Raw genomic sequence first — 57,281 nt, 5'->3', positions numbered from 1 at the left:
GACCACCGCTTGGCCGAGGCTATCGCGCAGCAGGAAGCCCTTGGTGGCGCCCATTGCGCGAAGGGTGGCGATATTGCCGGCGCGCTGGATGGTCCACACGAGGAAGAAGGCGCCGGTGACGAGCGCGGCAATGACATAGAGGAACCAGGTGATCATGGAAAGGGTCATCATTTCGGCGGTGTAGCCGGGGGAGGAGTCGAAGCTCTCTTTGAGAGTTCGAACGTCGAGGCCGGAGCGCTCGGTGAGAGCATCGGTATCGGGCTTATCCGCTGTGCGAGCGACGATGACGGATGCTTCCTCGTAGGCTTCGGGGTTGACGGCTTCGCCGTGGCGCCCGCCGGCGTGAACCTCCTGCCAGATATCTAGCGGCAGGTAGGCCACGTCGACGTGGCCGAAGGTTCGCTGGTTGTCGGTGAAGCCGATGACGTCGAGGGGGATGTCCAAGCGGTCGAGGGTGATGGTGTCGCCCACCTCGATCCCCTCGTCCTGCAGGGTGGAGGACAGGATGATGTCGTGTTTCGTGTTGCTTGGCTTGCCGTCTGCCCGGGCGGTGTCGATTGGGGGCAAGCCTGCCGGTGCGATGAAGGAGTCAGGTTCTACTCCGAAGAGTGTGAGGTCCACCGCCGTGCCGTCCTGGTTGTGGGCGTTAGCAATGGTCAGGCCCAAGGGGGTGGCTTGGTTCACGCCCTCTAGTTGAGAGAAGGACTCGGCATCGGAGGCATCGACAACCGAGCGGGTGAATGCAGAGTCTTTCTGCGTGCCATCGGCGAAAGCGATGACGTCGCTCTCCATCGCCTTGAGGCCGGAAACGCCGTCGTTGACCAAGCCTGCGGTGAGGCCGGAGATGATAACGACGAGCATGGACATGAGTGCGAGGACGACGCCCATGAGGAGGAATCGGGTACGCGCGAAGAGCATCTCGCGCCAAGCTAGATACATGAAGGAACTTCCTAGTGTGTGGGGTGAAGTGAGTTGGCGTGTCACCCTGCGTGCCGCAAGATGACAACATGATGTTTCTATCATGGCGACGCAATGTTTCTAAAAACTTGTGCGGGCATTTTGCGCGGGGAGGGGAGACTTTTTGTGCGATTTCCCGATTTCCCCCACTTTGCCCCACCTGTGTTACGCGCCGGTCGGGGAATGTCGGCCCGAGGACTCTTTGGAGCGTGGTGGGAAGGTGAAAACGTCAGGAATATGGGGGTGGTGGGGAAAATTGCATGCTAAGAGGTCAAAGTTGCGTGAGTGAATACGTGGAAATGGGCCTGTTTGAGGGGGTGTGTCAAGGGGGGGTCTGGGAAAACTTCCCACTGGAAAAATCGCCTTTGACCTGCAATGTTATTGCGACACGCAGATTGTTGTGGTGATAAAAGTGTGGGAGGTGGGGGAAAGTGGGGTAGAGTGGGGCGTAGCGGAGGAGAGTTGCTCTCTTGTCGCGAGAGGAATCCGGAGTTTTCGAGTGACAGGAAGGTGGACCCGGGGATGTTTCTCGGCACCTACACTCCCAAGCTCGATGACAAAGGACGGCTCACGCTTCCGGCAAAGTTTCGCGAAGAACTGGCTGGCGGCCTCATGGTCACCAAAGGTCAGGATCATTCGCTCGCGGTATACCCGCGGGAGGAGTTCGCGGCGCGAGCTAGGAAAGCGGCGGCCGTGTCACGCACCAACCCAGAAGCGCGTGCGTTCATCCGTAACTTGGCAGCGAGTGCGGACGAGCAACGCCCCGATGGGCACGGGCGTATCACGCTGTCCGCAGGGCACCGTGAGTACGCAAACCTGACGAAGGAATGTGTAGTTGTGGGCTCGGTTGACTTCCTCGAAATCTGGGACGCAGCCGCGTGGGCTGAATACCAGGCGCAAACTGAAGACGCTTACTCGGCGGCAGACGCCGATGACGTACTTGCCGGGCTGCTGTAGAGCTTCCTGGCACACAGAGAGTGCGTGTATGGACTCTGCCCGAGGAGGATGAGCTGGTGTACTTCCCCGACATCAGAACCCTTCCTCGGACAGGGCCCTATACGCACTCGATTTTTTATCGAACAGATCTGATAGCGGCCTCAGGCGCCTGAATGGAAAGGGGGACAGCAACTGTGGACCACAACGGCACCATTACCTATGACGTGAATGACAACCACGGCCATGTCCCCGTTATGCGTGCGCGTATGGCTCAGCTGCTTGCTCCGGCCGTCGAAGCAGCGGGGGAGCACGCCGTCATCGTGGACGGCACCTTGGGGGCTGGTGGCCACAGCGAATACTTCCTCAACAGCTTTCCTAACGCGCGAATTATCGGTGTGGACCGTGACTCCGCCTCGTTGAGCAGTGCTTCTCGACGTCTCACCCCCTTCGCCGACCGCTTCGTCGGCGTCAACGCTCGCTTCGATGAGGTCGGTCGTGCCATTGCGCAGGGTGACCATGAGATTTTTTCTATCGCGCGAGAACACGGCATTGCAGGGGCATTGTTTGATCTGGGTGTGTCCTCCATGCAGCTTGACCAGGTGGAGCGTGGGTTTGCGTACAAGACCGACGCCCCGCTGGATATGCGCATGGACCCGCGCCAGGGAATGACTGCCGCCGACGTACTCAACACCTATAGCCACGGTGACCTCGCCCGCATCCTCAAAACCTATGGCGATGAGCGCTTTGCCGGCAAGATTGCTTCGGTAGTAATAAAGGAAAGGCAAAAGGAACCTTTTACTACCTCAGCCCGCTTGGTTGAGCTGTTGTACGCCACGATTCCCGCAGCGACGCGTCGCACCGGTGGCCACCCCGCGAAGCGCACCTTCCAGGCGCTGCGCGTTGAGGTCAACCGCGAGCTTGAGGCGGTCGAACAGGTCATTCCCGTGATTACGGATGCCCTGTCCGTCGGCAGCCGCGCGGTGTTCATGAGCTACCAGTCGCTCGAAGATCGCATCGTCAAGCATGCCTTCACCAAGCTCAGCACCTCGACGACTCCGCCGGGGCTTCCCATGGACCTTCCGGGCACGGCAGCGCACTATTCCATCGTGACGCGTGGCGCGGAGAAGGCGAGCGAGGAGGAGATTGCAGAGAACCCCCGGGCAGCGTCCGTCCGGGTACGCGCACTCGAGCGCCTCGAGGGCAGTCCGTCTTTTCATGAACCGGGAGGCAGGCCATGACGCTGAGAGACCGAACCGCACAGGCAACGTACCACCGCGACCACGAGAGGACCCACACCATGGGAGCTAGCCGCGATTTCACCACCGGATCTGATTTCTCCGGTCAGGGAACCGCGCTGCTGGAGCGGGGGCGCCGCACCACCCCGTTGCCCAGTCGCACGCCGCATCGCAGTACTGTGCCCGCCCGCCGGGTCGGAACGGGTCTGCGAGGAAACCGCCTCGGTTCGAAGCAGGTAGTGAGCAATCGTGGGCGCCGCGTCGTACAGCCCACGCGGGTTACTGGCCTTTTCGCTCGCCTTTCTTTCATCGCCATTGGCCTGCTCATCACTGGTGTGGCTGCGGCGATGTGGTTCTCTGGCCTGTCGACGTCCCAGACCTTTAAGATTCAGGAGCTTACTGCCCACGAATCCACGCTCGATAACCAGCTGGAGACTCTGAACCGAGACTTGGAGAACGTGCGTTCGGCGTCGGACGTCGCCCGCCGCGCCCACGAGGCCAAGATGGGCGTCCCGGTTCAGCCTGGCGTAGTGGAAGTCGACGCAGACGGAAACGTGGAACAGAAGCGCGAAGCCACCCCGGATATGGAATCTGTCATCGACGTAAACGGCGAACCGGTCCGCCCGGGTCAGGCCTCGAGTGACCCACACGCGACGGCGAACGTATCCGATAACCTGAACGCCCGTCCGACGCTGAGCGAGAGGAACCGCGAGCGCGAAGGCGCCGAGTCGGGTGCGTCTCGTTCGGACAACCACCCAGACGGCGGTGAATCCACCACTGACGGACAGTCGGCCGAAGGGAACGTAGAGCTGCCGGACATCCCGGCCCAGGCTCCCTACGCCGCCCGCGGGTAGATTCCATCCCCGCTCCGCGCGTGCCTGCGTGGGCGGGCGGCGATAATAGGGCACAATTCGGGATGAACCACTGATTATTGACCCATCTTCGCTGCAGACAGAAAGGTGACGTGTGACCCCACCACACTCCGGTGGCCCGCGCCCGAGGCGCGCTTCCGCCGCCCGTGCCGCCCAACCGCGCGGTACCTCTCACCAACCACGGCAGCGTTACGACGCCGACCGCGTCATTCCCGCGACCCGTTCACGGAATCCGCGTACTGGCAAGCCCTTCATGAGCCAGCAGAAGACGATGCGCCGTCGTGTACACGTCATCGCGGCTTTGCTGCTCGTGGTGATGCTGGCGTGGATGGGGCGCCTCGCGTGGGTCCAGATCGTGTGGGGACCTGACTTGGCGGCGAAGGCCGCTGCGCAGAGAACCCGCGTCTATGTCGATACGGCCGGGCGCGGCGAGATCCTCGCGCGCGACGGCCAGCGGTTGGCCTACACGATGCGCGCCCGATCCTTGACCGTGTCACCTACGCGCCTGCGAGATGAGCTCCGTGAACAGGAAGAGCAAAAGGCCGCCGGCGAGGCTCACTATGAGTCCTTGGCCCCCGATGCCAAGGAGTCTTTCCTCGACGACAAGGTGACAGAACGGCTCACTGACATGTCGGAGGGCATCCCGAACAAGCTGAAGGAAGCCGGCATCGATGCCGGGGACGTGGATTCGGAGCAGATCATGGACAAGCTCCGTGCCGATACTCAATATGAGGTCCTCGTGCGCAACGTCGATCCGGATGTCGCGGTGGCCATCTCCGAGGACTACCACGGTCTCGCCGCTGATGAGCAGCAGATCCGCCAGTACCCCAACGGTGCTATTGCTGAGAACGTCATCGGCAAGGTATCCATGGACGGCCAAGGCCAGTTCGGCTTTGAGGCCTCCGGTGATACCACACTGACGGGTATTGACGGCAGCTCCACCGAGGACGTTTCAGCCAGCGGTCAGGTCATTCCCGGCACCCTTCGCGATCAGGTGCCCACCACCGACGGCAAGAACGTCACGTTGACGCTCGATCTGGATCTGCAGACCTACGTTCAGCAGAAGCTGGAAAAGGCCAAGGCTAATTCGAAGGCAAAGAGCGCCGAGGCAGTCGTTCTGGACGCCGCCACGGGTCAGGTTCTGGCTATGGCGAATACCGGCACCATCGACCCGAACAAGGACATCGAAAAGCAGCTGGAGAAGGATAAGACCTTCGACAACCTCGCCGTATCCCACCCCTTTGAGCCGGGTTCGGTGGCAAAGATCATCACCGCCGCGGCAACCATTGAGGAGGGCCTCACCAACCCCGATGAGGTCCTCCAGGTTCCCGGCTCCATCGACATGGCTGGGGTGACTGTGAACGATGCCTGGCCGCACGGCGTTGAGCCCTACACCACGACGGGCGTCTTCGGTAAGTCATCGAACGTGGGAACGTTGATGTTGGCAGATCGTCTTGGCCAGGATAAATACGCTGACTACCTCAAGAAGTTCGGCCTCGGCCAGACTTCCGGCATTGAGCTGCCCAACGAGTCTCCAGGCCTCGTACCTGACCGTTCGCAGTGGTCCGGCGGTACCTTCGCTAACCTGCCCATCGGCCAGGGCCAGTCATGGACTGCCCTGCAGTTGGCCTCCATCTATCAGACCCTGGCCAACGACGGTGAGCGCATTGAGCCGCGCATCATTGATTCGATCACCGCGCCTGACGGGACTAAGGAAGAACTAGAGAAGCCCGAGACCACCCGCGTGGTCAGTCCCGAAACTGCGCGCACTGTCGTGGACATGTTCCGTGCGGTCTTCCAGGAGGATCCGCAGGGGCTGAACAACGGTACAGCCGGCAACGCGCAGATCGAGGGCTATCAGCTCTCCGGCAAGACTGGTACCGCGCAAAAGGTCGACGAGGAGACGGGAGCATACTCGAACTCCAAGTACTGGATCACGTTCGCGGGCATCGCGCCTGCCGACGATCCCCGCTTTGTCGTCGCAGTCATGCTGGACGAGCCCGAATCCGGTGTCAACGACGATGGCTCCGGCGGCCAGTCTGCAGCGCCTGTGTTCAGTGATATCGCATCCTGGCTGCTTGATCGTGACAATATTCCGCCTTCCCCACCAGCACCGCACCTGACCTTGCGTGCCGAATAGATAGCTCCGGCCGCGAATAACCTACAGAGATAGAGAAGAGGACGCACCGTGACCAGCAGCATCAGCCTTGATCGTTTAGCAGAAATTTCTTCGGGCACCGTGATCGGGGATGCCTCGACCACCGTGGGCTCCTGCGGACTAAACTCTGCAACCCTGCCACCTGGTGGACTCTTCGCTGCGCTTCCGGGAACGCGCGTTCATGGCGCACGCTATGCCGCAGACACCGCAGCAGCCGCGATTCTGACCGACCCGGAAGGCCAACGCATCCTTGCCGAAGCGGGAGAAACACGCCCACTTCTCGTGGTCGAGGATATCCGCGCCATCCTCGGACACGTTTCCGCGGAGATCTATGGGCACCCCACTGAAAAGCTCACCATTCTTGGCGTGACGGGTACGTCCGGTAAAACTACGACGAGTTACCTGCTGGAAGCGGGGCTTTTGCACGCGGGCTTGTCGGTGGGCCTGATCGGCACCACGGGCACTCGCATTAACCGGGAGCCGGTGCCTACCTCGCTGACGACTCCAGAGGCCCCCACATTGCAAGAGCTCTTCGCCCGCATGGTGGACGAAGGGGTAACGCACGTGGTCATGGAGGTGTCCTCTCACGCGCTTTCCCTGGGCCGCGTCCAGGGAACGCGCTTTGCCGTTGGCGGATTCACTAACTTGAGCCAGGACCACCTCGACTTCCACCCTACGATGGAGGATTACTTCGAGGCGAAGGCCATGCTTTTCGACGGTCCCCAGGCCGCCGACCGCTCCGTTGTTTGTGTCGACGACGAGTGGGGGCGACGCATGGCGCAGCGCGCCGCGGCGCGTCCGGTCATGACAGTGTCCACGAGCGCGGAGGCCACCGAGGCGGACATCACCGCCCGCCAACTCAGCACTGAGGCCACCGGCGCACAGCAGGTGGAGCTGACGGTGTCCACCGGAGAGCACGCTGGTTCCTATGAATTCCGGCTGCCCATGCCGGGCACTTTCAACATCGCCAATGCGGCCTTGGCCACCGGCATGGCCGCAGCCAGTGGCATCGAGCCGCGCGTCTTCTTGGAAGGCGTAGAAAAGGTGGCGGTTCCGGGCCGCATGGAGCGCATCGACCGCGGCCAGCAGTTTGTCGCCGTGGTCGATTATGCGCACAAGCCAGCTGCGGTCGCCGCGGTCCTCGATACCCTGCGTGCGCAGCTGGAAGGCAGCAGCGGCCGGATCGGCATTGTCGTCGGCGCGGGAGGTGACCGCGATTCTTCCAAGCGCCCGCTCATGGGGGCGGCTGCTGCGAAGGGCGCCGATATGGTCGTGATCACCGATGACAACCCCCGCACCGAGGACCCAGCAGCTATCCGCGCGGCAGTGCTCGCGGGAGCGCGCGAAGCGAACCCGGAGGCCGATATCCGGGAGGTCGGCTCCCGTGCCAAAGCCATCGACGAGGTCGTGGCGTGGGCACAGCCGGGCGATGCCGTCATCGTCGTCGGCAAGGGCCACGAAGTAGGACAGCTGATTGGTGATACCGTCCACCACTTCGACGACCGCGAAGAGATGGCGCGTGCACTTGATGCCGCGATGACAGCGACTACCCTGAGTACCGAAGAATCCAAGGAGCAAGCATGATTGCGTTAAGCCTCGCTGAGATAGCTCAGATCACGGGCGGCCGCCTGGATAGCGTCGACGAGCCAGAGACCCCAGTGACCGGCTTTGTTGAGTTCGATTCTCGCAAGGTCACTCCGGGTGGACTCTTCGTGGCACTGCCCGGAGCCCGCGTCGATGGCCACGATTACGCCCACACCGCGGTGGAGAAGGGAGCCGTCGCCGTCTTGGCTGCCCGGCCGGTGGGTGTACCCGCCATCGTCGGGGAGCCGCGCGGACGCGTAGAAGGTGACGGAGCCAACGCCGATATCTATGCCAACGATGTCGATGGCTCCGCCGCCGCCGTCGTCGAGGCGTTGTCCGCGCTGGCCCGCGCAGTAACGCAGCGGCTGGCGACAGAGCAGGATTTGACCATCGTGGGAGTGACGGGATCGGCGGGCAAGACCTCGACCAAGGACCTCATCGCCACCATCTTCCGCGAGGTGGGGGAGACCGTCGCCCCGCCCGGCTCCTTCAACAATGAAATTGGGCTTCCGTATACGGCTCTGCGCTGTGATGAGCACACGCGCTACCTCGTGGCGGAGATGTCGGCCCGCGGTATCGGGCACATCCGCCACCTCACCGAAATCACCGCTCCGCGCGTCGGCGTGGTCCTTAACGTCGGCTCCGCGCACCTCGGCGAGTTTGGCTCGCGCGAGAATATCGCGCAGGCCAAGGGAGAGCTGGTGGAGGCTCTGCCGAGCGCGGAAGCGGGCGGTGTGGCCGTCCTCAACGCCGACGATCCTTTCGTCGCCGCAATGGCGACGCGCACGGGGGCCAAAGTGGTGTACTACTCCACGGATAACCGCCGCGGCGGCGCGCCGGCGGCACAGTACTATGCCACCAACATCGAGCTCGATGACGTGGCCCGCCCCTCCTTTGTCCTCCACAGCCCCAACGCTGAGCCAGTTGCAGTGAAGCTGCAGGTATTTGGTTCCCACCAGGTGTCTAATGCACTGGCCGCGGCAGCCGCAGCCATCGAGCTGGGGGTATCGGCAGCCACGGTAGCGGCTGCGCTGTCTGGGCACCGCCTAGCCTCCGAGCACCGCATGGACGTGCGCACGCGCCGCGATGGCGTCACCATCATTGATGATTCCTACAACGCCAACCCGGATTCGATGCGCGCGGCGATTGCCGCCTTGGCCTATACCGCAGCAGCACGCCCCGATGCCCGCTCCATCGCGGTGCTTGGTGAGATGGGAGAGCTCGGCAGCGATGCCGAACAATCGCACCGCCAGCTCGGGGAGATATTGGCCAAATACCACGTGGAGCACCTCGTCGCGGTGGGGGAGAACCCCAACTGTCGGGCAATGACTGAGGCGGCTGCGCAGCAAGGTATAAATACAATGGTGTGCGCCGATGCCGCGGCTGCCGCTCGGGCGGTCGACGGCATTCTGCGCGCGGCCCCGGCAGGGGTCGATGATTGGGCTAGCCGTAGCGTTAAGGACGTGGTCTTGATTAAGGCCTCCAATGCCCAGCGCCTCTGGTTGGTCGCGGAGCAGCTGAACCACAGCTAGCCGCTAGAAAGGACTTCAAGCTCGTGACTCAGATCATCATCGCTGGTGCGGTTAGCTTCCTCGTGGCGATCTTTACCACCCCGGTTCTCATCCGATACTTTTCCGACTCCGGTCGCGGCCAAGAGATCCGCGAGGACGGACCCAAGTCCCACCTGCGCAAGCGCGGTACGCCGACGATGGGCGGCCTGGCTATTCTGGCCGGTATCTTGGTGGCTTATCTCGTGGTTGGTTTTTATGGCATGCTGACGGGCCACGGGGGGTTTACTGCTTCGGGTCTGCTCGTCCTCGGACTGACGCTGGGCTTGGGCGCGGTGGGCTTTGCGGATGACTTCATCAAACTCTTCCGGAAGCGCAACCTAGGTCTCAACAAGACCGCGAAGCTAGTCAGCCAGCTGGTACTGGCCCTCCTCTTTGGCTTTCTTGTGCTGCGTTTCCCCAATGATGCGGGCCTGACTCCTGGCTCCACCAAGCTGTCGTTCATCCGCGATTTGAAAACTTTCGACTTTGCGGTTGGCGGCGCTGTGATCGGAACCATCGTGTTCTTGATCTTCATGTACTTCCTCATTGCGGCGTGGTCGAACGCGGTCAACCTCACCGACGGCCTCGACGGTCTTGCCGCAGGAGTGACGGCGATTGTCATGGGCTCCTACTCGTTGATGACTTTCTGGCAGTTCCGCTATTCCTGCGCCACCAACTTTGCGGCCGGCTGCTACCAGGTGCGCGATCCCCTCGATCTCGCCGTGCTCGCGGCGGCGGGCCTCGGTGCCTGCCTCGGCTTTTTATGGTGGAATGCCGCGCCCGCCAAGATCTTCATGGGAGACACCGGCTCCCTGGCGCTCGGCGGATTGGTTGCCGGCATTTCGGTCACCAGCCGTACCGAGCTTCTCATGGTGATTATCGGCGCCCTGTTCGTTATCGAGACGGTGTCCGTTGTCATTCAGATCGTGGTCTTCCATTCCACCGGCAAGCGCTTCTTCCGTATGGCCCCGATCCATCACCACTTTGAAAACGGCGGTTGGGCGGAGACTGCTGTGGTTGTCCGTTTCTGGTTGCTGGCCGCGATGGCGGCGATGGCCGGCGTGGCCATCTTCTACGGTGAATGGCTGACCTCCACAGGTATAGGTGTCGGCGCATGACGCGCCCCGACTTCCTCTCTGGCCGGGTCCTCATCGCCGGTGCCGGCGTTTCCGGCCGCGGCTGTGCTGCGGTCCTGGACCACCTAGGCGTGGACGTCACGGTGGCTGATGGAAACCAGGAATCCCGCGCTCGCCTCGCCGCCGAGCTCGGCGTTGCCACCGTGGATACAGCAGCGGTAGACCTGTCGGAATACTCCCTCGTCGTGACCTCGCCGGGGTGGCGCCCGGATTCGCCGTTGCTCGCCGCCGCAGCTTCCCGCGGCCTTGAGGTCATCGGTGACGTGGAGCTGGCCTACCGCCTTGACCAGGCAGAGGTATTTGGGCCCTCCCGCCGCTGGCTCGCGATCACAGGTACCAACGGCAAGACCACAACGACGGGGATGCTCGCTGCCATCATGTCCGCTGACGAGCAGCGATCCGGCCAGCGCGCGCAGGCTGTAGGCAACATCGGGGTCTCGTCTTTTGATGCCTTGGCCGCCGAGCCCCGCGTGGATATCCTCGTCGCGGAACTGTCCTCGTTCCAGCTGCACTGGGCCTCCCAGCTGCGCCCGGATGTGGGAGCGCTGCTCAACCTCGCCGATGACCACCTCGATTGGCACGGCTCCTTCGAGGCCTACGCGGCGGATAAGGCGAAGATCTTGCGCGGCACGCACGCCGTTTATGGAAAGGACGACGAGCACGTTCGAGCGCTTGCAGCCTCTCTATCCGGCGCCACCGCCTTTACCCACGCCGAGCCCGCCCCGGGCGAAGTCGGCGTGAGCGCCGGCAGCCTCGTGGTCAATGAGGTCGCCGGACTGCACGCGGCCGTGGTGGAGGATGTCACCACCATCCAGCCCGCAGGTCTTGCTGGGGTGCTGGATGCCGCTGCTGCCGCGGCGGTTGCCGCGCTTGCCGGCGCCAGCCCCGAGTCCATCGCAGAGGGCCTCGACGCCTACGTGGTGGCCGGGCACCGCGGTGAGGTTGTCCACCGTCATGGTGGCGTGACCTACATCGACAATTCCAAGGCGACGAATCCGCACGCCGCGGAGGTGGCCATGCGTGGTCTTGACTCCGTGGTGTGGGTCGCCGGTGGTCAGCTCAAAGGCGCAGATGTCTCGGACCTCCTGCGTACCCACGCCGCGCGGCTGAAGGCGGCGGTTCTGGTGGGCGTCGACAAGCACGTGCTGGCCCAGGCCCTGGTCAAGGCGGCACCCCACGTGCCTCTCGTCATCGTGGACAGTCATGACCCGCAGATCGCTATGGACCAGGCCGTGAGCGCCGCCGTGCAACACGCCGAAGCCGGCGATACCGTACTTTTGGCGCCCGCTGCGGCATCGTTGGACATGTACACCGGAATGAGCCAACGCGGCGACATGTTTGCCGCCGCTGCCCGCCGCCTCGCCCGCTAGCTAGGAGCACCCAGAAGCCGTGACTGCCACCAGCACCCAGAAGCCACACCGCACGCTGGGCCACCGCCTGCGTGATCTCCGCGAGCGCCTGCGCGCCTACCCGGGGTTTGACTACCTGATGCTGCGCATCGCGATCTTCTCCCTCATCGGCATCGGCGTGCTCATGGCCTTCTCTTCGTCGATGGCGACGTCCCTGTCGGAGACCGATAGCCCGTGGTCGGCAGCCTTGCGCCAGTGCGTATTGGTCGCCGCCGGCCTCATCGTGTTCTGGATCGGCCTGCGCATATCGCCGCGCACGTTGCGGGCGCTCGTGCCGTGGTTCTTGGGGCTATCCATCCTGCTGCTTATCCTCGTGCTTGTGCCTGGTATCGGTACCGGCCGCGCGGAGGTCGGTTCACAGTCGTGGATCATGTTGCCGGGTGGCGTGGCCTTCCAGCCCTCTGAGTTCGCTCGTGTCGCCGTGGGGATGTATGGCGCCTCGGCGCTGGCGGATAAAACACACCGTTCGATGCGCTTGACTGATCCGTTCATGATGTATTCCATCATCGCCGGCATCATGTTCGTGCTCATCGTGGCCCAAGGTGACTTGGGCATGGGCGTATCCTTCGCCCTTATCGTGGTCTTCACCCTGGTATTCGCCGGCGTGAACTGGCGTGTGCCCGTCGTCGTCGGCGTCTTTGGTGCCATCGGCATGATCACCGTTTTCCTGGCCGGTGGTTTCCGTTCGCACCGTTTCCACACCTACTTCGATGCGCTGCGCGGCAATATTGAGGACACACAAGGTACCGGTTTCCAGGCTTACCAGGGCTTTCTTTCGCTTGCCGACGGCGGCTTCTGGGGCGTTGGCCTCGGCCAATCACGCGCCAAGTGGTTTTACCTCCCAGAGGCGAAGAACGACTTCGTCTTCGCCATCATCGGTGAGGAGCTAGGCCTCTGGGGCGGTGCGCTCGTCATCGTGCTTTTCGCCGTGCTGGGCTACTTTGGGTTGCGTACCGCAACCCGCGCGCAGGACCAGTTCCAGTCCTTGCTGGCCGCCACGCTGTCGGTGGGTGTTGTCGTGCAGGCCTTCATCAACATCGGCTACGTCATCGGTGTGCTGCCGGTGACGGGTATTCAGCTCCCGATGATTTCTGCGGGTGGTACGGCTGCGGTCATCACCATTGGCTCGATGGGCCTGTTGTGCAATGTGGCGCGCCATGAGCCGCTGCAGGTGTCCGCGATGCAGAACTTTGGACGCCCGCTCTTCGACCGTATCTTCTTCATTCCAGAGCCGACCCCGCCCAATGAGCGGCGCGGCGGGGCGCACCGTGCCCCGCGCGAGCGCGCAGATGCTCGGCGTTCCCAGCGCCCACACCGCGAGCGCTCCCAACGCCACGTGGAGCGCAGCCGTGAGGAACGTTTCGGGCGCGCGGTGACGGGGCGCTCTCAGCGGTCGCAGGCGCCGCGCGCGGAGGGGCGGCGGGAGTATCGGCGCGGCGAGCGCCGGTAGCGCAGTGCGGCGCTGGTAGCGTGTAGTGCATGAATGACACGCCGATTTCCGTCGTCATCGCAGGTGGCGGCACCGCCGGACACATTGAGCCCGCGCTTGCGGTAGGGGAGGAGCTACGCCAACGCCACGGGGCGCGGGTCACCGCCTTGGGTACGCCGCGGGGTCTGGAAAGCGACATCGTGCCGGCGCGCGGTGTCGATCTCCGCATGATCACTCCGGTCCCTGTTCCGCGAAAGATCAACATTGACGCGGTGAAGCTGCCTTGGCGGATTTTCAAGTCCGTTCGGGAAACTCGCGCGGTGCTTAAGGACGTCGGGGCCAACGCTGTGTTTGGCACCGGTGGTTACGTTGCGGCGCCGGCTTACCTGGCGGCGAAGTCCTTGGGCATTCCGTTCTTCGTTCTCGAGACGAATGCTTTGGCCGGTATGGCTAATAAGCTGGGCGTGCGTCTTGGCGGCACGGGAATCAATGCCCAAGAGGGATCTGGCATGCCGGGCGAGGTCCTGGGCATTCCGGTACGCCCGGGCTTGGGCGAGGACCCAGATGGTACGAAGGCCGCTGCTGCGCGCCAGAACTGGAACCTGGATGAAGGCCGCCCGACCATCGTGGTTACCGGCGGTTCGCAGGGAGCGGTGAGCATTAACACCGCCGTCGCCGGAGCGCTCGAGGACCTGTGCCGAGACTTCCAGGTGCTGCATGCCTACGGCAAAAAGAACACGGTGCCGACTGAGCACGAGCACTACACGGCCGTGCCCTATATCGATGACATGGCCGGCGCGCTTGCCGTTGCTGATGTGATGGTCTGCCGCTCCGGCGCGATGACCGTGGCTGAGGTGTCTGCGGCCGGCCTGCCCGCTATCTATGTGCCACTGCCGCACGGCAACGGCGAGCAAGCGTTGAACTCCCGGGCTCTGGTGGAAGCGGGAGCCGCGGTCCAGATACCGGACGCGGAGCTTACTCCGGGGCGCCTTGTCGCCGAAGTTCGCGCTATCCTTGACCATCCCGACGCCCTTTCGGCCATGCGTGCCGCTGCTGACGCCAGCACCGCCGGCGATGCCGCCGCGGTGATCGCTGACCGAATCGCGCACCGCGTCGCCGCCGATACCCGCGGCTAGGCGCACAGTACAGGTTTATTAAAGAAGGAAATTTTCACCATGACTGATACCCCCGCCACCACGGACCTGTCCCGCGTCCACTTCGTCGGCATCGGCGGTTCCGGAATGTCCGGCCTCGCGCGCATCCTGGTTAGCCGTGGCGCGGTCGTCACCGGCTCGGACGTTAAGAAGTCGACGGCCGTTGACGTCCTCCGCGCGATGGGTGCGCACGTCGCCGTCGGCCACGCGGCTGAGAACCTCGATCTGGCCGGGGACAAGCCTACGGTGGTCGTCACCTCCTTCGCCGCCATCCCGCAGGACAACCCGGAGCTGGTGGCGGCACGGGAAGCCGGGATTCCGGTGATCCGTCGCTCGGACCTGCTGGCTGAGCTCATGGAAGGCCACCGTCAGGTGCTGCTCGCCGGCACGCACGGAAAGACCTCGACGACCTCTATGGCGGTCACCGCGCTCCAGCAGGCGGGGATGGATCCTTCCTTCGCCATCGGCGGGCAACTCAACCGAGCTGGGACCAACGCGCACGGCGGCACTGGCGACGCCTTCGTGGCAGAAGCCGACGAATCCGATGCCTCCCTCCTGCGCTACAGCCCCTTCGTGGCAGTCATCACCAACATCGAGCCTGATCACCTCGACTATTTCGGCACGGCAGAGAGCTACTATCGGGTCTTTGATGATTTCGCCGACCGCGTGGTTGAGGGCGGCTACCTCGTCGTGTGCCTCGAGGATGAGCATGCGGCCGCCACGGGTGAGCGGGCGGCTCAGCGCGGGATTCAGGTGCTGGGCTACGGCACGCGCAGCGAGGTAGCCGCGGATTCTTCCGTGCCGCTGGCAGCGGAGATCCTAGAAGAAACCGTCTCCGCCGCCGGCGCGCACGTCCGCGTTCGCCTGACCTTGCCGGGTCAGGCGCCACAGGAGCTGTCCTATGACCTGCATGTCCCAGGCCATCACATGGTGCTCAACTCGGCGGCGGCCCTGCTGGCCGGTGCGCTGGCTGGCGGAGACCCGGCGGAACTGGCTGCAGGCTTGACCGACTTTACGGGTGTGCGCCGCCGCTTCGAGTACCGCGGCAGCGCCCAGGGGATCCGCGTCTTCGATGACTATGCCCACCATCCCACGGAGGTGTCTGCGGTGCTCACCGCAGCGCGCGCGAAGGCGGACGCCGAGGGCGAGGGTGCGCGCGTGATCGCTTGCTTCCAGCCGCACCTGTACTCCCGGACCATGGAGTTTGACGCCGAGTTTGCTCAGGCCTTGGCGCTTGCCGACGCCGCCGTCGTCCTCGACATCTACGGCGCCCGCGAGAAGCCGGTAGAAGGAATTACCTCCCGCATTATCACCGACAAGATGCCCGAAGACATGCCGGTCATTTTCGAGCCTGATTTCTCTGAGGCTGCCGGCGACGTCATTTCCCTGGCGCAGCCCGGAGATATCGTCCTCACCATCGGCGCGGGAACGATTACCTACGTGGCGGGTGAAATTTTGTCGGCGCTAGAGAATGCGAGCGGCGCGGAGGAACCGAAGGAACCGAATGTCTAAAAAGACTGGGGCGCTCGCGCTAGGTGCGGTGCTTCTCGTAGTGGCGGTTGCTGCCGCGGCGGTGTGGCTTTTTCCCATCCTGAAGGTGACATCCTTCGAGGTCGTGGGAAATGATCACGTCGCGGCAGAAGAGGTCGAGCAGGCCAGTGGCGTCGTGAAGGGCTCTAATTTGGTGCGGCTGGATGCGCGCGAAGCTGCGCACGGTGTGGCCTCCCTGCCGTGGGTAGAAAGCGCGACGGTGTCGCGGGCCTTCCCGTCAACCGTCCACATCGAACTTGTCGAGCACGAGGCGGTAGCTTACGTGCGGGAGGGCGATAGGACGATTTTGGTGGACAACAACGGCAAGGAATTCGCGGAGGACGAAGCACCACCCGAGGCCGTGGAGCTGACGGGGCACACCGACTCCGGTTCGCCTGAGATGCAGGGGGCTGTCGACGCCGTCGCTGCGCTCCCCGCGCCGATTCGGGAGAAGGTCTCGACCCTCGAGATCAAGGACCGGTATTCGCTGACCTTCCGAACGGAGGATGACAAAACCATCTTTTGGGGTGCGTCGGAGGACAACGCGAACAAGGCCATTGCTTTCGAAGATGTGCTCAAGCTCGAGGGCGAATCCTGGAACATTTCTAACCCGTCGCTGGTGACTCGCCGCTAAGCGCGTCGCGAGTGGGGCGGGTGGGACGCCTGTTAAGAAAACCGCATGTCAGCAACCCTAAAGTAGAGGTTGAGGGTACCGACACGCGGCAAAATGTGCGCCGAAATTACCCCGTTGTCGTTAAAGATGGATGTAACCGCCTCTCAGAAAAAAGGGGCGCCTCCTCGTTTACATTAAAACCTTATTCGAAAGGCAAGAGACCCTCGTATGATCTCATCTAGCAACAACCTCGCGGACATCAAGGTCGTCGGCGTCGGCGGCGGCGGTGTCAACGCTGTCAACCGCATGATCGAAGAAGGGCTCAAGGGAGTCCAGTTCGTGGCGATCAACACCGATTCCCAGGCGCTGATTTTCTCCGATGCGGATACCAAGCTCGACATCGGTCGCGAGGCCACCCGCGGCCTCGGCGCGGGTGCCAACCCGGAGGTAGGTAAGACCTCCGCGGAGGACCACAAGACCGAAATCGAAGACGCCCTCCAAGGCTCCGACATGGTCTTTGTGACGGCTGGCGAGGGTGGCGGAACCGGTACCGGCGCCGCTCCGGTGGTCGCCTCCATCGCGAAGAAGATGGGCGCTTTGACCGTCGGTGTCGTTACCCGCCCGTTCAAGTTCGAGGGCGCGCGCCGCACCCGTCAGGCCATGGCCGGCATTGAGGAGTTGCGCGAGGTCTGCGATACCCTCATCGTTATCCCGAATGATCGCCTCATGCAGCTGGGCGGCGAGGAGCTGTCCATCGTCGAAGCCTTCCGCGCCGCCGACGAAGTTCTGCACAACGGTGTGCAGGGTATTACCAACCTCATCACCATCCCGGGCATGATCAACGTCGACTTTGCGGACGTTCGCTCCGTCATGTCCGACGCCGGCTCCGCCCTCATGGGCATCGGCTTCGCCCGCGGCGATAACCGCGCGCTCAACGCCGCCGAGCAGGCCATTAACTCCCCGCTGCTGGAGTCGACCATGGAGGGTGCCAAGGGCGTTCTGCTGTCTATCGCCGGTGGCTCCGACTTGGGCCTTCACGAAGTCAACGCCGCTGCCTCCATGGTGGAGGAGCGCGCCGACGAGGACGCCAACATCATCTTCGGCACCATCATCGATGACAACCTCGGTGACGAAGTCCGCGTCACCATCATTGCGACCGGCTTCGATGCCCAGGCCAACATGACCTCCCAGCCGGCACAGCCTGGCCAGACGCAGCAGCATGGTGCGGAGGCTACCCCGGCTGCACGCCCGGGTTCCCTCTTCGAGAACCGCGCTGAGGCACAGCCTGAGAGCCCCGCCGCGCCCCGCACCGAGGCCCCGCGCGAGGAGTACACCCGCGCCGAACCGCAGCGCGCTGACTCCCAGCGCATTGAGCGTGAAGAGTACGCCCCGCGTCACTCCTACGAGCGCGAGCAGCCGGCAGAGCCGGCCCCGTCGAGCGGACTATTTACCACCTCGGATCGCTTCCGCGGTGAGGACTACCGCCGCGGCGGCGATGATGAGTACCGTCTCTCGCGCCCCACGGAGCGTCGTGGCCGTGACTTCGACGATGACGGCGATGACGATCTCGACGTGCCATCCTTCATGCGCTAGTTCCAGCCAGCTACTCTGGAGTGCATGCCAGTAAACGAGGAAGCACACGCAGCACGACGCCCCGTCCGCATGGTTTTTACAAGCCGTGCCGGCGGGGCGTCGTCGTCGCCTTATGACTCTTTTAACCTCGGCGATCACGTTGGCGATGACCCCGCCGCAGTGGCCGCCAATCGCGAGCGGCTCCGCCGAGCCACGGGCTTAGAGGACATCGTGTGGATGGAACAGCTCCACACCAACACCGTGACGGTGGTGGGGGCCGAGCGCCGCGGCGTCGAGGAGCCCGTGCCGGCCACCGACGCCGTGGTAACCACCGAAAAGCGCTTGGGCCTAGGCGTTCTCGTGGCGGACTGCACGCCGGTGCTGCTTGTCGACGTCTCCGCGGGCGTCATCGGCGCCGCCCACGCCGGGCGCCTTGGCGCGCGCAACGGAATCGTCCGCAATACCGTCAATACCATGGTTGAGTTAGGGGCTCGCCCCGCCTCGATTCAGGTGCTCATGGGGCCGGCCGCTTCTGGGCGGAACTATGAGGTGCCGGAGGCGATGGCGGATGACGTCGAGAAGCATCTGCCCGGCTCCAAGACCCGCACGTCGTCGGGTACCTGGGGCGTCGACGTGCGCGCTGGGCTGATTCGTCAATTGATGGAGATGGGGGTTACGGCTATCGAATCGGACCCGCGCTGCACGATTGAGGACACAGATTTCTTTTCTTATCGCCGCGAGGGCGTCACCGGACGCCAAGCCGGCGTGATTTGGTTGGAGGATTAATGACGAACAACGATACTGTGCGCCGTGAAGAGCTGAGGGCTGGCCTGGAGAGCACCCGCGCTGCTATTCACCGTTTCGCTGAGGCCGCTGGCCGCCCCGCCCCGCAGCTGCTGCCGGTGACGAAGTTTCACCCGGCCGAAGACATCGCGCTGCTAGCGGAGTTGGGGATCACAGATGTGGCGGAAAATCGCGAGCAGGAAGCGCGTGCCAAGGCGGAGGCCCTGTCCGAGATGCGTTTCCACATGATTGGCCAGGTTCAGACCAAGAAGGCGAACCACGTGGCCCGATGGGCGCATAGTGTTCACTCGCTCGATTCAGAAAAACTTGCCAGAGCACTCGACCGCGGCGTGGCTCTTGCCCAGGAACGCGGCCAGCGCGAGGACACGCTTCCGGTCTATATCCAGGTATCCGCCGACGGTGATACCGCGCGTGGCGGCTGCCCGCTAGAGGGTGTATCTGCTCTGGTGGATCTGGTCGAAGATCTGGAGAACCTGCAGCTGTGTGGCTTCATGGTGGTTCCACCGCTGGAGAGCGATCCGGCGGAGGTTTTCACCCAGGTGAGGGCATTGACGGATGAGGTGGCGGCCAAGCTTGGGCGAGACCTGAAAATGTCCGCCGGCATGAGCGCCGATATGGAGGCAGCGATTGCATCTGGAACGGATATCGTGCGTGTCGGAACCGGAATCATGGGAGCCCGCCCGCTAGGTTAATTGTCATTGTAAAACTGCATTACAAGACCGCAAATGAACAGAACACACTAGGTCAGAGGGAGACCCAGAATGTCACTGATTGATAGGACTAAAGAGTTCTTCGGGCTGGGCCCGATGGACATGGACGCCGACGATGCCTACTACGCCGACGAGCGCAGCTACAACGCACCGGCCTACGCACCTTCCTACGAAAAGCAGGAAGAGGAGTTTGTCCCGACCATCGTGGCTCTCTCCCTCGTCTCCTTTGATGATGCAGCAAAGGTTGGTGGCCCCTTCCGTGACGGTGACGCAGTGGTCTTCGAACTCACCGACGCCGACCGCGGCTCCGCCAAGCGCTTCGTGGACTTTGCCGCAGGCCTCTGCTTCGCGTTGGAAGGCCGCATGAAGAACCTGACCAAGGGCATGGACACCAGCCGCAAGGTTTTTGCCATTGTGCCGAAGGGTGCTGATATCTCCACCGTGGAGCTGGAGCGAGCAGCACACCTGCGCTAGAGACGTCAGGCTTTAACCGCTTCATCGTTATTCTCCTCCGTGTTGGCTTAAGGGAGGCGGAAGGCGATGGGGCGGTTTCGTCGTTTTCATCGTGGGGCCTTATCGGAGAGTCATTCTCGGCGGCGGTATGGCTGCCGCGGTGCTGTCTCTGTACGCCGAGGGCGAACCTTAGGGCAGGGGAGTACCGCTGGCGGGGGTGATTCCGATAGGCTCAGGCATTGTGAGTGCTTTAGGTTCAATTCTCCTCGTCGCCGTGAGTCTTTACTCGTGGGTTTTGTTGGCGCGCATCGTCATTGAAATGATCCAGTCTTTTTCGCGCCAATTCAACCCGCCCCGCTGGTTCATGATGGTTGCTGAGGTGCTTTTCGTGGTCACCGATCCGCCGGTCAAAGCGCTGCGAAAGGTGATTCCGCCGCTGCAATTGGGCGGCATCGCGCTCGATGTTTCCATCATTGTTTTGTTCCTGCTTTTGTCCGTTCTTTCGCAACTTATTGCGTGGCTATTTTTCGGTACCAACGGACTTGCGGTGTAACTAACGGGTGTATTAAACCCTCCTGTTAACGTTGAGACTCGTGCCAGCGTTAGATAATGTGTTGATTCGGATACAATGAGTTACCACAATCCGTATTATTAACCGCATATGTACCCGGCCTCTGGACCCTCTAGAGGTTTGACCGATTCGTAAGGGGAAGAGAAGTCAATGCCACTGTCACCAGCTGATGTACACAACGTCGCTTTCAGCAAGCCGCCAATTGGCAAGCGTGGCTACAACGAGGACGAGGTCGATCAGTTCCTCGATCTCGTTGAGGATGCTCTTGCTCAGCTGCAGGATGAGAACGATGATCTCCACGCCCAGGTTGAGGAGCTGAAGTCTCAGGCTCCGGCCGGCGCTGCCGGCGGTGCCGCTGCCGCTAAGGTCGACGAGGCCGCTGTGCGCAAGGACGTCGAATCCAAGCTTCGCGCTGAGTACGAGGCAAAGCTGGCTGACTCCAAGAACGAGATTGCCAAGGCCAAGGAAGAAACCAAGCGCGCCCAGGAACAGGCGAAGGCCGCTCAGGCGCAGGACAATTCCGCAGAGCTCAAGGCTGCTCGCGAGGAAGCTGCTGCTGCCAAGCGTGAGCTCGAGGCCTCCAAGAAGGAACTGGAGAGCACCAAGAAGGAGCTGGAGTCCGCAAAGAAGAACTCCGCAACCTCCACCACCGCATCTTCCGCTGCCGCCGTAGCAGGTGCAGGTGCTGCACAGTCCACTGCACAGGGCCTCGCTACCCCGGACACTCATATGCAGGCAGCCCGCGTTCTGGGCCTGGCGCAGGAGATGGCAGACCGCCTTACCAACGAGGCCAAGGCCGATTCCGAGTCCATGCTGGCGGAGGCCCGCACGGCCGCAGAGAAGCAGCTTGCCGACGCTGACTCTCACTCCAAGGCCCAGCTTGCTGACGCCCAGAAGCGCTACGACGCGCAGCTGCAGGAAGCCGATACCCGCTCCAAGAAGCTGGTGGCTGACGCCGAAAACAAGGCAAAGCAGACTGAGGCCGACGCTACGTCCCGCGCGGAGGCACAGATTCGCCAGGCTGAGGAGAAGGCAGCTGCCCTGCAGGCAGATGCTGAGAAGAAGCACACCGAGGTCATGAACACGGTCAAGCAGCAGCAGACCGCTCTGGAGGCCCGCATCTCCGAGCTGCGCACCTTCGAGCGCGAGTACCGTACCCGCCTCAAGACGCTGCTGCAGTCCCAGCTTGAGGAGTTGGAGTCCCGCGGCACCGCTGCCCCCAACGGTGAGGCCGGAAAGTCCAACGATTAATCTCTGAATGAGCGGCGTCCCTGCGGGGGCGCCGTTATTCTTTTCTGTAGGTATACGTCCGTAGGTATACATTCTTTGTAAGCACAGAGCTCTTCGTCATTGGTGGGAAAGGAGAACGCACATGCTCATCGGCGCATTGCTTCTGGCCTTTGTTGCTTTCTTGGCGTTCGTGAACTACATCCTCACCGCTGCTGAGTGGTCCTTGTACGTGCTCTTCGCTTCCGCCGGGGTGGGCATTGTTCTGTTCATCGCAGACACCGTGATTAAACTCCGCCGCAAGCACGACGAGTAGCTCGGTCTCGCCGAAAATCTGTAATGCGCGCAGCTAAGGCACGACGAGTAGCCCTCGGCCCAGTGGTAATTCTGGGTGGAGGGCTACTTTTGTGAAGCCGCTAGTCGTCTCGTTCCGCGGGGTTTGTGAATATCCCGGGTGGCGCTTGCAGCGGCGTGGGCGGCGGAGGAGGGCCGTTCGTTCTTTTCGCTTTACCCCTGATCCGAGCCATGCGGCCGCGACCCGGCGGCGCATTCGGATCGTCCTGGTTCACCCCATTGTGATACGGGCAGAGCATCACCAAGTTTTCCTGGTTGGTGTACCCGCCGTTCTTCCACGCGATGAGGTGATGAACTTGACATTCATCGGCCGGCTTCAGGCAGTCATCCCAAGCACAGACTGGGAACTCGGCCATGGCCATGATGCGTTGCTTGATGCTGGCGGAGCGCTCCTCGTAGTAGAGGTTGACCGGCCCGTGATAGGGATGGAAAAGAGTCGCGAGCGCGCCGTCTTTATCGATCTCACCGGCGATGACCTTGTTGAGGTACTCCGCGCCGGTCATCGTGGCGCCATTGGTCATCTGGAGGGTGATTTCTTCGCCGTCACCGTCGAGAATTTTCGTCATTGCATCCAGCGGCACAAGGATATTGGTCTGCAAGCCGCGGCGCGGAGCAGCGCCTGTGAAGAAGGCCTCGCGGATGGACTCGAGGGGGCGTGCTGGGTCGACGGCGTCGTTAAGCTCTGCAATCAGTTGCGAGGGGCCCGTGATCGCCATCGTCCACGGTGCATTGCGGCGGCGGTAGACAGTCACGCCCTCCTTCGGCGTGGGGAGAACCGCGTGCTCCTTGAGCTTCTTTTTCGCCAGTGCCTCCATGGCGAGGGTGTCAGCGCTCGTTCGGCAGAGTTCTAGGCGTAGTTTCCAGCCCAACGCTTGTGTTTTGGCTTTCCGGGCATAGCGGTCGATGACCTCCAAGGTAGGCAAAGAATGCTTGCGTTGGCGCGCTGCCTTCACTGCGTCGCGTTGCATCCGCGTCATGGCGGTTTTGCCAAAGAAGCTCGTATGCAGCCGCACCAACTCCGCGGCGGTTTTGTCTGGGGAACCGGCGGCGATGAGGTCTGCTTCAGACATGCCTTCGCACTCGGCGACGACATCGATGCCGGCCCCGAGTGCGTTAAGGAAAGTCTGCAGTGCGCTCATGACAGTGGAGCTTAAAACACCTTATGACCTGCTCGCATTAGAAAAAATGTTCCTGTGGAAAACCTTATCCCAGGTACCTCATTCATGTACTGTCGTTTCTATTTTGGGGCTTTCGGGAACCTGCGCCTGTGAAAACTTGACCGGCTCGCTATACTTTTAGGCGTATGCAGTGAGCCGGCTATCACCGGGGAGCATTCCGGAAGAACGTGCTTCGCGCTTAGCAGAGCATTATTAGAACCGGGCGGGTAGGGACCGTCATCTCCTTCACATCAACGAAGCGGGGCGCCTCGGCGCCCAAGCGGGGTGGTACCGCGAGCCGTAAGGCGCGTCCCCGCCACAGCGAACGAGTGAAGGAATTTTTAGATGAGTAGCAACCCCGCGAACGTCGGCAGCGTTTATCCCAAAGTTGATATGACTGCTGGGTCTTCCCGTTTCCCCGATATGGAGCAGGAAGTCCAGAAGTACTGGAAGGCCGACGACACCTTTAAGGCCAGCCTCGAGCAAACCGAGGGCTGCCCCGAGTACGTCTTTTATGATGGCCCTCCCTTTGCCAACGGTCTGCCGCACTACGGCCACCTGTTGACCGGTTACGTCAAGGACATCGTCCCGCGCTACCGCACTATGGCCGGCAACCACGTTCCGCGCGTCTTCGGCTGGGACACCCACGGTCTGCCAGCGGAGCTGGAGGCAGAAAAGCAGCTCGGCATCACCGACAAGGCCCAGATCGAGGAGATGGGCCTGGAGAAGTTCAACGAGTACTGCGCCAAGTCTGTGCTCGAGTACACCGATGAATGGGAAGAGTACGTCAACCGCCAGGCTCGCTGGGTGGACTTTGAAAACGGCTACAAGACCATGGACTTGAACTACATGGAGTCCGTGATGTGGGCGTTTAAGGAGCTCTATGACAAGGACCTGATCTACCAGGGCTTTAGGGTTCTGCCGTACTCCTGGGCTGAGCACACCTCGCTGTCGAACCAGGAGACGCGCCTGGATGATTCCTACAAGATGCGTCAGGATCCGACCCTGACGGTGACCTTCCCGGTAGCGGGCGCTGTGGAGGGAAGCGCGGCGGAGAAGACGTTGGCGGATAACGCCGAGCTTGCCGACGCCTCCTTCCTCGCCTGGACCACCACCCCGTGGACCCTGCCGTCCAACCTGGCTTTGGCGGTCCACCCGGAGGTCGACTACGTCCTGTTCAAGGCCACCGAGGGCGACTTTGCTGGCCGCACCTTCATCATGGCCGAAGCGCTCACCGGCACCCTGGCCAAGGAGCTGGGTGAGGCGGAAGTTCTCAAAACGTTCAAGGGCGCTGAGCTCGAGGGCTTTAAGTACCAGCCCATCTTCGATTTCTTCCCGGATGTCGAGAATGCCTACCAGCTGCTGCTCGCAGATTACGTCACCACTGAGGACGGTACCGGTGTGGTCCACCAGGCTCCGGCCTTCGGTGAGGACGATATGCTCACCTGCCAGAAGTACGGTGTGGGCCTGGTCATTCCGGTGGATGAGGATGGCAAGTTCACCTCGCAGGTGCCACCTTACGAGGGCCAGCTGGTCTTCGACGCTAACAAGGGCATCATCAAGGACCTGAAGGAAGCTGGCCGCGTGGTGCGCCACGTGACCATCGAGCACTCCTACCCGCACTCCTGGCGCTCCGGCGAACCGCTCATCTACATGGCGCTGCCTGCATGGTTCGTCAAGGTGACCGAGTTCCGCGACCGCATGGTGGAGCTCAACCACAACGAGATCGAGTGGCTGCCGGAGCACATCCGTGACGGCCAGTTCGGCAAGTGGCTGGAGGGCGCTCGCGATTGGAACATCTCTCGTACCCGCTACTGGGGCGCTCCGATCCCGGCGTGGATCTCCGATGACCCGGAGTACCCGCGCGTGGATGTCTACGGCTCCCTGGATGAGCTGGAGCGTGACTTTGGCGTGCGCCCGACCAGCCTGCACCGCCCGCACATCGATGAACTGACTCGCCCGAACCCGGATGATCCGACGGGCAAGTCCACGATGCGCCGCGTGCCGGACGTGTTGGACTGCTGGTTTGAGTCCGGCTCGATGCCGTTTGCGCAGAAGCATTACCCGTTTGAGAACAAGGAGTGGTTTGAGACCCACTCGCCGTCTGATTTCATCGTGGAGTACTCCGGTCAGACCCGCGGCTGGTTCTACGTCATGCATGCGCTGTCCACCGCGCTCTTTGACCGCCCGGCCTACAAGAAGGTTGTGGCCCACGGCATCGTTCTGGGCAATGACGGACTGAAGATGTCCAAGTCCAAGGGCAATTACCCGAACGTCAACGAGGTCTTCGACCGCGATGGCTCGGATGCGATGCGCTGGTTCCTCATGTCCTCGCCGATCTTGCGCGGTGGCAACCTCATCGTCACCGAACAGGGCATCCGTGAGGGCGTGCGCCAGGCCATCCTGCCGATCTGGAATGCCTACACCTTCCTGCAGCTCTACGCTTCCCAGGACGCGACGTTCGATGTCAGCTCCACCAACGTTCTGGACCGCTACATCTTGGCCAAGACGCATGACTTGGTAAAGAACACGAATGATGCGCTGGCGAATACCGATATTGCTACGGCAACCGAGGAGGTCCGCCTCTTCGCGGACGCGCTGACCAACTGGTACGTGCGCCGCTCCCGTGACCGTTTCTGGGAGGGCGAGGAAGCCCATCCGGAGGCCTTCAACACGCTCTACACGGTCCTGGAGACGGTCTCCCGCGTGGTCGCGCCGCTGCTGCCGCACGTGGCTGAGGTCATCTACCGTGGCCTGACCGGTGAGCGCTCCGTGCATTTGGCTTCCTACCCGAAGGCCGAGGATTACCCGGCTGACGATGCCCTCGTGGCCGCCATGGATGCCACCCGCGCGGTGGCCTCCGCGGCGTCCTCGGTGCGTAAGTCCAACAAGCTGCGCAACCGCCTGCCGCTGCCGAAGCTGACGGTGGCGATGAAGGATTCGGCGCGCCTGGCGGATTTCAAGGACATCATCCGGGATGAGGTCAACGTTAAGGACGTTGAGCTTACCGACGATGTCGACGCGGTGGGCACCTTCGAGGTCGTGTGCAACGCCAAGGTAGCCGGTCCGCGCTTGGGCAAGGATGTTCAGCGAGCTATCAAGAACCTCAAGGCGGGCAACTACGTGCGCGAGGGCGAGGACGTTGTGGTCGACGGCGATATCCGCCTATCCCCGGACGAGTACACCGAGCGCCTCAAGGCGGCGAATGCGAAGTCGACGGCTCGCGTGGAAGGGCTCGATGGCCTTGTCGCCGTGGATACCGAGGTGACGGAGGAGCTCGAGGCAGAGGGCTGGGCTGCGGACGTCATCCGCGGTTTGCAGGATGCGCGTAAGGCCGAGGATTTCGTGGTGACTGACCGCATCACCGTGGTTCTCTCCGTTCCCGCGGAGAAGGAAGAGTGGGCTCATCACCACCGCGAACACATCGCGGCGGAGGTGCTTGCTGTCGACTTCACTGTGACGACCCAGGCTCTCGAGCCAAGCGATGGACAGAACATCCATGATGTCCTCAAGGGCGTGACGGCTACCGTGGCCAAGGCCTAAATCCGCAGCGAAAAGCTCCGCTTCCCTCGAGTGGGGAGGCGGAGCTTTGAGCATCTGTGCACTGGTGGCGCAGGGGCGGCCCGGAGGGGGCCGCGATGACGGGGTGTGTGCGCTAGCGGCGGGTTCCGGGCAGGTGTGCGCGCCACGCAAGGATGACGTTGATGAGGCACACCAGCGCCAAGAAGCTGCCGATGCTGAACAACGCCGTGAAGCCGATATAGGGCGCAAGCGCGCTAAAGGCCATCGGGATGAAGAAGCCAGTGTAAGAAATGGAGTAGTACACGGCGGTCAAGCCGGCGAGCTCTCGCTCGCCCGCGATGCGCTGGACCTCGGACAATCCAGCGACCAGCGCCAAACCGTATCCCGCGCCCATTGTGGCGGCGGCTGCGATGCCGAGCGGCAGGGACAGCGAGTGAGCAGCAAACGCCCCGAGGATTGCGCCGACGGTGATGACGAACATCGACAGGGCCGAGGCTCGCGCGGACTTGTGGGTATCAACCAGGCGGCCCAGCATCTGGACGGCCACGCCGCAGCCCAGGGTGATGACGGTCATCAGGCCGGAGAAAGCGATGGGGGCGTTTCCAGCGGATTCGGATAGCAGCTGTGGAAGGAGCGCATAGGCCGCTCCCGCGCAGCCAAAGACCCAGGGGGCCACGGGCACGACGACACGCAGGAAACGCTTGTGCGCAGCGGCGGGGATGTGGAGCATCTCCAGCATGTCACGCACCCTGAGCTCCAGGATGGTGGTCTTGACATCGCCTCGGCTGGGCTGGCGGGTCTCAGGCGTATGCAGGATCCACGCGGCAGTCAACAGCGTGAGCAGCATGTGGAGGATATAGGCCGTGTGAGTCGGCCATGGCCCCCACTGGGCCAGCACCGAAGCGATACCCGCGCCGACGAGGAAGCCGGCGGTCAAACACAACGAAGCCTTACGAGCGCCGGACGCTGGGTCGCCGCCGGCGCTCGTGATGAGCTCCGTAATCCACGTTGAACCCACCGCCATGACTAGGCCTAATGCCATACCGCACAAGACGCGTCCCAACGCGATGATGAGTGGTTCGTTGGGGGCGATGGACAGCAAGAAAGAGCCTGCCAAGGACAGTGGTGCTGCGGGGAGCAACAGTGGGCGGCGGCCAAGCAGATCGGACAGCGGGCCGCCGATGAGCAGTGCGGGGATGATGCCAACCACGTAGGCGGCTAAGAGCCCGTTGACCGTCACCTGGGAAAAATTCGAGGTCTCGCGGTACATCACCAGCAGCGGGGTGAATTCATTTCCGCCCCAAGCAACCGCGATCATGGCACCGGCGACGGGGAACCACGCGCGCTTAGGCAGCGGCGCTTCGGCGGAGCGGCTGGGCGAGCCTGGGGAGGCAGCGCTTTCAGTGCTTTCGGTGGTGTCGGCGTCTGTGGGGGCGTCGGGTTGGGGAGTAGGCGCCTCGACAAGCGGGTTCGAATGCGCAGAGACAGTCACAGTTGCTTCCTTGAGGAGTTGAGGTGGGAATGGAGTTCGGTCAGGTAGGTGTCGATGTCGCCGGTGCGGAGGGCGTCGGCAAGCAAGGCGTGCTGGGCCACGAAGCCGCGTGCCTTCTCGACGCTGCGGCCGATGGCAGTTGCGGTAAATCGCTGTTGGCGCTCGCGCAAGGTGTGGCCGAGGTGGGCGAGGAGGCGGTTGCCGCCGTTGTCCATGATGGTTTGGTGGAACTTCGCATCCAGTTGGGTATAGGAGCCCAGATCGCCAGCGTCGAGGGCGGCCTTTTGCTCATCGATGGTGGCGACGAGGACATCGGCGATGAGACCGCGCTCCTCTGCGGACAGTCCGCAAATATGGCGGGCAGAGTTCTCATCCACGAGGAGGCGCGCCTCGTAGACCTCACGGATTTCGCGGGGGCTAATCGGTACGACCAGCGCACCGCGCTTGGGATAGAGCTTCAAGAAGCCCTCCACCTCCAAACGGAGGAAAGCCTCGCGCACCGGGGTTCTACTCATTCCCAGCTCGGCGGCAAGGGCGGCTTCGGAGAGCATCTCCGAGTCATCGATGTCGTCATCGATGATGCGGCGCTTGAGGTGATCGTAGGCCCGTTCCGCGGCGGGTACCTTGTCTTTTTGCATGTATACATGATGCATGCATGCGGTGCTCTCGGTCTAGCGCAAACGCCAATTCGTGAGACATTGATCACGCGGTGGGCAAGTGAGAGCTAGTTCTCTGAGCGGCGCGTGTGGTCAGGTAGGAGATGTGTTAGAGGCGAGTGAGGGAGGAAGTGGGGACGTCGTAAAGCACTGCCTCTCCCATACCGACCCAACCGATAAAGGGATTGTCCTGAAGCACTTGTGGAGTGTGGACGTGGCCAAGAATCCATGCGTCGAAGCCACAGGCCTGTAGCTGTTCGGGTGTCGTGGGCAAGCATATGCCTTTAGAGAATTCACCGGTCACTGATGAGTGCAGTAATCCCAGATGCGGCTCGTTGCTCTGGCGCGTTGGAAAGGTGAGTGTGCGGGGATCGGGATCGGCAGCTACCGCGGCGGTGACAACGGTAGCGCCGGCGCAGTGAAAGGAGTGAACGTCGGCGGAATGAACCGTTACAGGCGAAGAGAGACTGAGTTCGTGGTGGACGTCGTGATTCCCGGAGATGAAATGGACGTCGCTGAAAAGCTCGCATGCGCGAGCCATGACTTTCTGTGCTTGGGGTACGTAGGTGGCTGCGTCGGCTTTGCGGTCAATGATGTCACCGAGGCAGATACATGCATCCGCAGTCGTGACCTCCAGTACGTTTAGCACCCACCCCATGCCTGGCGCGTCGGGGCGGCCAAGGTGAAGGTCCGCGAAAATGAGGATACTAGCCACGCGCCCTCCTTCCTTGCCACCAAGTGATTAGGACTAGCACGACAGTGGAGGTTCCTACACCGATGAGCGTCATAGCCATGGCTTCAGCGCGGTGGCCCTGGTCAAATTGGTTCATGATCCACGGCGCAAGGAGATTGAGCTGGCTCGGGCGGATCAGGGAGGACATGACGAGCTCGCGGAAGCCCACAAAGAACGCCAGCAGCCAACCGGCAAAGATACCCGGGGCAAGCAGCGGCAAGGTGATGCTGCGCAACGTGTGGGAGGCGGAGGCACCGGACACGGCGGCTGCCTCGTAGACCGAAGGGGAAACCGCGCCAGCGGAGGTCTTGATGTTCTGCACCGCCATCGGCAGGAAGAGAACAGTAAAAGCCATGACGAGGATGATCATGGAGCCATAAGGTGTCCATGGCAGCCAGGGAGCGTTCCATAGGAGAATGAAGCCAATGGCGAGAACGATTCCGGGGACGGTATCCGGTGCTACAGCAAGGAAGTCGACAACACGGGCGCTGATCTGCCTGGTTCGCTGGGTGAGCAAGGTGACCGCGATGCCGAGGATGACCGCCGTTGTGGCGCCAATTGCACCGAGGGCGATGGAACGCAGCAAAGCTTCTTGAGCGGAAGGCATCTGCAGGACGATGGCGAAATAGTCGAAGGTGAGGTTTTGAGGCGTTGGGGGCGCGGATCGCAGAATGGTCATGGCTGCCAGGGTGATGGAAATATACGGGATGAGCACCGAGCAGGCGATGATGAGGAAAGCAACTAAGCTGCCAAGGACCTTGCCTGCGGTGCCGATGCGGAGCGAGACTTGGCGGGATACTCGTCCACCACCGGTAAGGTCGCGCCGCGAGACCCATTGCTGGAATGCCCATGCGCCCACACCAAGTGCAAACAACACCGATGAGGAGGCTGCTGCATCGGAGAAACTCAACGGGTCGATGGTGACGTCTTGGTAGATGGAGGAGACGAGGACCGTGAAACCGATGGCGTTTCCCAAGGTAACTGGGGTGCCGAACTCGCCGGCAGCCTTGATGAAAATGATCAGTGCGCCCAGTGAATAGGGGCCCACGACGGTGGGGAGGATGATGCGACTAATCTGTTGCCACCGGCTGGCGCCTGCGACTTGAGCCATTTCCAGAGAGGATGCAGGAATTGAGGTCAGACAGTTGCGCAGGATGAGATAGAGGAAGGGGAAGAGCTCGCACGCCATGATGAAAGCCATGCCAGGAACCGAGTAAATGGCGTCATGCGCGAGCTTGCCGACGGTATGCCCGAAGAGCAATTCGGAGACTCCACCGCGGCGGGTGAAATCCATCCACGCCATTGCTGCGGCAAAAGGCGGGGTCATGAAAGGAATCATGATGGCGATTTCTATCCAGTTCGCCTTAGAAAAAGACGTCCACGCGCGCAGGAAAGCTAGCGGGGCGGCGAACAGAGTAGAAAAGACCACCACGAGGAGGGAGAGGACGACCGTATTGAGTAGCACCTCTCCCATGCCCGGCTCCACAATCTTGTGGAGAGAAGAAGGCTCATCGCGGTACCCCACCACAGCGCTGATGAGCACCGATGCCAACGGCGCAGCGACAAGCACGAGCAGCACGAAGAGTACTGCATAAATGCCGAGAGTGCGCTGAGGGCTGCGGGTGGTGGTGCTCATAAGGTGGGGTTGCTCCGTGGTGAGATAGTAGAGGCTACTTCAGGTAGCGCTCAGCGAACTTTTCCTTGATGTCCTTGGAGGAGGAGGCGATGCCATCGAGATCCTCGTTGAGGGTTTCAATCTCCTCCAGCTTCGGGCCGTTCTTCGGGGTGAGCTCGGTGTTGGCCGGGATCATGTTCTTGGAAGCAGAAATCTCCTGTGCTTCATCGGAGAACATGAAGTCGACAAAAGCTTCGGCAGCGTCCTTGTTGTCGGTGGTCTTGAGGATCATGACCGGTCGCGGGGTGACGGTAGTGCCGGAGGAGGGGATAACAACCTCAAGCGGCTCTCCCTTGGCCTGAGCGGAGTATGCGGAGTAGTCCACACCACCCATGACGATGCCTCGAGAACCGGAGGTGACCTGGTCCAGGGCCGGACCGTTAGCGCCCTGGACAATCATGCCGTTGTCGAAGAGTTTGTCAAAGAGCTCCCAGGTCTTGTCCTCGCCCCACTGATCCACCATGGCGGCAATGAGGTCAGCGGCGGTGCCGGACTCGCGCGGATCCGGCATAATGACCTGATCCTTGTATTTTTCGTCAGCGAGGTCCTCCCAGTCCTGAGGAGCGGAGTCCACCACGTTGGTGTTGGTCACCAGTGCCAAGGCGGAGCCATCGCGGCCGGTGAATGTGCCGTTCTTGGATACCCAGCTGGAAGTGATCTTGTCAGCACCTTCCGGGGTGTACTCCGCCAGAGCGCCGGCCTTGTCCTGCTTGGAAGCAGCGGACCAAGAAGCCAAGTAGACCACGTCTGCCTGCGGGTTAGCCTCTTCCGCCTTGAGCTTGGCGGTGATCTTGCCGGTGGTGTCGGCGAAGACGTTGACCTTGACATCGGTCTTTTCCTCGAAGGCTTCGACGAGGGCGTCGGTAAGGCCCTGCGGGTTCGCGGAGTAGTAGTCCAGCTCGCCGGACAGTCCCTCCGGGGCTTCCCAGGCCTCGGCGCTGGTTTCAGCACCGGTGTTGTCGGCGGAGGATGCGTCGGTGGAGTCAGCGGAATCAACAGAACCGCAGCCAGTCAGAGCCAGGGCAGAAGCAGCGGCGGCAGCGAGGGCGAGAGAAAGTTTCTTATACAGCATGGAGAATCCTTAAAGTAGAAAACGGATGTGACTAGTACGCAAGACGTACCGTCGAACCACGATCGACTCGAGAGCGGCTGTAAGCCACCCAAGGCTCGTCAGCGCCTTCGACATCGCAGTGCAGCTCGTAGCGTCCGCCGATGTACTGAGCGGTGCGGACGATTCCGTCCACGTGGTGCGGGAAAGACCCGATGTCTTCCTCCGCGTCAAGGACGGTGAGGTTTTCCGGGCGGACGTCGGGAAGCCCAGCGCGGCGGTTCATAGTACCCACGAAGCCACCGACGAAGGGGGTGGCAGGGGAGTCGTAGAGGGTGACAGGATCGGCGAACTGTTCGATGACGCCGTCCTTCATGACGACGACGCGGTCCGACATGGACAGAGCCTCGGATTGATCGTGGGTGACGTAGATGACCGTGAGTCCTAAGTCGTGGACCAAGGCAGTGAGCTCGGCACGTATCTGAACACGCAGGGCAGCATCGAGCGCAGAGAGTGGCTCATCCATTAGGAGCAACTGCGGGTTGGACACAAGCGCGCGGGCGATGGCTACGCGCTGCTGCTGGCCACCGGAGAGTTGATTAGGGCGAGCTTGTGCCTTCGGGGTAACTCCGACCATGTCCATGCACGCGCGCACACGTTCTGTGCGTTCCACAGAAGACAACTTGTTACCCGCGGTGGTGAGGGGAAACTCGATGTTCTTCTCCACAGTCATGTGCGGCCACAGCGCCAGATCTTGAAACACCATGGACAGGTTGCGCTTATTAACGGGAACGTTCGTGTGTGGGCCGAACACTTCTTTATCGGAGAAGGTGATGGTGCCAGCATCGGGGGTTTCGAGGCCTGCGATGCAGCGCAGAAGCGTGGACTTACCGCAACCGGAGGGGCCGAGAATGGAGATGAACTCGCCGGTGTTAATGGCGAGGTCAGTGGCATGGAGACCAGTGTTGTCCGCGAACTCGCGCTTAATGCCGGTAACGACCACGTGGGCCTGGGAGGCAGGTGGTTGGGGCGAGAGTTGAGAAGTCACGGCGGAAAAGGTTAGGGCGATAAAGTAAGCGGATGGGGGCGTTGAAGTTACGAAGGTGGTAAAGAAACATGAATAATGGGTGACGGACATGCGGTGTTTAAACTGGAGCACATGCAGCGCTGGGTTCTTCACATCGACATGGACGCGTTCTTTGCGTCGGTGGAGCAGCTCACCCGCCCTACCTTGCGCGGCCGGCCTGTGTTGGTGGGTGGAACGAGCGGACGCGGCGTCGTCGCCGGTGCCTCTTATGAAGCCCGCGCATATGGAGCTCATTCCGCAATGCCCATGTTCCGCGCGCAGCAGCTCGTGGGCTATAAAGCCGTGGTGGTGCAGCCGCGCCGGGCGGTGTATGTGGCGGCCTCGCGCCGGGTATTTGGAATTATTGCGCAGCATGCGGGGGTCATCGAACAGCTCTCCATCGACGAGGCCTTCATGGAACCGGCCGCACTCGCCGGAGCCACGCCCGCCGAAGTCCGTGAGTGGTCGGAGAATCTGCGCCGAGTGATTCGAGCTGAGACGGGCCTTCCCAGCTCCATCGGCGCCGGTGCAGGCAAGCAAAGCGCGAAGATTGCGTCAGGGGAGGCCAAACCGGACGGGACTTTCATCGTGCCCCAGGAGCGCTTCGATGAGCTCATCCACCCGCTGCCGGTGGGCAAGCTCTGGGGAGCGGGCCCAGTCACCCAGCAGAAGCTAGCAGCCATTGGCGTGGAGACTATCGGACAGCTGGCGGCGATGAGCCGCAAGGAAGTCGAGATCTCACTGGGCAACGTGGTGGGCGTGCAGCTGTGGAAGCTCGCCCAAGGGATTGATGAGCGTCCGGTCGCCCCGCGCGCGATTGCTAAACAAATCTCCACCGAGTTCACCTACCCCACGGACCTGCGCACGGCGGCGGAGGTGGATGCGGCACTAATCCGCGCGGCGCAGGGCGCGCATTCCCGCCTGCTCAAGGACGGCCGCGGCGCGCGCACGGTGACGGTGAAGTTGCGGATGGCGGATTTCCACATCGAATCCCGCTCGGCCACGCTGCCCTATGCCACGGATGACCTGAAGGTCCTCGAGGCTAAGGCCTTGAGCTTGGCGCGCTACCCGGAGGAGCTCGGGCCCATCAGGCTGGTCGGGGTGAGCTACTCGGGTTTGGAGGAGGCCCGCCAAGACGTGCTATTTCCTGAGCTCGACCGCGAGGTCGTGCGTCCAGCTCCGGATACGGATTACGAGACTGGCGTCAGCGACCACCTGCCCGGCGCGCCGGAAACGGAGACGGAGCCCAGAGCAGAGTCGGAAACGCTGGGAGAAGCGGGATCGGATTCGATGCGCCGCTGGCACGCTACGCAGGACGTCCACCACCCCGAGTTTGGACACGGCTGGATTCAAGGCGCCGGCCATGGGGTGGTCAGCGTGCGCTTTGAAACTCGCGCTACGGGCCCGGGGTTTGTGCGCTCTTTTGCGGCTGAGGATGAAGATCTCCACCCGGCCGATCCATTGGACTCACTGGCCTGGGAGGGGGCGCTGCCAGGCGACGCCACCGAGGCCGATGGGCCCGAGATTGACACCGCTGGGGAGGAACCGCCACGCGAGGATAGCTAGCCCGCGGTATAAGCAGTGGCGGAGGGGGCAGTGCTAAACATCTCTGCCACCGGTGTGTCGGTAGCGAGTGCCGCGGCGAGCATAATGCGGGCTTGGCCGGCTCGGAATCCACCGGAGGCTACCGCACCCATCTCGCCCAAGGTGGCACCGCCACCTGCGCCGCCATAGGCCAGCTTGGTAGTTCCGTAGGGCGTGCGGGTGCTAATCACCACGGGCACGCCCGCTTGCAGCGCGCGGGCAACCCCAGCTCCCATCTCTTCACCCATGTTCCCCGAGCCCATGGCTTCGATGACGAGGCCATGGGTGTGGTTGAGGGAGGCGTCGACAAGCGCGGCGCCGGCACCCGGGTAGGCGGCGATGATCTCAACGGGGTGTTGCGCCATGGGGGAGAGCGGCAACGGCGCCAGAGCGGAGTCACCCACCGGTAGCTCCTCAAAGCCGTTGAGCTGCGAAGTATGCCACTTGCGCGCGCCGCGTCCGGGAATGGTCTTGCCGCCGAATTGCACCCACACGCCGGCCTTTCCGGAACACAGGAGCTCATAGGAATCGCGCAGGTTGCGCGGGCCATCACCAGCCGGGTGGTCGAAGGCGCGCTGCGCGCCAGTGAGCACGATGGGCCCCTCACCGAGGTCGAAGAGGGATAACGCCAGCGCGGTTTCCTCCATGGAATCGGTGCCGTGCGTGATGAGGACGCCATCAATCTCTGGGCGCGCAAGGTGCTGGCGCGCACACAGCAGTAGCTCATCGAGGTCTGCCAAAGTAATCGAGCTGGAATCCAGCGCGCGGAATTCCACCACCTCAATGTCGTGTGTTCCGACTTCAGCGTCGAGGAATTGGGCTAGCTGTTGCCCACTGACGGTGGGGACCAGGGATCCGTCACGGACCGTCGTGCAGGCGATGGTGCCACCGGTGGCGATGAGTGCAAAAGTCATGCCAGCAGGCTACTACAGGCGCGCACCTGCGCGGGAACCCCAGGGCGGCGGTCGTGGACGCTAAAGTAAAAGGGATAAACCACGATCCCCTACGTGAGGAGTATTTGTGAAATCCTTCAAGCTGAGCGCCGCCGTTGTGGCCCTGGGCGCCGCGACTGCCCTGGCTGCCTGCTCGTCTTCCGAGGATGCAGACACCGAGAACAGCACCGCCGCTAAGCCTTCGGGCGAAACCTCCGCATCGCAGGTGGCCTCCACCGAGATGCCTACCGTGGAGCAGCTCAATGAGATCCTGACCAAGGCCGCAGACCCGAACCTTCCGCAGGAAGAGAAGGTCCAGCTGGTCCAGGGCAGCGAGACGGCGCCGGAGCTTTTCGACGTCATGTCGCAGTCCCAGGCCGAATCCGGTGCCACCTTCGAGGTCGTGGCCCCGGTCATCCCTGGCCTCGTGCCGGATTCCGCGCTCGCTACCGTCCACATCAATACCCCTGATGGCCAGCAGCAGACCGCTGACCAGGTGGAGTTCATCAACGAGGGTGGTACATGGAAGCTGTCTAAGACTTGGGCTTGTGTCTTGGTCACCAACATCGTCCCTCCGGAAGAGGTTCCGGAGATGTGTGCGGACTCCGTGCCGGAAGGCGCTGGCGCCGAGGAAGGCGCTGAGGCGCCTGCCGACGCCCCCGCAGAAGGTGCTGAGGCTCCCGCCCAGTAAACCCGGGTTTTCATAACTTAAGCGCCCGCCACTCGCTGGATCTCATGCCAGCCAGGTGGTGGGCGCTGCCTTGTGCGGAGGCTGTCTGGCGGTGCTCGCGCGCAGGAGAAGGTGTGGCGCGAAGCAGGCTACTCGGTGGTGAACTCCATCTCGGTGGCGCTGGTCTGCACCACGCGAAGATCAGAGCCTTCCGCACCATAAGAAATCGCGGTGGTCACGGAGACATCGCCGGCGGTGGGAAGCGGCTTGGTCAGATCAACGGTAACGGAGCCCTCCGAGGTCGATGTGTGGTCCGTAACCTTCAGCTCCTTGCCACGTAGCTCTTCGGGGGCGTCGGCGCCGTCGAAGGACAGTGCGCCCAGGGAAGGCCGCTGCTCAATCTTCACGCTGAGCTCAGCGATATCCCCGTCCAGCTTGTCCAAGGTATAGGTCGTGGTTTGCAACAGCGTGGATTCGCCAGTGACGCGCGATTCCACCACCCACGTCGCACCCGGGCCGATTTCCTCATCAGGGAAGACGATGGGCAGTGAGGTCAGGCTGGTGATGGCGCGCTCGACGGTGCTGCGGGCCTGATCGGTCGCCGCCTGCGGGGCGGCCAGGCGCAGCGAGTTCATCTGGCCCGTATCCGTGCCGCGCCATCCAAACTGGAAGCCCTCGGCGGAGGAGACATCCGCGCCGTCAGCCTCCGGCTTTCCGACGGTGACGAACGCGTTGCGGCTGGCTGGAAGTTGGCCTTCGACATTCTCGGTGGCAGCCTCCACCGAGGCCTGGAGCGGAAGAGTGACCTTGTCCTGAGCTTCCGGTGAAGGGGCGGCGCTGCCGTCCTTGCGTAGCTGCTGGTCGAAGCCCGTGGCGACCTCATAGGTGAGTTCCTGCGTGGCATCGAGGTCCTTAAAAGCCAGGACCTGACCGGCGCCGTCACCTGGTTCTAGGAGGGTCACGCGCGGGGCATCGAGGGCCAGCCCCACTGGCTCCTCGACGGGCTTGGCCGGCTGGGAATAGGAACAGCCGGCGAGCGCGCCGGCGACTCCCAGGACGGTGGCGGACAGGACTGCTAGGGCTCTCACACGAAACACGCATTCCAAATTACCGGATGAGCCTGTTTAGAATGGAACGGGTGAAAGCAAGGAGTTATATCGGAGTGATGGTCGCGGTGGTGCTCGGTGTGGCTGCCGTCGACCAAGCCGTGAAGGCGCTGATGCTGTCCATCCTCACTGAAGGTGAAGCCCTACCGGTCTTTGGTGATTGGTTCCGCTTCTACCTTCTGTTTAACCCCGGCGCTGCCTTCTCTATGGGCGGGGAGGGCTCGACGTGGCTGTTTACCACGATCCAATTGGTCTTCATCATTGGTGTGGCCATCGCCGCCCCGCGCATTCACGATAAGTGGCAGGCGATAGGCCTGGCCATGATCGCCGGAGGTGCCCTGGGCAACTTCATCGACCGCCTCGTGCGTGAGCCGGGGTTTTGGTTTGGGCACGTGGTGGATTACATCTCCGTGGGCAGCTTCGCTGTTTTCAATATTGCAGATGCGGCCATTACCTGTGGCGTCGTGGTCTTCATTGGCGCGATGTTCTGGGCTGAGATGAAAGAAAAGCCACAAGAGCAGGAAGCGGGGGAAGCTTGATGCGTGAAAGTCGTAGGTTGCCGGTGCCCGAGGGCCTCGATGGCATGCGTGCGGATGCCGCCCTGGCCAAGCTCTTGGGTATTTCGCGGGCCCGGGTGGCCCAGTTGTGCGCGGCGGGAGACGTGGAAATCGATGGTGCCGCCGTGGGCAAGTCCGAGCGCTTAAGTGCTGGCGGCTGGATCGACGTCATGATGCCAGCGCCTGAGGAACCGCTCATCCCCAAGGAAGAGCTGGTGGAGGGCATGGATGTCCTCTACGCGGACGAGGACATCATCTGCGTGTGCAAGCCCGTCGGTGTGGCTGCGCACCCCACGTTGGGTTGGGATGGGCCCACCGTCATCGGCGGGCTGCGGGCAGCAGGCTATGCGCTTGCCGACGCCGGCCCTACCGAACGCAAGGGTATTGTCCACCGTCTCGACGTGGGGACCTCAGGCGTCATGGTGGTGGCCGCCAGCGAGCGCGCCTACTCCCAACTCAAGAACGCCTTCCGCGAGCGCACCGTGCAGAAGACCTATCACGCCGTGGTGCAGGGCCTGCCGGATCCCATCGTGGGGACCATTGATGCACCCATTGGCCGTCATCCTTCGGCGGGCTGGAAATTTGGGGTCGTCGATGACGGCAAACCGGCCGTGACACATTACAAGCTGTTGGAGGCCTTCCGCGAGGCTAGCCTCCTCGAGGTTCATTTGGAGACCGGCCGAACCCACCAGATCCGTGTCCACATGTCCGCCACCGGGCATCCCTGTGTCGGCGATCCGATGTATGGCTGTGACCCGAACCTGGCCAAGCGTGTGGGGCTTAACCGCCAGTGGCTGCACGCGGTCGAACTCGGCTTTACCCACCCGGGAACCGGCAAGTGGTTCGAGTGCACTGCACCCTACCCGGACGATCTCAAGCACGCCGTGGAGGTTTTGCGCGGATGAGCCCGCAGCGACGCGCCAGCCAACGCATCTACCGGCGCCGCCGTGCCGCGGCGCTGGTGCTGTTGGCCGTGCTCGCCTTGGCAGTGGTGGTCGCCTTCGGGCTCTTCGGAACGCAGCCCAGCACGGCGGTGCAGGGAGACCAACTTGGCCCTGATGGCTCGGAGAGCGCGGCCGATTATCGGGAGCGCGCGGAGACCTCATTAGCGCACGCAACCGATCCGGCCTACGCGCTGGTGGGCTTTCGCGAGCCGCTGAGTCCGCAGGACGTGAGCGACGCCCTGCAGCCCATCGAGCGCATGGATGCCATCGTGATCGGGCTGGCCGCGCCCATCGCGGTCCCCGAGCCTGTCGCCGGCGCCACGCGCGCCGACGTTATCGATACCGTCTTGGCCCGCGTGGCCGACCATGCCCGTGACATGGCGGAGGATGCACCAGCGAAGGTCGATGCCGTCGTGGTCTATTCCGGGGGGAGTCAACTGCGCGCCCTCGCTAACGATCCGCGGGTCGATACCGTGGAGGTCGCGCCCGCTGACGCCGCATGGGGCTCCTTCGGCGTGCGCCCGCCCGCCAACGTCGGACAGAATGAGAACCGCTAGAACAGCCGAGGAGAAGACATGCGCCTGTTTCCCAACACCACCGAGTGGCCGCCGAACTACCGCTTTGCCTACCTCTTGATGTGGGCGGTCGCGTTCATCGCCTCTGGGGCCGCCATCGCGCAAGGAATCTGGGGAGCGGACAAGCTCACCTTCGGCATTCTCATCGTGGTGGCCATCTACTGCATCGCCATGGCCATCCTCATGCCGCGGTGGGCGCTCAACGCGCGCGAGGAATCCGCCCGGCGCGCCCAGGCTCGTCAAGCGCGCGAAGAGCTGAAGCGCCGTTAGCCCTCTGCGGTGGGTGATGCGTCGGCGGGGTGGAGGCGGGCGCGGCGTCGAGAAGCGCGGCCCATGCGCACCAAGTCCGCCAGGTAGATGATCACCGCCACCCAGATGATGGCAAAACCGATCCAGCGCTCAGTGGACATGTGCTCCTGGGTGACGAACAGTGCCCACAGCATCTGCATGATGGGGGTCATGTACTGCAGCATGCCGAGCGTAGACAGGCGCAGGTGCTTAGCGCCCTGGGCGAAACACAACAGCGGCAGAGCGGTGACGAGGCCGGAGGTAATCAGCAGTGCGATGTGCCCGGGGCCTTCGGTAGTGAAGGTGGATTCTCCCTGTGCCTGGAGGTAGCCCAGGTAGACCAGCGCGAAGGGGAGCATGACCAAGGTTTCCGCGGCCACTGAGCCCATCGAGGAGACCGTGATGCGTTTCTTCAGCAGGCCATAGATTCCGAAGCTGAAGGCCAAGGCCAGCGAATAATAGGGGGCCTGGCCCGTCATAAAGGTCAGCCACAACACCGCGATGAAGGCGATGCTGACCGACGCCACCTGCGCCTTCGTCAGCTTCTCCTTGAGGAAGATAATGCCGAGGGCCACGGAGACGAGCGGGTTAATGAAATAGCCCAGTGCGGCATCGGCCACGTGATCGCTGTTGATGGCGATGACATAGGTACCCCAGTTGATGGTGATGGCCACGCCGCAGGCGAACATCCACCCCCAGGTGCGCAAGCTGAATGCGCGGAGCTCGCGCCAGCCACCAGTCACCAGCAGCATTGCGGTGACGAGAACCGCAGTCCACACGATGCGGTGGGCCAAGATCTCAAACGGGCTGGCGGGGCGCAGCAGCGGGAAGAACGCTGGGAAGAAGCCCCACATGAGATAGGCGGCAATAGTGTAGAACATTTAAGAAAATGTACCTTAACGAGGACCTACGGGCGAAGTTTGACGGCCCCGCTAAGATGAGCCGCATGGCCAAAAACTCCTCCTTCGTCCATCTGCACAACCACACCGAATTCTCCATGCTGGATGGCATGGCCAAGGTGGACATGTTGGCGGATGAGGTTCTCCGCCAAGGCATGCCGGCAGTCGGTATGACCGACCACGGCAACATGTATGGATCCAATGCCTTCTATCAAAGGATGACCAGCGCCGGCATTAAACCAATCATCGGCATCGAGGCCTACCTGGCTCCTGAGTCACGTTTCAACAAGAAGCGCGTGCTGTGGGGAACCCCGGACCAGAAGCGCGATGACGTCTCTGCCTCCGGTGCCTACCTGCACCAGACCATGTTGGCGGAGAATGAAACCGGGCTGCGCAACCTGTTCAAGCTTTCCTCCTTGGCTTCCTACGAGGGCCAGTTAGGAAAGTGGCCGCGCATGGACGCGGAGCTTATTGCCGAGCACGCCGAAGGCATCATCGCGACCACCGGCTGCCCCTCCGGCGACGTGCAGACCCGCCTGCGCTTGGGCCAGTTCAACGAGGCTCTCGAGGCTGCCGCGATGTGGCAGGACATCTACGGCAAGGACAACTTCTTCCTGGAGCTCATGGATCATGGGCTGGACATCGAGAAGCGCACGCGCGACGGCCTGCTGGAAATCGGCTGCAAGCTGGACTTGCCGCCGTTGGTGACCAATGACTGCCACTACGTGCTGGAGTCCCAAGCCCCGGCGCACGAGGCCATGCTGTGCGTGCAGACCGGTAAGACGTTCATGGACCCGGATCGCTTCAAGTTCGACGGCACCGGCTACTACATCAAGTCCGCCGCGCAGATGCGCGAACTGTGGGATCACATGGTGCCGGAGGCCTGCGATAACACCCTGTGGATTGCGGAGCGCGTGCAGGACTACGGTGCGATTTGGGAGGAGCACACCCACGATCGCATGCCGATTGCCGACGTCCCCGAGGGCCACACCCCAACCTCCTGGCTGACCCACGAGGTGATGGAAGGACTGAAGGATCGCTTCAACGGTGGGGATGTGCCGCAGGAGTACATCGATCGCGCTGAGTACGAGATCAGCGTCATCGATATGAAGGGCTACCCCTCTTACTTCCTCATCGTGGCCGAGCTCATTAAGCACGCGCGGTCCATCGGCATTCGCGTCGGTCCGGGTCGTGGTTCGGCGGCCGGTGCACTCGTGGCCTACGCGCTGACCATTACCAACATTGACCCCATCGAGCACGGCCTGCTCTTTGAGCGATTCTTGAACCCGGAGCGTCCGTCCGCACCGGATATCGATATCGACTTCGATGATCGCCGCCGCGGCGAGATGATTACTTACGCCGCCGAGCGGTGGGGCGAGGACAAGGTTGCCCAGGTGATTACCTTCGGCACCGTGAAGACCAAGCAGGCCATTAAGGACTCCGCTAAGGTGCACTTTGGCCAGCCGGGCTTCCAGATGGCGGACCGCATTAACGGTGCGCTGCCGCCTGCCATCATGGCCAAGGACATCCCGCTCGCCGGCATCATGGACCCCGAGCACGAGCGCTACTCGGAGGCGACCGAGGTCCGGCAGATGATTGAGACTGACCCGGACGTCAAGAAGATTTATGAGACCGCACGCGGCCTCGAGGGCGTGGTCCGCCAGGCCGGTGTGCACGCCTGTGCGGTGATTATGGCCTCGGTGCGGCTCATGGACCACATCCCGATGTGGAAGCGCCCAGCCGACGGCGCCTACATCACCGGCTGGGACTACCCGGCCTGTGAGGCCATCGGCCTGTTGAAGATGGACTTCTTGGGTCTGCGCAACCTCACCGTGATCGGTGACTGCCTGGAAAACATCAAGAAAAACCGCGGTGAGGAAGTCCACCTAGAGGACCTCCATGCCGACGACCCGAGTGCCTCAAAGGTCTATGACCTGCTCTCGCGTGGCGATACTCTGGGCGTGTTCCAGCTCGACTCGGGCGGCATGCAGGAGCTGCTCAAGCGTATGAAGCCGACGGGCTTTAAGGATATTGTGGCGTCGCTGGCGCTCTACCGTCCGGGCCCGATGGGTGTGAACGCGCACTGGGATTACGCGGACCGCAAAAACGGCCGCAAAGAAATCACCCCGATTCACCCCGAGCTGGAGGAGCCGCTTAAGGAGATCCTCGATGAGACCTACGGTCTTATCGTGTACCAGGAGCAGATCATGCGTATCTCGCAGAAGGTGGCTAACTACACCGCCGGCGAGGCAGATGGCTTCCGTAAGGCCATGGGTAAGAAGAAGCCGGAAGTCCTGGCCCAGCAGTATGACAAGTTCTGGGGCGGCATGAAGGACAATGGCTACTCCAAGGAAGCCATGGACGCTCTGTGGGGCACCATTGAGCCCTTCGCCTCCTACGCGTTTAACAAGTCCCACGCCGCCGGTTACGGGTTGGTGTCCTTCTGGACGGCCTACCTGAAGGCCTATTACGCGCCGGAGTACATGGCCGCGCTGCTGACCTCGGTGGGTGACAAGAAGGATAAGTCCGCTATCTACCTGGCCGACTGCCGCCACCTGGGCATCCGCGTGCTCTCCCCGGACGTCAATGAGTCCCAAGAAACCTTCCAGGCCGTGGGCGAGGATATCCGCTTCGGCATGGGCGCTATCCGCAACGTCGGTGGGGAAGTGGTGGATTCCATCGTGAAGACCCGCCGTGAGAAAGGCGCCTTTACGTCCTTCTCCGATTACCTGGAGAAGATCGAGCTGGCGGCGTGTTCAAAGCGCGTGACCGAATCCCTCATCAAGGCCGGAGCCTTCGATTCCCTGGAACACCCGCGCAAGGGCCTCATGCTCATCCACGAGGATGCCGTGGATTCGGTGCAGACTACCAAAAAAGCAGCCGACAAGGGCCAATTCGACCTCTTCGCTGGCTTTGGCGGTGGTGATGAACAGGGCGACTCTGTCTCCGCCTTCGCTATCGATATCCCAGATGAGAACTGGGATCGAAAGCACGAGCTGGCCTTGGAGAGGGAGATGCTCGGCCTGTATGTGTCCGGCCACCCACTCGATGGCTTCGAGGAAGCCCTCAACGCGCAGACCGACACCCCGATTACGAAGATCCTCAACGGTGAAGTCGGCAACGGGCAGGAGCTGGTGATCGGCGGCATTATCTCGGGCGTCGACAGGCGCTTTTCCAAGCGCGATGGCTCGCCCTGGGCCATCGTCAGCATCGAGGACCATAACGGCGCCCAAGTGGATATCCTCGTGTTCAACCAGGTGTACTCGCTGGTGGCCCCGCAGATTGCGGAAGACAACATCATCCTGGCCAAGGTCCAGGTGAAGATTCGCGATGAGCGCATGTCCCTGTTCTGCTCCGATATTCGCGTTCCCGATTTGGGGCCGGGCAACGGTGCTGGGCTGCCGCTGCGACTGACCATGCGCACGGATCAGTGCACGATGGACAACATTGCGCGGCTCAAGCAGGTCTTGGTCAACAACAAGGGTGAGTCCGACGTGTACCTCACGCTTGTCGACGGCGAAGAGTCCACCATGATGGTCCTCGGCGAACATCTGCGTGTGGAGCGCTCCAGCAACCTCATGGGTGATCTCAAGGCGACGATGGGCGCCGGCATCCTTGGGTGAGCCCACGTGTTGGGGCCACGTGCTGAATAAAAGTACAGAATGAAGCGGGCCGTGCTTCGTACGTGGGTTACGCTAGACAGCACAGTCTAGTTGAAAGGGAATGTACCTCCTATGGTCAATAAGATCCGCACCACCCACGTCGGCTCACTGCCACGCACCAAGGAGCTGCTGGAGGCTAACCTCGAGCGTTCTGCCGGCACCATCTCCGATGAGAAGTTCCACGAGATTCTTCAGCGCTCGGTCGCTGACGTGGTCAAGCGCCAGGTTGATCTCGGCATCGACATCATCAACGAGGGCGAGTACGGCCACATCACCTCCGGCGCTGTGGACTATGGCGCCTGGTGGAACTACTCCTTTACCCGCCTGGGTGGTTTGACCATGACGGACAAGGACCGCTGGGAAGACGCGGAAATTGTTCGCTCTGAACCGGGTAAGCCGCGGTTGACATCTTTTATTGACCGCCGCGACCGTGCGCTCTTTTCTGAGGCGTACAACGACCCAGAGTCAGGGATTTTTTCTGGGCGTAAAAAAGTAGCCAATCCGGAGTTCACCGGCCCAGTTACGTACATCGGCCAGGACCAGGTTGAAGCAGACGTAAAGCTGCTTTCTGACGCCCTCCCCGAAGGTACCGAAGGCTTCGTCGCCGCCTTGTCCCCGGGATCAGCTGCTCGGTTGACGAATCGCTATTACGATGATGAGCACCAGTTGCTGCACGATGTCGGACAAGCGCTGCGCACCGAGTACAAGGCTATTGCCGATGCCGGTCTGACCGTTCAGTTCGATGCTCCGGACCTGGCCGAGGCATGGGATCAAATTAATCCGGAGCCGTCGGTGGAGGATTTCCGTGGTTTCCTGCGCGAGCGCATTGATATCCTCAACGAGTCCATCAAGGACATCCCGCGCGAGCAGACCCGCCTGCACATCTGCTGGGGTTCCTGGCACGGCCCGCACGTGACGGATATTCCGTTCGCGGACATCATTGAAGAGATCCTGCAGGCCAAGGTCGGCGGCTTCTCCTTCGAGGGCGCCTCGCCGCGCCACGCGCACGAGTGGCGTGTGTGGCAGGACCACAAGCTGCCGGAGGGCACTGTCATCTACCCGGGCGTGATTTCGCACTCCACGAACGCCGTGGAGCACCCGCGCCTGGTGGCGGATCGCATCATCCGTTTCGCCGAGCTGGTGGGCCCCGAGAACGTCATCGCGTCGACGGACTGCGGTCTCGGTGGACGCCTGCATCACCAGATCGCGTGGGCAAAGCTGGAGTCCCTCGTCGAAGGCGCACAGATCGCCACGGAGGAACTGTTCTAACCCGTCGCCGGGGCTGGGGCGCGCAAATGCTCTAGTGCGCGGTCCCGTCCGAGGGCGAAATAAATAGGCGCGAACCAAGTGAGGTTCGCGCCTTCGAGATCGTACGGTAGGGAATTATTCCTCAGCCGCGTCGGCCTCTTCCTTCTTCTTGGTGTTATCCCAGTAGAAACCGTGGCTCTTGAGGAAGGCACGCAGGTCGTTGAGGACAGCCGGGTTGGACTGCGCGACCGCGGCTAGCAGGTTGATGCCGACGGAAAGTAACGCAGCCGCGCCACCGATCCACGCAAAGACCTCCTCGGCCGTGTCATTGGGGCGTGCAGACTGTACCCAGTCCGGCATCTCGTCCCACTCCTTCTCCAGCTCAGCGTCCTTTTCTTCCTGGACGCAGTCCGGCTCTTCCGGCATACCGGAGGAACCATAACCGTTAAGGATGCCGAGTCCGAGCTCCTTCGGCCCCATGAAGGACGAGCCCGCAGTGTCATCGGCCACCGCGTTTTCGTGCTCCTCGCGCGCCTTGCGCACCGCATCCGCGCACTCCTCGGAGAGGCCGGAGGTATTGGTGTGACCGATGTTCATCGAGCTTCCGCCAGTGGAGCTCTGACCGTTCTGTCCGCTCTGGCTCTGCGCGGCGGGCTGAGCGCTACCAGAAGCGTCGTCGGCTGCAGCCAGCGGAGTTACCAGGGCCATGGTCGTGGTGCACACTGCGATCAGGGAGGTTGAAAGGCGCATAATCAGAGGGTTCTCCTTGGGAAGGGATGCGAGGGGATGAGAAAAAAGGGGGAGGGCTTGGTGCAAGCCCATTTCAATGTAGCAGCCCTCCCCAGGAGCGCGGTAGGGGCTAGAGGAACTTCTCCAGCTGCTCGCGCAGCGGTGCAGGGGCCAGACTGAGAACCGTTTCACGGATACCCGGGGCACGCAGCAGGCCTACGGCAGCAGCTAGGGCGGCGATGGCACCGATGACAGAACCAGCGATGATGGCCGCGGTGGACGGGCGGGAGCTCTGGCCGTCCTTGTTCTGGTCGTCCTGGTCCTGCGAGTCATCGCCAGGGTTCTCATCCGTATTCTCGTCCGGCTTCTCCTCTTCGTCCTTGTCGCCGGCGAGGAGATCTTCAACGGAGTAGACGGTCGTGGTTCCGGATACCTCGTTGCCGACGATGAGCAGGTACTCGCCGTTGGGGGAGTCCGCCTTGTCGACGAAGGCAAAGCCCTCCGGGCCTAGGTCGCCGGCAGCAGCGGACTCGTCGGTGGAGAAGTCGCGGTTGTTGACGTAGGTAACGAAGGAAGAGTTAGCAGGGTCGGTGACGTCGTAGACAAAGATGCCGCCGACGCGCTCCGCGCCGATGAAGGCGTATGTGCGATCTCCCACGGTGCCGATGGTGAGAGCCTCGGGCTCGGGGCCCTTGTTGTCGGAACGGTCATCAAACTCGGCGCTCTCATTATCGGCGTTGTGGTGGAACACGCCCGGCTCGTTGAGCTCGGCGGTGATCTTTTCGAACTCGGCACCGGAGTCGAAGACAACGTTGCCCTCCGCGTCGTAGATGCTAAAGGAACGGGAGCCGTAAGCATAAAGCTCGTCGAAGCAGCCCTTCTCTTCGTTCCAGCCAGAGGCGTTGCTCAGCTTCAGGTTGCCGGCTTCCTTCTTGTCGGCGAGTTTGTCCAGGTCGACGTCGCCAAGCGCGCCCTCGCACACCTTGCCATCCTCGACCACGTCCTTGAGCTCCACCTCATCGGTGTAGACGCCGGAACCGCCGTCCTTCTCCTCCACGCCCCATTCGCGGGCGTCGCCCTCGTTCGCGGTGGCGAAGTAGGTCTGGCCGCCAGCGGTGAAGGCACCGATGGAATCGGGCATGGACAGACCCTTAACCGGGATGGTGCGCAGCTCCGCCTTGTCATCCTTGTTCGAGGGGTCCAGCGGGACTGTCGAGTGATCCGCAATGTGTGCAGGCAGAATCTTTTCCACGGTGGCGGACTCGATGTCAATGACACCGATGGCGTTGGCCTCCTGCAGCGTTACAAAGGCCTTGCCGTCCTGGGAGGTGATGTACTCCGGCTCGAAGTCGATAGAGGGCTTGGAATCGTGACCGGAGGGGCCGAAGACGCGCACGCCCTCTGGCAGGGGCTGACCGTCGAAGGCTGTGAAGTCGGCGATACGGGCGTGCGCTTGGGTTGAAGCCTCAACACCCTCCGGCAGCTTAATGACGGAGACGGAACCTTCCGGGTCCGTGATGTAATCGGTGCCCTCGGCGTTGAGCTCGTTCGAGGGCTCGCCCTCATTAGCCAGGAGAGCGTAGCCACCATCGGCGGTGATGTGGACGTTATCCGGCAAAGCGCCCACCATCACGCGCCCTAATTCGGCGGTCGCTAGGTCCTCGGCCGCGGCGTTGAAGAACAGTGCTTCGCCCTCCTCGGTCTTGTCCGCTTGCTGGACGGCGGCCACAGCCAGGCCATCGGGACGCACGGCCACGGAGTTGATTTCCTTGCCCTCGCCAGCAGAAATGGAACCGATGAGCGTGAGCTTGGTCGGATCCGAAGCATCGAGGACATCAATCTGGCCCGCGTGTGCGTTGACGGTGAGAATGCGCTTGGAGGCCGGGTGGAAGGCCACGATCTCTGCGGCGGACTCTTCGTAGACCCCAGACTCATAGGTGCCAATCGGGGTGACCTTGAGGTTAGCGTCGGCAGCAGAGTGTTCGATGACATTCTCTACAATCGCAGCCGAGGAAGTCGGTACAGCCAGGCTAAGGCACGTGGCGGTCGCAGCGCACAGGGTGAGGGAGCGGCGGGAGATAGAACGAGACATGCAGAAAAACTCCTTGTTGCGAGACGAAAAGATTCCGCACCACCGTACGTTTGCCCCTAGTGCTTTTGGGGAACAGTAAGTTGCGGCCAAACGAGATCTGGGTAAACGTTCGGTGAACCGGTCGAATGCTAGGTAATGTGCGACGCGTGGAGAGCGGGGCGCTAAAATAAGCCACCATGACAACCATCCCGCAAGACTTCGAGCCTATCCACGCCTCTGATATCCAACTGGCCCAATCGCGAATTAGCTCGGAGATTGCCCCGACTCCGCTGCAGTACTGCCCGCGCCTGTCCCAAGAGACAGGTTATGAGGTGTACCTGAAGCGCGAAGATCTGCAGGATGTGCGCTCCTACAAGATCCGCGGGGCTATTTACGGCATGTCAAACCTCAGCGAAGAGCAGCGCACGCAGGGGATAGTTACCGCCTCGGCGGGAAATCACGCCCAGGGCGTCGCCTACGCCTGCCGCACCATGGGAATCCACGGCAAGATCTACGTGCCGGAACCGACCCCGAAGCAAAAACGCGACCGCATCCTGGTTCACGGTGGTGATTTCGTGGAGTTGGTGGTCACCGGCGCTAACTTCGACGAGGCAGCTGCGGCCGCGCACGCGGATGCCGCTGAGCGCGGCGCCTTTTTCATCGAGCCTTTCGATTCGCGCGATACCGTCACCGGTCAGGGAACTGTGGCCGCGGAAATCGTGTCCCAGCTGTCCTCGATGGGCAAGTCCTTGGATACCGTGGTGGTCCCCGTGGGCGGTGGCGGACTCATCTCCGGCATCACCTCTTATCTCGCCGACATGGCCCCGCGCACCGCGGTAGTGGGCATTGAGCCGGCCGGGGCGGCGTCGCTGAGCGCTGCGTTCGCGGCCGGTGAGCCGGTAACCCTGGAGACCGTCGATCCCTTCGTCGATGGTGCTGCCGTCAAGCGCATCGGCGAGCTGCCTTTCAAGATTCTGGAAGCCAACCAGGGCCGCCTGCACCATGACATCGTCTCGGAAGGCGCCGTGTGCACGGAGCAGCTCGCGCTCTACCAAAACGAAGGAATCATTGCCGAACCTGCCGGCGCGCTGAGCGTGACCGGTCTGCGCACGCTCAACCTACAGCCGGGCTCAACGGTGGTCTGCGTGATTTCCGGCGGCAATAATGACGTGCTTCGCTATGCCGAAATCATGGAGCGCTCCCTGGTGCACCGCGGACTCAAGCACTACTTCCTGGTGAACTTCCCGCAGGAGCCAGGCCAGCTGCGCCACTTCCTGCAGGATGTTCTCGGCCCTGAAGATGACATCACGTTGTTCGAGTACCTCAAGCGCAACAACCGCGAGACCGGCGCCGCGCTGGTGGGTATCGAGTTGGGGAGTGCCGCAGGTATCGACGGACTGCTGGAGCGAATGGAGAAATCGAAGCTCAACTGCCAGCAGCTTCAGCCCGGCACGCCTGAGTACGACTTCCTCGTCGCATAATGCTGGAGAGCTATCAGCGCCCCGCCGCCGGTGAGATTGTCGAGCACGAGATTGAGATCAAGCGCTCGCGGTTTATCACCCTCATAGGCCGCGCCACGACGGAAGCGGAAGCACGCACGCTTATCGACGGCGCCCGCGACCGCTTCCCTGACGCCCGCCACCACTGCTCGGCCTACATCTACCACGTTGACGGCTCGAATCCAGTGGAGCGCTCCTCCGATGATGGCGAGCCCTCCGGCACGGCGGGCAAGCCGATGCTCGATGTTCTGAAGGGCTCCGGACTGCTCGATATCTGCGCGGTCGTGGTGCGCTACTTCGGCGGTATCAAGCTGGGCGCGGGCGGGCTCGTGCACGCCTATGGAGGTGCCGTCAGCGAGACGATGGAGCAGGTTGAGCCCGTCACGCGTGCCTTGCGCGAGCTCTATACCGTCGAGGTTTCGCACGCGGAGGCCGGGCGGCTGGAGGCGGAGTTGCGCAACCGTGGCGTGGACATGGTGGATACCGCCTACGGCCAGGCGGTGACCTTCACCGTGTCTGTGGAGCCCGGCGGCAAGGAGGAACTCGCGGCGACGCTCGCGGCGCTGACCCAGGGCGAGGCAGAACCGAAGGAAGCTGGAACTGCCTGGGTCGAGCTTTCAGGCCGCTAGCTTCTGTCCATGTAGAATAAGCCCCATGACTATGCAGCGACGCCCCAACAACCCCATTGAGCAACGCAAGCAAGCCGTGCGCACCCACGCCCGCAACGGAGCTATCTGCGTCGTGGGCGGCGTCGCCGGCGGTGTCCTCTTGGGTTGGACGCTCACCGGTTTCTGGACTTTCATGGCGATTGGCCTCATCGTTGCCGTGGTGGGTGGAGGGTACAACTGGATTAAAATCCAGAAGATCGTGAACGAGAACCACAACTTTTAAGAACCTATGGTGAATCAGCCCGACGGGCGGCCCGTGCGCATCGATGCCTGGGTCTGGTCCGTGCGCATGTTCAAGACGCGCTCGGAAGCCGCCACCGCCGTGCGCGCCGGGCACGTCAAACTCAACGGCAACGCCACCAAGCCCGCGCAGCAGGTTGTGCCCGGCGACCGCGTGCGCGTGTGGCGCAACCATCACGAGCATGACCTTGAGGTGCTTGCTACCGTGTCCAAGCGCGTCGGCGCCCCGATTGCGCGCACCTGTTACATTGACCATGCCCCGCCGCCACCGCCGAAGGAGTTCATGCCCTCCGTCCCAGTCCGCCCGCGCGGTGCAGGCCGCCCCACGAAGAAGGAGCGCCGGCAGATGGAGAAGTTCCGCGGCGGATTCCGCTAATTATTCCGGAAGTTCTTTAAGGCCTTCAGGCGCGCGTTCAAGCGGCGCTTGCGGTCCCTGCGGTCGCCGGCATCGGCGGTGGCCTCGATGTGTTGGGCGCCGAATTTGTTGAGCAGCAGGTCGTCGATAAGCCTGACCTGGCCTGGGCGGAAGCGGTAGCGCATGGCGTCGTGCACATGGGCGATGGCGTCTTCATCGAGGAGCTGCTTGAGCTGGCTTAGACGATTGATGCCGTTGTTTTCTAAAAGCTCCGCCAGGAAGCGGTAGTGCTCCGAGCGTGAACGCGGAAAGCGGTTACCCAGAATGATGGCGAGGACGCCGGGGAGGGTCTCTGCCGTGATCTCCACGTCATCGTCCGCCTCAGAGCTGGGAGCCTTGAGCGCGGCGATTTCATCGAATTGCTGATCCGCCAGCTCAATGAGGCCTGCGGCGAGCGTAAAGAGCCGATCGACCTGTGGGGAGGGAGGATTCGGACCCTGTTTGTAGCGGATATCGTGTTCGAACTCGGCCCACGCGTGCTGGAGTACGGTGCGAATCTGAATCTCGAAGGTCCAGCCGATATAAGGCTCAAGTTCCTCCAGCGTGGCGGCGCTATCCTCCGATACCGTCAGTACCAAGTGATGGGAGCCATAACCAAAGCCACCGGAAATTCGCGTCTCCGCTGCCTTATCCACTGAGCGAAGCACGGTAAAGGTCTCTCCTAAAACCTCCAGGGCCTCTGGGATAATCGTGGAGTGGAAGACAGTAATCCGCACGCCCAAAACATCGTGAATATCCTCCCACGGGTTCGGATACATGAGCTCGCCGTTCTCTCGACGCTTCTTCGCCTTGGCCTTGAGCGACGGCCATTGTTTTACACGGGTGGCCACGCGGTCGAAGATAATTCCGGCGTCGTTCAGCAAGTCCTCGATGGCGTCGCGGAAGTCTTGCGCCGCGGTGGGGTGCGCGCGTACCCAGGAGTGGTACTGGTTGCCCAGGCGGGACATGGATGATTCAGGCATTGTGAAGAACGTGACTCCTTTCGGCCACGGCAAGAATGACGTGAGGCGTATCTACACCTCGAGAGGGAAGCCGTTAGCCAATACTAGTGGTTGCAGGCTCAGAGGGGGACGATGGCGCGGGCGCAACTCGGCCGCGCGGCAGGCCAGTTCCGTCGCTCGCTGTGGGGAAACGTTCAGCAGCGCGTAGAGGGTGTGCGCATCAGGAACGAGGTAGGTAATACTCGTGGCTTGGCTCAAGCGTTTCAGATGATTATCCAGGATAACGAAGGCCTGCGGATGCGCCAACCACGACGATACGGTGCAGCGATGCACGCGCACCTCGAGGCTGCCTTCAGCGCCGCTGAGACTCTGCTCCGCTGGCCGGGTAAAGAAACGCAGTCCCTGCTGTGTTAACGCGCGGCGTTGAAGATTAAGCGCTGCGGTATCCCACGCTTGGCGCGTAGTCAGGCCCAGATCGTCCAACGCACGCTGGCTCACGCGCTTGGTTTCGGCACCCGTGCCGTGCACCATGGACATCGATAGCGTCCGCGAAAGCTGGATGCGCGCGGGCGAGTCGCCGAAGCCATCATCGCACAGCTTAATTCCGTTGAGCTCTTCGCTCGGGCAGAGCGAAGGGAGTAGGTGATCGACGTGAAGCGAGGTGGGCAGCGCGATGGTCATGTGTTCGTCTCCGTGAAAGGTAGGCTAGTGCGGATTCCTTGCCTTTATTGGACTGTGTCTTGCGCCCACAGGTTCCCACCGGAGAAGAGAAATTTCACCGCGCGCTAGAGCCCGGATGCCCTAGCGCGCTAGCGCCTTTTACTGCCTAGAACGGTGGGGCTTCGTCGAGCTGCAGTTCCTCTAAGAGCTTGTCGGACTGCCAGATGGCGATGTCCTGGCCGTTGCTTTGCAGCTCTTCGGCACGCTTTTCCTTCGACGTCTTGGTGGCCCACTGGCCCACGACGAGGATGGTGGTCTTCTTCGTGACGTTTTTGCCTACCTGGCCGCCGCGCTCAGCGATCTTGGACCACAACAAGCCCTTGTCGAAAGGCTCAAAGTCACCGGTGAGGGTGACATTCTGGCCAAACAACGCGCCTTCCGGGTCGGCATCGGGGTTCGGATCCGGGATGGTGTCCGGGGTGGACACGGACTGCCACGGGGCCGGCCCGCGGCGCTCTTGCGAGGAGGAGCGCTTCTTCTGAGCACCCGAGGTAGCACCCGCCATGCGGGTGTTGTCGCGGAAATCTGTACCTGCGCCTAGGTCTGCTGCGGAAAGCGGTGCGGTGTTGGCGCGGAGGACAGGGATAACCGAATCCTCGCTTAAGGTTCCCAGTGCAAACTCGCGGGTAGAGAACAATTCCTCGATGGAACCGGAGTGGCCAAAACGTTGAGCCAAGGCACTGACAATTTCCCCAGCGGCGCGGGCATCCGCCGTGGCCTCGTGGTGCTGAAAATCTTCGGCGCCAATGTAGGAGGCAACGGTGGGAAGCTTATGGTTGGCCACGTCGATAACGCCGGCGCGGGAGGCGTCGCGAGCCAGCGCTAGCGAACATGCTAGGCGCACTTCTGGGACTGGAGCCGCCGCCTTCTGGAGGCCACTGCGCAAAGCGGTGGAATCGAATTGCGCGTTGTGGGCGACCAACGTGTCGGAACCGAGGAACTCGAAGAGCTCGGCAGCGGCGTCCGCGAAGGGGGAAGCGCCGGCGACGTCGTCTGCTGTGATGCCGTGGATACTGATGTTGACATCGTCGAAGTGCTCCAGACCCGGCGGGGGAGTACACAGCCACGTGCGGGACTCAGTTTCTTCACCATCGCGGAAGCGGACCGCTCCGATTTGGCAGACCGAACCCCAGTTGTCGTTAGCGGTTTCCACATCGACAGCGGTGAAATTCAGTCCGTCGACTCGGCTGCTGGTCGCCGGCGCTTCGCCGCGGAGGGCGGCCTTGACCGCCTGAGCGAAGGCCTCCGCGTCCTGGCCTGGGGCGAAGCGGATGACCGTGTCCCCAGCATTCCCCGCAGCATCGACCGTGCCGCGCACCACGACCTGCCCGAAGCCCGTGGCCGTTGGCGCCGTGCACTCCACGCTCGTGGCATCGGCCATCGAGAGAGCCTCGTGGGCCGGTGCGCCGAGGGACGCAGCAAGCTGGGAGCGGCGGAACGTGAGGGCATCGGCGGTGACATCAATGACAGCGCCATGGGCGGTATAGGACACAGATTCCTTTCAAGACAGGGGAGCAGAGCGTAGGTGGTAAAGGAGCAGTCTAGTTCTCGTCTGCTCCGGCGGATTCATCGCTGTCATCGAAAACCGGCGGCTCGGTCTGGCGGAGGATGAGCGACGTGCGCGGTTGCACCACGATGGATCCCTCAGCCGCGATGAGCTTTTCTTCATCTGGGTAGCCACCGGAGTCAGACGTATCCACGATGAGGCGCCAGCTAGCACCCAAGTCCTTCTTCGGCAGGGTGAACTCGATCTCCTCGTGGTGGGCGTTGAAAATCATGATGAAGGAATCATCCGTGATGCGCTCACCCCGGGCAGTCGTCTCCGTAATCGCGTTGCCGTTGAGGTAGACCATAAGCGCCTTACCGAACTCAAAGTCCCAGTCTTCAGGGGTCATCAGCTTGCCGGAGGGAACCAGCCACGCAATATCTCGGTCTTTCACCTCAGAACCGAAGGGGCCGCCGGCCAAGAAACGCTGGCGACGGAACACCGGGTGGTTCTTGCGGATATTAATCAGGCGCTTGGTAAAGCCGTGCATGGCGATGTTCTTCTCTTGCTCCAACATCGACCAATCGATCCACGAAATCTCGTTGTCTTGGCAGTACACATTGTTGTTGCCACCCTGGGTGCGGCCCAGCTCATCGCCGTGGCATAGCATCGGGGTGCCCTGGGACAGCAGAAGGGTGGTGAGGAAGTTACGCACCTGGCGGCGGCGAAGCTTCTTAATCTCTTCGTCGTCAGTGGGGCCCTCCACACCGTGGTTCCAGGAGCGGTTGTGGGATTCACCGTCGCGGTTGTCTTCTCCGTTTTCGGCATTGTGCTTTTCGTTGTAGGAGACCAAATCACGCAGCGTGAAGCCATCGTGCGCGGTGATGAAATTGATGGACGCGGTGGGGCGGCGGCCGTTGTTGGCGTAGAGGTCGGAAGATCCGGTCAGGCGCGAGGCAAACTCGCCCATCGTCGACGGCTCGCCGCGCCAAAAGTCACGGACGGTATCGCGGTACTTGCCGTTCCACTCGCTCCAAATGGGGGGGAAGTTACCAACCTGGTAGCCGTTATGGCCCACGTCCCAGGGCTCGGCGATGAGCTTGACCTTGGAAACCACCGGATCTTGCTGGACTAGATCGAAGAAGGTAGCCAGCTTGTCGACGTCATCAAGCTCGCGCGCCAGGGTGGAAGCCAGGTCGAAGCGGAAGCCGTCGACGCGCATTTCCGTTACCCAGTAGCGCAGCGAATCCATGATCAACTGGAGGGAGTGCGGGTGGCGGACATTAAGAGAGTTACCGGTGCCGGTGTAGTCCATGTAGTGCTCGGGGTTGTCATCAACCAACCGGTAATAGGCGTGGTTATCAATGCCGCGGAAAGCAATGGTCGGACCCATGTGGTTGCCCTCGGCGGTGTGGTTGTAGACAACGTCGAGGATGATTTCGATGCCGGCCTCGTGGTAGGCGCGAACCATGGCCTTGAACTCGGCGACCACCTCGCCGGGCTTCTTGGCGTAGGCATAGTCCGCATGGGGCGCGAAGAAACCGAAGGTGTTATAGCCCCAGTAGTTGCGCAGCCCCAGCTGGCGCAGGCGATCATCCTGCAGGAACTGGTGGACTGGCAGCAGCTCGACGGCTGTCACACCCAGGTCCTTGAAGTAGTTGATGATGGCCGGGTGTGCCATGCCGGCATAGGTTCCGCGCAGCTCCTCCGGAACATCCGGGTGCGTCATCGTCATGCCCTTGACGTGGGCTTCGTAGATGATGGTCTCGTTATCCGGCGTGTGGGGGCGGTTGTCGCCGTGCCACTCGAAGAAGGGATTAATCACCACCGACAGCATTGTGTGGCCTAGGGAATCATCGTCGTTGCGTCCGGTGCCGGGCTCGTCCGCGAAGATATCGTAGGAGTACAGAGAGGCATCGCCATCAAAGTCACCGTCGAAGGCGCGAGCATAAGGATCGACAAGAAGTTTTGAGGGATCGCAGCGCAGGCCATGTTCTGGTTCATAAGGGCCATGGATGCGGTAGCCATAGCGCTGCCCCGGGCTGACGTTGGGAAGGTAGGCATGCCAGACGTGGGCGGTGATCTCGGTCAGTTCAATGCGTTCTTCGTTGCCGTTGTGATCGATGAGGCAGAGCTCGACCTTCTCGGCGATCTCGGAAAAGATAGCAAAATTAGTACCGGCCCCATCGAAGGTGGAGCCGAGTGGGGAGGGGGAACCAGGCCACACCTGGCGAGATGGCGTTATATCAGCACGGGTCTCAGTCATGAGGCTTAGTTTAGTCAATTCCGCTGCATGCGATCGGTTCACAGCGTGCGTAAACCCGCGACCATGAGTTCTGCGGCGCGCACCAAGGTGTCAACGCCTGACACAGCATTCGACGCTGAGGGAGCTGCGCTTGGTGACGCCCCACTGAGCTGTTCTCGGGATTGCTCCATGAAGGTCG

Annotated in this window: 50 protein-coding genes (2 of these 50 cut by a window edge); 32 read left to right on the top strand and 18 right to left on the bottom strand. The window is 62.2% G+C overall.

Going from position 1 to position 57,281, the window contains the following annotated elements:
• Window positions 1–939: the 5' portion of an ABC transporter permease gene (locus HMPREF2806_RS01380; RefSeq protein WP_070515764.1), read on the bottom strand. The gene continues 210 nt to the left of window position 1, outside the view; the window shows 939 of its 1,149 coding nt (coding positions 1–939); it begins with the start codon at window positions 937–939; its stop codon lies off the left edge, out of view.
• A 540-nt stretch (window positions 940–1,479) separates the two neighbouring features.
• Here HMPREF2806_RS01380 and mraZ point away from each other — a divergent pair.
• The 19 genes from mraZ (at window position 1,480) to HMPREF2806_RS13520 (ending at window position 22,216) form a co-directional block, all read left to right on the top strand.
• Window positions 1,480–1,914 (top strand): division/cell wall cluster transcriptional repressor MraZ, encoded by a 435-nt coding sequence (gene mraZ / locus HMPREF2806_RS01375; protein WP_046647963.1) that lies wholly within the window; start codon window positions 1,480–1,482, stop codon window positions 1,912–1,914.
• A gap of 173 nt (window positions 1,915–2,087) precedes the next feature.
• Window positions 2,088–3,131 (top strand): 16S rRNA (cytosine(1402)-N(4))-methyltransferase RsmH, encoded by a 1,044-nt coding sequence (gene rsmH, locus HMPREF2806_RS01370; protein WP_049155245.1) that lies wholly within the window; start codon window positions 2,088–2,090, stop codon window positions 3,129–3,131.
• A complete protein-coding gene (locus tag HMPREF2806_RS01365; protein WP_070515761.1) occupies window positions 3,128–3,982 on the top strand; it encodes a cell division protein FtsL in 855 nt (284 codons plus the stop codon). Before rsmH ends, HMPREF2806_RS01365 begins: the two co-directional genes overlap by 4 nt.
• Window positions 3,983–4,271: 289 nt before the next feature.
• The gene (locus tag HMPREF2806_RS01360) at window positions 4,272–6,140 is read left to right on the top strand and encodes a peptidoglycan D,D-transpeptidase FtsI family protein (RefSeq protein ID WP_070515809.1); all 1,869 of its coding nucleotides are present in this window, start codon (window positions 4,272–4,274) and stop codon (window positions 6,138–6,140) included.
• A gap of 48 nt (window positions 6,141–6,188) precedes the next feature.
• Entirely contained in the window at window positions 6,189–7,742 is a 1,554-nt protein-coding gene (locus HMPREF2806_RS01355; RefSeq protein ID WP_049155248.1) for a UDP-N-acetylmuramoyl-L-alanyl-D-glutamate--2,6-diaminopimelate ligase, read from the top strand.
• Complete coding sequence (murF, locus tag HMPREF2806_RS01350) at window positions 7,739–9,274, top strand: UDP-N-acetylmuramoyl-tripeptide--D-alanyl-D-alanine ligase (protein ID WP_070515757.1); 1,536 nt, start codon at window positions 7,739–7,741, stop codon at window positions 9,272–9,274. The genes HMPREF2806_RS01355 and murF overlap by 4 nt, the downstream gene beginning before the upstream one ends.
• A 23-nt stretch (window positions 9,275–9,297) precedes the next feature.
• Complete coding sequence (gene mraY, locus HMPREF2806_RS01345) at window positions 9,298–10,410, top strand: phospho-N-acetylmuramoyl-pentapeptide-transferase (RefSeq protein ID WP_046647967.1); 1,113 nt, start codon at window positions 9,298–9,300, stop codon at window positions 10,408–10,410.
• Window positions 10,407–11,798 carry a UDP-N-acetylmuramoyl-L-alanine--D-glutamate ligase gene (gene murD, locus HMPREF2806_RS01340; RefSeq protein ID WP_070515755.1) on the top strand — a complete coding sequence of 464 codons (1,392 nt, stop codon included), beginning with the start codon at window positions 10,407–10,409 and terminating at the stop codon, window positions 11,796–11,798. Before mraY ends, murD begins: the two co-directional genes overlap by 4 nt.
• Before the next feature lie 19 nt (window positions 11,799–11,817).
• Entirely contained in the window at window positions 11,818–13,287 is a 1,470-nt protein-coding gene (locus tag HMPREF2806_RS01335) for an FtsW/RodA/SpoVE family cell cycle protein (RefSeq protein WP_070515752.1), read from the top strand.
• A gap of 29 nt (window positions 13,288–13,316) precedes the next feature.
• On the top strand, window positions 13,317–14,402 hold the full coding sequence (gene murG / locus HMPREF2806_RS01330; protein ID WP_070515750.1) for an undecaprenyldiphospho-muramoylpentapeptide beta-N-acetylglucosaminyltransferase: 1,086 nt from the start codon (window positions 13,317–13,319) through the stop codon (window positions 14,400–14,402).
• A gap of 39 nt (window positions 14,403–14,441) precedes the next feature.
• A complete protein-coding gene (gene murC, locus HMPREF2806_RS01325; RefSeq protein ID WP_070515748.1) occupies window positions 14,442–15,932 on the top strand; it encodes a UDP-N-acetylmuramate--L-alanine ligase in 1,491 nt (496 codons plus the stop codon).
• The gene (locus tag HMPREF2806_RS01320) at window positions 15,925–16,584 is read left to right on the top strand and encodes a cell division protein FtsQ/DivIB (protein WP_083295544.1); all 660 of its coding nucleotides are present in this window, start codon (window positions 15,925–15,927) and stop codon (window positions 16,582–16,584) included. Before murC ends, HMPREF2806_RS01320 begins: the two co-directional genes overlap by 8 nt.
• Before the next feature lie 207 nt (window positions 16,585–16,791).
• A complete protein-coding gene (gene ftsZ / locus HMPREF2806_RS01315) occupies window positions 16,792–18,156 on the top strand; it encodes a cell division protein FtsZ (protein WP_046647972.1) in 1,365 nt (454 codons plus the stop codon).
• Between the two features lie 24 nt (window positions 18,157–18,180).
• Window positions 18,181–18,921 (top strand): peptidoglycan editing factor PgeF, encoded by a 741-nt coding sequence (pgeF, locus tag HMPREF2806_RS01310; RefSeq protein WP_070515744.1) that lies wholly within the window; start codon window positions 18,181–18,183, stop codon window positions 18,919–18,921.
• The gene (locus HMPREF2806_RS01305) at window positions 18,921–19,631 is read left to right on the top strand and encodes a YggS family pyridoxal phosphate-dependent enzyme (RefSeq protein WP_070515741.1); all 711 of its coding nucleotides are present in this window, start codon (window positions 18,921–18,923) and stop codon (window positions 19,629–19,631) included. Before pgeF ends, HMPREF2806_RS01305 begins: the two co-directional genes overlap by 1 nt.
• Window positions 19,632–19,700: 69 nt before the next feature.
• Window positions 19,701–20,123 (top strand): cell division protein SepF, encoded by a 423-nt coding sequence (locus HMPREF2806_RS01300; protein WP_046647975.1) that lies wholly within the window; start codon window positions 19,701–19,703, stop codon window positions 20,121–20,123.
• Between the two features lie 220 nt (window positions 20,124–20,343).
• Window positions 20,344–20,655 carry a YggT family protein gene (locus HMPREF2806_RS01295; RefSeq protein WP_046647976.1) on the top strand — a complete coding sequence of 104 codons (312 nt, stop codon included), beginning with the start codon at window positions 20,344–20,346 and terminating at the stop codon, window positions 20,653–20,655.
• A gap of 168 nt (window positions 20,656–20,823) precedes the next feature.
• The gene (locus HMPREF2806_RS01290) at window positions 20,824–21,924 is read left to right on the top strand and encodes a DivIVA domain-containing protein (RefSeq protein ID WP_070515739.1); all 1,101 of its coding nucleotides are present in this window, start codon (window positions 20,824–20,826) and stop codon (window positions 21,922–21,924) included.
• A gap of 121 nt (window positions 21,925–22,045) precedes the next feature.
• Window positions 22,046–22,216: a hypothetical protein gene (locus tag HMPREF2806_RS13520; protein ID WP_046647978.1), complete on the top strand. Its 171-nt coding sequence runs from the start codon at window positions 22,046–22,048 to the stop codon at window positions 22,214–22,216.
• Window positions 22,217–22,316: 100 nt separating this feature from the next.
• Here HMPREF2806_RS13520 and HMPREF2806_RS01285 read toward each other — a convergent pair whose 3' ends face one another.
• Window positions 22,317–23,393 carry an HNH endonuclease signature motif containing protein gene (locus HMPREF2806_RS01285; protein ID WP_070515737.1) on the bottom strand — a complete coding sequence of 359 codons (1,077 nt, stop codon included), beginning with the start codon at window positions 23,391–23,393 and terminating at the stop codon, window positions 22,317–22,319.
• Between the two features lie 363 nt (window positions 23,394–23,756).
• Between HMPREF2806_RS01285 and ileS the strand changes: the two genes are divergently transcribed.
• Window positions 23,757–26,954 carry an isoleucine--tRNA ligase gene (ileS, locus tag HMPREF2806_RS01280; protein WP_070515734.1) on the top strand — a complete coding sequence of 1,066 codons (3,198 nt, stop codon included), beginning with the start codon at window positions 23,757–23,759 and terminating at the stop codon, window positions 26,952–26,954.
• Window positions 26,955–27,066: 112 nt separating this feature from the next.
• Here ileS and HMPREF2806_RS01275 read toward each other — a convergent pair whose 3' ends face one another.
• The 6 genes from HMPREF2806_RS01275 to HMPREF2806_RS01250 all read right to left on the bottom strand — a co-directional run bounded on the left by HMPREF2806_RS01275 (window position 27,067) and on the right by HMPREF2806_RS01250 (window position 33,585).
• The gene (locus HMPREF2806_RS01275) at window positions 27,067–28,251 is read right to left on the bottom strand and encodes an MFS transporter (protein ID WP_232745221.1); all 1,185 of its coding nucleotides are present in this window, start codon (window positions 28,249–28,251) and stop codon (window positions 27,067–27,069) included.
• A 170-nt stretch (window positions 28,252–28,421) separates the two neighbouring features.
• Window positions 28,422–29,063 (bottom strand): GntR family transcriptional regulator, encoded by a 642-nt coding sequence (locus tag HMPREF2806_RS01270; protein ID WP_070512472.1) that lies wholly within the window; start codon window positions 29,061–29,063, stop codon window positions 28,422–28,424.
• 127 nt (window positions 29,064–29,190) lie between these two features.
• The gene (locus tag HMPREF2806_RS01265; protein ID WP_083306483.1) at window positions 29,191–29,796 is read right to left on the bottom strand and encodes a metallophosphoesterase family protein; all 606 of its coding nucleotides are present in this window, start codon (window positions 29,794–29,796) and stop codon (window positions 29,191–29,193) included.
• A complete protein-coding gene (locus tag HMPREF2806_RS01260; protein WP_070512477.1) occupies window positions 29,789–31,450 on the bottom strand; it encodes an ABC transporter permease in 1,662 nt (553 codons plus the stop codon). Before HMPREF2806_RS01260 ends, HMPREF2806_RS01265 begins: the two co-directional genes overlap by 8 nt.
• A 34-nt stretch (window positions 31,451–31,484) precedes the next feature.
• A complete protein-coding gene (locus HMPREF2806_RS01255) occupies window positions 31,485–32,561 on the bottom strand; it encodes an ABC transporter substrate-binding protein (RefSeq protein ID WP_070512480.1) in 1,077 nt (358 codons plus the stop codon).
• A gap of 31 nt (window positions 32,562–32,592) precedes the next feature.
• Window positions 32,593–33,585, bottom strand: coding sequence for an ABC transporter ATP-binding protein (locus HMPREF2806_RS01250; protein WP_070512703.1), 993 nt, complete (start codon window positions 33,583–33,585; stop codon window positions 32,593–32,595).
• A gap of 111 nt (window positions 33,586–33,696) precedes the next feature.
• Here HMPREF2806_RS01250 and HMPREF2806_RS01245 point away from each other — a divergent pair, with 111 nt between their 5' ends.
• The gene (locus HMPREF2806_RS01245) at window positions 33,697–35,169 is read left to right on the top strand and encodes a DNA polymerase IV (RefSeq protein ID WP_070512707.1); all 1,473 of its coding nucleotides are present in this window, start codon (window positions 33,697–33,699) and stop codon (window positions 35,167–35,169) included.
• On the opposite strand, the gene HMPREF2806_RS01240 is transcribed toward HMPREF2806_RS01245, so the two are convergent.
• A complete protein-coding gene (locus HMPREF2806_RS01240; protein ID WP_070512484.1) occupies window positions 35,166–36,101 on the bottom strand; it encodes an asparaginase in 936 nt (311 codons plus the stop codon). The genes HMPREF2806_RS01245 and HMPREF2806_RS01240 overlap by 4 nt on opposite strands.
• 106 nt (window positions 36,102–36,207) lie before the next feature.
• On the opposite strand from HMPREF2806_RS01240, the gene HMPREF2806_RS01235 reads away from it, so the two are divergent.
• Window positions 36,208–36,810 (top strand): WKL family lipoprotein, encoded by a 603-nt coding sequence (locus HMPREF2806_RS01235; RefSeq protein WP_070512487.1) that lies wholly within the window; start codon window positions 36,208–36,210, stop codon window positions 36,808–36,810.
• Window positions 36,811–36,938: 128 nt separating this feature from the next.
• On the opposite strand, the gene HMPREF2806_RS01230 is transcribed toward HMPREF2806_RS01235, so the two are convergent.
• A complete protein-coding gene (locus HMPREF2806_RS01230) occupies window positions 36,939–37,886 on the bottom strand; it encodes a DUF6263 family protein (protein WP_070512489.1) in 948 nt (315 codons plus the stop codon).
• A gap of 32 nt (window positions 37,887–37,918) precedes the next feature.
• Between HMPREF2806_RS01230 and lspA the strand changes: the two genes are divergently transcribed.
• Genes lspA through HMPREF2806_RS01210 form a run of 4 tightly spaced genes read left to right on the top strand, consistent with a single transcriptional unit; the run spans window position 37,919 to window position 40,241 of the window.
• Window positions 37,919–38,434 (top strand): signal peptidase II, encoded by a 516-nt coding sequence (gene lspA / locus HMPREF2806_RS01225; RefSeq protein ID WP_070515732.1) that lies wholly within the window; start codon window positions 37,919–37,921, stop codon window positions 38,432–38,434.
• Window positions 38,434–39,357: an RluA family pseudouridine synthase gene (locus HMPREF2806_RS01220; protein ID WP_070512496.1), complete on the top strand. Its 924-nt coding sequence runs from the start codon at window positions 38,434–38,436 to the stop codon at window positions 39,355–39,357. Before lspA ends, HMPREF2806_RS01220 begins: the two co-directional genes overlap by 1 nt.
• On the top strand, window positions 39,354–39,953 hold the full coding sequence (locus HMPREF2806_RS01215) for a hypothetical protein (RefSeq protein WP_070515730.1): 600 nt from the start codon (window positions 39,354–39,356) through the stop codon (window positions 39,951–39,953). Before HMPREF2806_RS01220 ends, HMPREF2806_RS01215 begins: the two co-directional genes overlap by 4 nt.
• Window positions 39,954–39,971: 18 nt before the next feature.
• Window positions 39,972–40,241 carry a permease gene (locus tag HMPREF2806_RS01210; RefSeq protein WP_070515728.1) on the top strand — a complete coding sequence of 90 codons (270 nt, stop codon included), beginning with the start codon at window positions 39,972–39,974 and terminating at the stop codon, window positions 40,239–40,241.
• Here the strand turns inward: HMPREF2806_RS01210 and rarD are convergent.
• Complete coding sequence (gene rarD / locus HMPREF2806_RS01205) at window positions 40,238–41,140, bottom strand: EamA family transporter RarD (RefSeq protein ID WP_049155295.1); 903 nt, start codon at window positions 41,138–41,140, stop codon at window positions 40,238–40,240. The two genes, HMPREF2806_RS01210 and rarD, sit on opposite strands and share 4 nt — an antisense overlap.
• Before the next feature lie 65 nt (window positions 41,141–41,205).
• Here rarD and dnaE point away from each other — a divergent pair, with 65 nt between their 5' ends.
• Both dnaE and HMPREF2806_RS01195 read left to right on the top strand, forming a co-directional pair.
• Window positions 41,206–44,781 (top strand): DNA polymerase III subunit alpha, encoded by a 3,576-nt coding sequence (gene dnaE / locus HMPREF2806_RS01200; protein ID WP_070515805.1) that lies wholly within the window; start codon window positions 41,206–41,208, stop codon window positions 44,779–44,781.
• A gap of 111 nt (window positions 44,782–44,892) precedes the next feature.
• The gene (locus tag HMPREF2806_RS01195) at window positions 44,893–46,089 is read left to right on the top strand and encodes a cobalamin-independent methionine synthase II family protein (RefSeq protein WP_070515726.1); all 1,197 of its coding nucleotides are present in this window, start codon (window positions 44,893–44,895) and stop codon (window positions 46,087–46,089) included.
• 114 nt (window positions 46,090–46,203) lie between these two features.
• Here the strand turns inward: HMPREF2806_RS01195 and HMPREF2806_RS01190 are convergent, their stop codons facing one another.
• Together HMPREF2806_RS01190 and HMPREF2806_RS01185 are read right to left on the bottom strand one after the other, a co-directional pair.
• Window positions 46,204–46,818, bottom strand: coding sequence for a hypothetical protein (locus tag HMPREF2806_RS01190; RefSeq protein WP_070515724.1), 615 nt, complete (start codon window positions 46,816–46,818; stop codon window positions 46,204–46,206).
• A gap of 109 nt (window positions 46,819–46,927) precedes the next feature.
• Window positions 46,928–48,889 (bottom strand): choice-of-anchor I family protein, encoded by a 1,962-nt coding sequence (locus HMPREF2806_RS01185; RefSeq protein WP_070515723.1) that lies wholly within the window; start codon window positions 48,887–48,889, stop codon window positions 46,928–46,930.
• A 176-nt stretch (window positions 48,890–49,065) separates the two neighbouring features.
• On the opposite strand from HMPREF2806_RS01185, the gene ilvA reads away from it, so the two are divergent.
• Genes ilvA through HMPREF2806_RS01165 form a run of 4 tightly spaced genes read left to right on the top strand, consistent with a single transcriptional unit; the run spans window position 49,066 to window position 51,651 of the window.
• Window positions 49,066–50,349: a threonine ammonia-lyase IlvA gene (ilvA, locus tag HMPREF2806_RS01180; protein WP_070515721.1), complete on the top strand. Its 1,284-nt coding sequence runs from the start codon at window positions 49,066–49,068 to the stop codon at window positions 50,347–50,349.
• Entirely contained in the window at window positions 50,349–50,996 is a 648-nt protein-coding gene (locus HMPREF2806_RS01175) for a YigZ family protein (RefSeq protein WP_070515719.1), read from the top strand. Before ilvA ends, HMPREF2806_RS01175 begins: the two co-directional genes overlap by 1 nt.
• A gap of 25 nt (window positions 50,997–51,021) precedes the next feature.
• Window positions 51,022–51,258: a hypothetical protein gene (locus HMPREF2806_RS01170; RefSeq protein ID WP_070515717.1), complete on the top strand. Its 237-nt coding sequence runs from the start codon at window positions 51,022–51,024 to the stop codon at window positions 51,256–51,258.
• 6 nt (window positions 51,259–51,264) lie between these two features.
• The gene (locus HMPREF2806_RS01165; protein WP_010190494.1) at window positions 51,265–51,651 is read left to right on the top strand and encodes an RNA-binding S4 domain-containing protein; all 387 of its coding nucleotides are present in this window, start codon (window positions 51,265–51,267) and stop codon (window positions 51,649–51,651) included.
• Here HMPREF2806_RS01165 and HMPREF2806_RS01160 read toward each other — a convergent pair.
• The 5 genes from HMPREF2806_RS01160 to HMPREF2806_RS01140 all read right to left on the bottom strand — a co-directional run.
• On the bottom strand, window positions 51,648–52,652 hold the full coding sequence (locus tag HMPREF2806_RS01160) for a GTP pyrophosphokinase (RefSeq protein WP_070515715.1): 1,005 nt from the start codon (window positions 52,650–52,652) through the stop codon (window positions 51,648–51,650). The genes HMPREF2806_RS01165 and HMPREF2806_RS01160 overlap by 4 nt on opposite strands.
• Window positions 52,653–52,703: 51 nt before the next feature.
• Window positions 52,704–53,312 carry a hypothetical protein gene (locus tag HMPREF2806_RS01155; RefSeq protein WP_070512523.1) on the bottom strand — a complete coding sequence of 203 codons (609 nt, stop codon included), beginning with the start codon at window positions 53,310–53,312 and terminating at the stop codon, window positions 52,704–52,706.
• Window positions 53,313–53,457: 145 nt separating this feature from the next.
• The gene (locus tag HMPREF2806_RS01150; RefSeq protein ID WP_070515713.1) at window positions 53,458–54,843 is read right to left on the bottom strand and encodes a 3'-5' exonuclease; all 1,386 of its coding nucleotides are present in this window, start codon (window positions 54,841–54,843) and stop codon (window positions 53,458–53,460) included.
• Between the two features lie 49 nt (window positions 54,844–54,892).
• Window positions 54,893–57,103, bottom strand: coding sequence for a glycogen debranching protein GlgX (gene glgX, locus HMPREF2806_RS01145; RefSeq protein ID WP_070512529.1), 2,211 nt, complete (start codon window positions 57,101–57,103; stop codon window positions 54,893–54,895).
• 38 nt (window positions 57,104–57,141) lie between these two features.
• Window positions 57,142–57,281, bottom strand: the 3' portion of a protein-coding gene (locus HMPREF2806_RS01140) for a TetR family transcriptional regulator (protein WP_049155313.1). 409 nt of this gene lie beyond the right edge of the window; only the last 140 of its 549 coding nucleotides appear in the window; its start codon lies off the right edge, out of view; it ends in the stop codon at window positions 57,142–57,144.

Source organism: Corynebacterium sp. HMSC076G08, from assembly GCF_001811515.1.
Taxonomy (GTDB): domain Bacteria; phylum Actinomycetota; class Actinomycetes; order Mycobacteriales; family Mycobacteriaceae; genus Corynebacterium; species Corynebacterium hiratae.
The sequence above is the reverse complement of the archived record's forward strand: the minus strand, read 5'-3'. Positions and strand labels throughout refer to the sequence as shown.

Bases quoted from the DNA above. Each gene is read 5' to 3' on its own strand.
- mraZ (WP_046647963.1), top strand. From the start codon at position 1,480: ATGTTTCTCGGCACCTACACTCCCAAGCTCGATGACAAAGGACGGCTC.
- HMPREF2806_RS01365 (WP_070515761.1), top strand. From the start codon at position 3,128: ATGACGCTGAGAGACCGAACCGCACAGGCAACGTACCACCGCGACCAC.
- HMPREF2806_RS01360 (WP_070515809.1), top strand. From the start codon at position 4,272: ATGCGCCGTCGTGTACACGTCATCGCGGCTTTGCTGCTCGTGGTGATG.
- murF (WP_070515757.1), top strand. From the start codon at position 7,739: ATGATTGCGTTAAGCCTCGCTGAGATAGCTCAGATCACGGGCGGCCGC.
- murD (WP_070515755.1), top strand. From the start codon at position 10,407: ATGACGCGCCCCGACTTCCTCTCTGGCCGGGTCCTCATCGCCGGTGCC.
- murG (WP_070515750.1), top strand. From the start codon at position 13,317: ATGAATGACACGCCGATTTCCGTCGTCATCGCAGGTGGCGGCACCGCC.
- murC (WP_070515748.1), top strand. From the start codon at position 14,442: ATGACTGATACCCCCGCCACCACGGACCTGTCCCGCGTCCACTTCGTC.
- HMPREF2806_RS01320 (WP_083295544.1), top strand. From the start codon at position 15,925: ATGTCTAAAAAGACTGGGGCGCTCGCGCTAGGTGCGGTGCTTCTCGTA.
- ftsZ (WP_046647972.1), top strand. From the start codon at position 16,792: ATGATCTCATCTAGCAACAACCTCGCGGACATCAAGGTCGTCGGCGTC.
- pgeF (WP_070515744.1), top strand. From the start codon at position 18,181: ATGCCAGTAAACGAGGAAGCACACGCAGCACGACGCCCCGTCCGCATG.
- HMPREF2806_RS01305 (WP_070515741.1), top strand. From the start codon at position 18,921: ATGACGAACAACGATACTGTGCGCCGTGAAGAGCTGAGGGCTGGCCTG.
- HMPREF2806_RS01300 (WP_046647975.1), top strand. From the start codon at position 19,701: ATGTCACTGATTGATAGGACTAAAGAGTTCTTCGGGCTGGGCCCGATG.
- HMPREF2806_RS01290 (WP_070515739.1), top strand. From the start codon at position 20,824: ATGCCACTGTCACCAGCTGATGTACACAACGTCGCTTTCAGCAAGCCG.
- HMPREF2806_RS13520 (WP_046647978.1), top strand. From the start codon at position 22,046: ATGCTCATCGGCGCATTGCTTCTGGCCTTTGTTGCTTTCTTGGCGTTC.
- HMPREF2806_RS01285 (WP_070515737.1), bottom strand. From the start codon at position 23,393: ATGAGCGCACTGCAGACTTTCCTTAACGCACTCGGGGCCGGCATCGAT.
- ileS (WP_070515734.1), top strand. From the start codon at position 23,757: ATGAGTAGCAACCCCGCGAACGTCGGCAGCGTTTATCCCAAAGTTGAT.
- HMPREF2806_RS01275 (WP_232745221.1), bottom strand. From the start codon at position 28,251: ATGATCGCGGTTGCTTGGGGCGGAAATGAATTCACCCCGCTGCTGGTG.
- HMPREF2806_RS01270 (WP_070512472.1), bottom strand. From the start codon at position 29,063: ATGCAAAAAGACAAGGTACCCGCCGCGGAACGGGCCTACGATCACCTC.
- HMPREF2806_RS01260 (WP_070512477.1), bottom strand. From the start codon at position 31,450: ATGAGCACCACCACCCGCAGCCCTCAGCGCACTCTCGGCATTTATGCA.
- HMPREF2806_RS01255 (WP_070512480.1), bottom strand. From the start codon at position 32,561: ATGCTGTATAAGAAACTTTCTCTCGCCCTCGCTGCCGCCGCTGCTTCT.
- HMPREF2806_RS01245 (WP_070512707.1), top strand. From the start codon at position 33,697: ATGCAGCGCTGGGTTCTTCACATCGACATGGACGCGTTCTTTGCGTCG.
- HMPREF2806_RS01240 (WP_070512484.1), bottom strand. From the start codon at position 36,101: ATGACTTTTGCACTCATCGCCACCGGTGGCACCATCGCCTGCACGACG.
- lspA (WP_070515732.1), top strand. From the start codon at position 37,919: ATGGAACGGGTGAAAGCAAGGAGTTATATCGGAGTGATGGTCGCGGTG.
- HMPREF2806_RS01220 (WP_070512496.1), top strand. From the start codon at position 38,434: ATGCGTGAAAGTCGTAGGTTGCCGGTGCCCGAGGGCCTCGATGGCATG.
- HMPREF2806_RS01215 (WP_070515730.1), top strand. From the start codon at position 39,354: ATGAGCCCGCAGCGACGCGCCAGCCAACGCATCTACCGGCGCCGCCGT.
- HMPREF2806_RS01210 (WP_070515728.1), top strand. From the start codon at position 39,972: ATGCGCCTGTTTCCCAACACCACCGAGTGGCCGCCGAACTACCGCTTT.
- rarD (WP_049155295.1), bottom strand. From the start codon at position 41,140: ATGTTCTACACTATTGCCGCCTATCTCATGTGGGGCTTCTTCCCAGCG.
- dnaE (WP_070515805.1), top strand. From the start codon at position 41,206: ATGGCCAAAAACTCCTCCTTCGTCCATCTGCACAACCACACCGAATTC.
- HMPREF2806_RS01195 (WP_070515726.1), top strand. From the start codon at position 44,893: ATGGTCAATAAGATCCGCACCACCCACGTCGGCTCACTGCCACGCACC.
- HMPREF2806_RS01190 (WP_070515724.1), bottom strand. From the start codon at position 46,818: ATGCGCCTTTCAACCTCCCTGATCGCAGTGTGCACCACGACCATGGCC.
- HMPREF2806_RS01185 (WP_070515723.1), bottom strand. From the start codon at position 48,889: ATGTCTCGTTCTATCTCCCGCCGCTCCCTCACCCTGTGCGCTGCGACC.
- ilvA (WP_070515721.1), top strand. From the start codon at position 49,066: ATGACAACCATCCCGCAAGACTTCGAGCCTATCCACGCCTCTGATATC.
- HMPREF2806_RS01175 (WP_070515719.1), top strand. From the start codon at position 50,349: ATGCTGGAGAGCTATCAGCGCCCCGCCGCCGGTGAGATTGTCGAGCAC.
- HMPREF2806_RS01170 (WP_070515717.1), top strand. From the start codon at position 51,022: ATGACTATGCAGCGACGCCCCAACAACCCCATTGAGCAACGCAAGCAA.
- HMPREF2806_RS01165 (WP_010190494.1), top strand. From the start codon at position 51,265: ATGGTGAATCAGCCCGACGGGCGGCCCGTGCGCATCGATGCCTGGGTC.
- HMPREF2806_RS01160 (WP_070515715.1), bottom strand. From the start codon at position 52,652: ATGCCTGAATCATCCATGTCCCGCCTGGGCAACCAGTACCACTCCTGG.
- HMPREF2806_RS01155 (WP_070512523.1), bottom strand. From the start codon at position 53,312: ATGACCATCGCGCTGCCCACCTCGCTTCACGTCGATCACCTACTCCCT.
- glgX (WP_070512529.1), bottom strand. From the start codon at position 57,103: ATGACTGAGACCCGTGCTGATATAACGCCATCTCGCCAGGTGTGGCCT.